Annotated in this window: 41 protein-coding genes; 14 read left to right on the forward strand and 27 right to left on the reverse strand. The window is 59.4% G+C overall.

Annotated features, from left to right (window positions below; genetic code table 11):
* Positions 1-171: 171 nt before the first annotated feature.
* Complete coding sequence (locus NZK35_RS15540; protein WP_259633452.1) at positions 172-564, forward strand: hypothetical protein; 393 nt, start codon at positions 172-174, stop codon at positions 562-564.
* A 7-nt stretch (positions 565-571) separates the two neighbouring features.
* A complete protein-coding gene (locus NZK35_RS15545) occupies positions 572-799 on the forward strand; it encodes a DUF5989 family protein (protein ID WP_259633453.1) in 228 nt (75 codons plus the stop codon).
* Here the strand turns inward: NZK35_RS15545 and NZK35_RS15550 are convergent.
* The 6 genes from NZK35_RS15550 to NZK35_RS15575 form a co-directional block, all read right to left on the reverse strand.
* The gene (locus NZK35_RS15550; RefSeq protein WP_259633454.1) at positions 791-2,041 is read right to left on the reverse strand and encodes a polysaccharide biosynthesis/export family protein; all 1,251 of its coding nucleotides are present in this window, start codon (positions 2,039-2,041) and stop codon (positions 791-793) included. The two genes, NZK35_RS15545 and NZK35_RS15550, sit on opposite strands and share 9 nt — an antisense overlap.
* Positions 2,042-2,090: 49 nt before the next feature.
* The gene (locus tag NZK35_RS15555; protein WP_259633455.1) at positions 2,091-2,717 is read right to left on the reverse strand and encodes a protein kinase domain-containing protein; all 627 of its coding nucleotides are present in this window, start codon (positions 2,715-2,717) and stop codon (positions 2,091-2,093) included.
* A complete protein-coding gene (locus NZK35_RS15560) occupies positions 2,707-3,399 on the reverse strand; it encodes an RNA polymerase sigma factor (protein WP_259633456.1) in 693 nt (230 codons plus the stop codon). The genes NZK35_RS15555 and NZK35_RS15560 overlap by 11 nt, the downstream gene beginning before the upstream one ends.
* A gap of 222 nt (positions 3,400-3,621) precedes the next feature.
* Complete coding sequence (locus NZK35_RS15565) at positions 3,622-4,872, reverse strand: MlaD family protein (RefSeq protein WP_259633457.1); 1,251 nt, start codon at positions 4,870-4,872, stop codon at positions 3,622-3,624.
* A gap of 2 nt (positions 4,873-4,874) precedes the next feature.
* Positions 4,875-5,678 carry an ABC transporter ATP-binding protein gene (locus NZK35_RS15570; protein ID WP_259633458.1) on the reverse strand — a complete coding sequence of 268 codons (804 nt, stop codon included), beginning with the start codon at positions 5,676-5,678 and terminating at the stop codon, positions 4,875-4,877.
* Entirely contained in the window at positions 5,675-6,490 is an 816-nt protein-coding gene (locus tag NZK35_RS15575) for an MlaE family ABC transporter permease (protein WP_259633459.1), read from the reverse strand. The genes NZK35_RS15570 and NZK35_RS15575 overlap by 4 nt, the downstream gene beginning before the upstream one ends.
* A 419-nt stretch (positions 6,491-6,909) precedes the next feature.
* Between NZK35_RS15575 and ileS the strand changes: the two genes are divergently transcribed.
* Together ileS and purN are read left to right on the forward strand one after the other, a co-directional pair.
* A complete protein-coding gene (gene ileS / locus NZK35_RS15580; protein ID WP_259633460.1) occupies positions 6,910-10,419 on the forward strand; it encodes an isoleucine--tRNA ligase in 3,510 nt (1,169 codons plus the stop codon).
* The gene (purN, locus tag NZK35_RS15585; RefSeq protein WP_259633461.1) at positions 10,416-11,000 is read left to right on the forward strand and encodes a phosphoribosylglycinamide formyltransferase; all 585 of its coding nucleotides are present in this window, start codon (positions 10,416-10,418) and stop codon (positions 10,998-11,000) included. Before ileS ends, purN begins: the two co-directional genes overlap by 4 nt.
* A 52-nt stretch (positions 11,001-11,052) precedes the next feature.
* Here purN and NZK35_RS15590 read toward each other — a convergent pair whose 3' ends face one another.
* Complete coding sequence (locus NZK35_RS15590) at positions 11,053-12,504, reverse strand: sigma-54-dependent transcriptional regulator (RefSeq protein ID WP_259633462.1); 1,452 nt, start codon at positions 12,502-12,504, stop codon at positions 11,053-11,055.
* Positions 12,505-12,811: 307 nt separating this feature from the next.
* On the opposite strand from NZK35_RS15590, the gene NZK35_RS15595 reads away from it, so the two are divergent.
* The gene (locus NZK35_RS15595) at positions 12,812-13,453 is read left to right on the forward strand and encodes a response regulator transcription factor (RefSeq protein ID WP_259633463.1); all 642 of its coding nucleotides are present in this window, start codon (positions 12,812-12,814) and stop codon (positions 13,451-13,453) included.
* A 99-nt stretch (positions 13,454-13,552) separates the two neighbouring features.
* Here NZK35_RS15595 and NZK35_RS15600 read toward each other — a convergent pair whose 3' ends face one another.
* The 9 genes from NZK35_RS15600 to NZK35_RS15640 form a co-directional block, all read right to left on the reverse strand.
* Positions 13,553-15,160, reverse strand: coding sequence for a sulfite reductase subunit alpha (locus NZK35_RS15600; protein WP_259633464.1), 1,608 nt, complete (start codon positions 15,158-15,160; stop codon positions 13,553-13,555).
* 56 nt (positions 15,161-15,216) lie between these two features.
* Positions 15,217-17,031: a NirA family protein gene (locus NZK35_RS15605; RefSeq protein WP_259633465.1), complete on the reverse strand. Its 1,815-nt coding sequence runs from the start codon at positions 17,029-17,031 to the stop codon at positions 15,217-15,219.
* Positions 17,032-17,049: 18 nt separating this feature from the next.
* Entirely contained in the window at positions 17,050-19,326 is a 2,277-nt protein-coding gene (locus NZK35_RS15610; RefSeq protein ID WP_259633466.1) for a molybdopterin oxidoreductase family protein, read from the reverse strand.
* A gap of 12 nt (positions 19,327-19,338) precedes the next feature.
* Complete coding sequence (locus NZK35_RS15615) at positions 19,339-21,051, reverse strand: DmsC/YnfH family molybdoenzyme membrane anchor subunit (protein ID WP_259633467.1); 1,713 nt, start codon at positions 21,049-21,051, stop codon at positions 19,339-19,341.
* Positions 21,052-21,066: 15 nt separating this feature from the next.
* Positions 21,067-21,918, reverse strand: a complete 852-nt coding sequence (locus NZK35_RS15620) for a GAF domain-containing protein (RefSeq protein WP_259633468.1) — start codon at positions 21,916-21,918, stop codon at positions 21,067-21,069.
* 21 nt (positions 21,919-21,939) lie between these two features.
* Positions 21,940-22,791 carry an ABC transporter ATP-binding protein gene (locus NZK35_RS15625; protein WP_259633469.1) on the reverse strand — a complete coding sequence of 284 codons (852 nt, stop codon included), beginning with the start codon at positions 22,789-22,791 and terminating at the stop codon, positions 21,940-21,942.
* 246 nt (positions 22,792-23,037) lie between these two features.
* Positions 23,038-23,970, reverse strand: coding sequence for an ABC transporter ATP-binding protein (locus NZK35_RS15630; protein ID WP_259633470.1), 933 nt, complete (start codon positions 23,968-23,970; stop codon positions 23,038-23,040).
* A 40-nt stretch (positions 23,971-24,010) separates the two neighbouring features.
* The gene (locus tag NZK35_RS15635; protein WP_259633471.1) at positions 24,011-25,126 is read right to left on the reverse strand and encodes an ABC transporter permease; all 1,116 of its coding nucleotides are present in this window, start codon (positions 25,124-25,126) and stop codon (positions 24,011-24,013) included.
* Between the two features lie 218 nt (positions 25,127-25,344).
* Positions 25,345-26,808, reverse strand: a complete 1,464-nt coding sequence (locus NZK35_RS15640) for a CmpA/NrtA family ABC transporter substrate-binding protein (RefSeq protein WP_407699795.1) — start codon at positions 26,806-26,808, stop codon at positions 25,345-25,347.
* Positions 26,809-27,448: 640 nt separating this feature from the next.
* Between NZK35_RS15640 and NZK35_RS15645 the strand changes: the two genes are divergently transcribed.
* Positions 27,449-29,149 (forward strand): alginate export family protein, encoded by a 1,701-nt coding sequence (locus NZK35_RS15645; protein WP_259633472.1) that lies wholly within the window; start codon positions 27,449-27,451, stop codon positions 29,147-29,149.
* Positions 29,150-29,817: 668 nt separating this feature from the next.
* Here NZK35_RS15645 and NZK35_RS15650 read toward each other — a convergent pair.
* The 4 genes from NZK35_RS15650 to NZK35_RS15665 all read right to left on the reverse strand — a co-directional run bounded on the left by NZK35_RS15650 (position 29,818) and on the right by NZK35_RS15665 (position 34,376).
* Positions 29,818-30,252, reverse strand: coding sequence for a globin family protein (locus tag NZK35_RS15650; protein WP_259633473.1), 435 nt, complete (start codon positions 30,250-30,252; stop codon positions 29,818-29,820).
* A gap of 84 nt (positions 30,253-30,336) precedes the next feature.
* Positions 30,337-30,951 carry a Tll0287-like domain-containing protein gene (locus tag NZK35_RS15655; protein ID WP_259633474.1) on the reverse strand — a complete coding sequence of 205 codons (615 nt, stop codon included), beginning with the start codon at positions 30,949-30,951 and terminating at the stop codon, positions 30,337-30,339.
* Positions 30,952-30,999: 48 nt separating this feature from the next.
* Positions 31,000-32,418: a cytochrome c3 family protein gene (locus NZK35_RS15660; RefSeq protein WP_259633475.1), complete on the reverse strand. Its 1,419-nt coding sequence runs from the start codon at positions 32,416-32,418 to the stop codon at positions 31,000-31,002.
* Between the two features lie 2 nt (positions 32,419-32,420).
* Positions 32,421-34,376 carry an FAD-dependent oxidoreductase gene (locus NZK35_RS15665; RefSeq protein ID WP_259633491.1) on the reverse strand — a complete coding sequence of 652 codons (1,956 nt, stop codon included), beginning with the start codon at positions 34,374-34,376 and terminating at the stop codon, positions 32,421-32,423.
* Positions 34,377-34,913: 537 nt separating this feature from the next.
* On the opposite strand from NZK35_RS15665, the gene NZK35_RS15670 reads away from it, so the two are divergent.
* From NZK35_RS15670 to NZK35_RS15685, 4 genes are all read left to right on the forward strand, one after another.
* On the forward strand, positions 34,914-36,245 hold the full coding sequence (locus NZK35_RS15670) for a L,D-transpeptidase family protein (RefSeq protein ID WP_259633476.1): 1,332 nt from the start codon (positions 34,914-34,916) through the stop codon (positions 36,243-36,245).
* 121 nt (positions 36,246-36,366) lie between these two features.
* Positions 36,367-36,924, forward strand: coding sequence for an orotate phosphoribosyltransferase (gene pyrE, locus NZK35_RS15675; protein WP_095737731.1), 558 nt, complete (start codon positions 36,367-36,369; stop codon positions 36,922-36,924).
* A gap of 23 nt (positions 36,925-36,947) precedes the next feature.
* A complete protein-coding gene (locus NZK35_RS15680; RefSeq protein WP_259633477.1) occupies positions 36,948-37,586 on the forward strand; it encodes a hypothetical protein in 639 nt (212 codons plus the stop codon).
* A gap of 314 nt (positions 37,587-37,900) precedes the next feature.
* Positions 37,901-43,945, forward strand: a complete 6,045-nt coding sequence (locus NZK35_RS15685; protein ID WP_259633478.1) for a hypothetical protein — start codon at positions 37,901-37,903, stop codon at positions 43,943-43,945.
* Positions 43,946-44,053: 108 nt separating this feature from the next.
* Here NZK35_RS15685 and NZK35_RS15690 read toward each other — a convergent pair whose 3' ends face one another.
* The 4 genes from NZK35_RS15690 to NZK35_RS15705 form a co-directional block, all read right to left on the reverse strand.
* Positions 44,054-44,653, reverse strand: coding sequence for a hypothetical protein (locus NZK35_RS15690; RefSeq protein ID WP_259633479.1), 600 nt, complete (start codon positions 44,651-44,653; stop codon positions 44,054-44,056).
* A 231-nt stretch (positions 44,654-44,884) separates the two neighbouring features.
* Complete coding sequence (locus NZK35_RS15695; RefSeq protein ID WP_259633480.1) at positions 44,885-46,363, reverse strand: hypothetical protein; 1,479 nt, start codon at positions 46,361-46,363, stop codon at positions 44,885-44,887.
* A gap of 133 nt (positions 46,364-46,496) precedes the next feature.
* Positions 46,497-46,814 (reverse strand): hypothetical protein, encoded by a 318-nt coding sequence (locus tag NZK35_RS15700; protein WP_259633481.1) that lies wholly within the window; start codon positions 46,812-46,814, stop codon positions 46,497-46,499.
* A gap of 55 nt (positions 46,815-46,869) precedes the next feature.
* Positions 46,870-50,643 carry an outer membrane protein assembly factor BamB family protein gene (locus NZK35_RS15705; protein WP_259633482.1) on the reverse strand — a complete coding sequence of 1,258 codons (3,774 nt, stop codon included), beginning with the start codon at positions 50,641-50,643 and terminating at the stop codon, positions 46,870-46,872.
* Positions 50,644-50,908: 265 nt separating this feature from the next.
* Between NZK35_RS15705 and NZK35_RS15710 the strand changes: the two genes are divergently transcribed.
* Positions 50,909-52,363: a mechanosensitive ion channel family protein gene (locus NZK35_RS15710; RefSeq protein ID WP_259633483.1), complete on the forward strand. Its 1,455-nt coding sequence runs from the start codon at positions 50,909-50,911 to the stop codon at positions 52,361-52,363.
* A gap of 57 nt (positions 52,364-52,420) precedes the next feature.
* Here the strand turns inward: NZK35_RS15710 and NZK35_RS15715 are convergent, their stop codons facing one another.
* Positions 52,421-53,884: a hypothetical protein gene (locus NZK35_RS15715; protein WP_259633484.1), complete on the reverse strand. Its 1,464-nt coding sequence runs from the start codon at positions 53,882-53,884 to the stop codon at positions 52,421-52,423.
* Between the two features lie 505 nt (positions 53,885-54,389).
* On the opposite strand from NZK35_RS15715, the gene NZK35_RS15720 reads away from it, so the two are divergent.
* Entirely contained in the window at positions 54,390-54,665 is a 276-nt protein-coding gene (locus tag NZK35_RS15720; RefSeq protein WP_259633485.1) for an RNA recognition motif domain-containing protein, read from the forward strand.
* Positions 54,666-54,802: 137 nt separating this feature from the next.
* On the opposite strand, the gene NZK35_RS15725 is transcribed toward NZK35_RS15720, so the two are convergent.
* Positions 54,803-54,928 carry a hypothetical protein gene (locus NZK35_RS15725; protein ID WP_259633486.1) on the reverse strand — a complete coding sequence of 42 codons (126 nt, stop codon included), beginning with the start codon at positions 54,926-54,928 and terminating at the stop codon, positions 54,803-54,805.
* Positions 54,929-54,955: 27 nt separating this feature from the next.
* On the opposite strand from NZK35_RS15725, the gene NZK35_RS15730 reads away from it, so the two are divergent.
* Together NZK35_RS15730 and NZK35_RS15735 are read left to right on the forward strand one after the other, a co-directional pair.
* On the forward strand, positions 54,956-55,396 hold the full coding sequence (locus NZK35_RS15730) for an STAS domain-containing protein (protein ID WP_259633487.1): 441 nt from the start codon (positions 54,956-54,958) through the stop codon (positions 55,394-55,396).
* A gap of 235 nt (positions 55,397-55,631) precedes the next feature.
* Positions 55,632-56,777: a hypothetical protein gene (locus tag NZK35_RS15735; RefSeq protein ID WP_259633488.1), complete on the forward strand. Its 1,146-nt coding sequence runs from the start codon at positions 55,632-55,634 to the stop codon at positions 56,775-56,777.
* A gap of 6 nt (positions 56,778-56,783) precedes the next feature.
* Here the strand turns inward: NZK35_RS15735 and NZK35_RS15740 are convergent, their stop codons facing one another.
* Complete coding sequence (locus tag NZK35_RS15740) at positions 56,784-57,290, reverse strand: hypothetical protein (RefSeq protein ID WP_259633489.1); 507 nt, start codon at positions 57,288-57,290, stop codon at positions 56,784-56,786.
* Between the last annotated feature and the right edge of the window lie 206 nt (positions 57,291-57,496).

Here is a 57,496-nt window from a genome sequence, read left to right on the forward strand (position 1 = left end):
GGCAGAACGATGATGTGGCAACTGGGGGGCACAGGTCTTATTAAGATCTATCGCTCCGCTCCGCTCCTTGTCTCCTTGTCTCCCCTCCCCCTCTCATCATTCTGCCCCGAATTATTCTGCCATCCCTTCTTCCGCGCCCTCGCCTGAACGAAAAGACGACTTAACATGGCCATGAAACCACCGACAGATTCCCACCGACGCTCTTTCGGCGTCGCCATCGCGGCGGCGTTGTTGATGCTAGCCTGGATCGCGTGGCGTGCGATCGCGTCGCCTTTTCTGTCTGGTGGACTGGCCGCGGCCGCGTTGGTCGTTGCGATGGTGTATTATTTAATCCCGGCGTCTCAGCCGAAGCTGATCGCGTTCTTCCATGCGATCACGTATCCGATCCGCTGGACCGCCACCCTCGTCGTTCTGGCGATCGTCTATTATGGAGTGGTCACGCCGATTTCGATTTGGTTCCGCGTGAAGGGGAAGTCGATCCGCACGAACGCGTCCGATTCCAAATCGAATTGGCGATCGATCGACTTGCCGTCCGACCCGCAATCCTATTTCCGAACCTTTTGATCCCGCGATGACGACACCCGACAAGCCCTCCAAAAAACCTGAAGACGAAGTCACCGAGTCCTTCGACTCGATGGCCGATGGGGCGGATCCCGGGATTTTCCGGGAGTTCGTTTGGTTCGTGAAGTACAACAAGAAATGGTGGCTGACGCCGATTCTGGTCGTGTTGTTGCTGCTCGTCGTGTTGGCCTTCGTCACCAACTCACCGGCCGCCCCTTTCATTTACACGCTATTTTGAATCGGCGTCTTCGCCCAGGACGTCGCCGACGATCTCCTGCCATCGCTTGGCAATTTTCTTGTACTGGGCGTATTTGAGCTCAGCACTCTGGGCTTGCACCTTCGCCTGTAACACTTGGGACTTCATATCGGATAATTCGGTGGAGGTCGTGGTGCCTGACGTATAAAGTTTTTCGGTGATGGCCAGTTTTCCTGTCGCTTTTTCAAGCAGGGATTGTTTTGAGCGAAGCTCGGTTTCCAACTGCTCCATCACGTCGGTGAGATAGTCCTTTTCGAGCTCGAGGCGAAATCGAACGGTCGCTTGTATCGATTCGTAAGCTGAGACGGCTCGACGAGCGTTGGCTCTCTCCTCAACCGAGACCCTCGCTGATTCGAGTATTTGCCTATACGGGTCGATCATCTGTTGATTGGATCGAAATTTTGTGACCAGCTCCCTTGCTTTGTCGAGCCGGCCGTAGGTGTCTTCGAATGACGCGACGCCAGCGGCGACGGGCGATGCAGAAGTGTTGCCAAGTGCGTTTGCAGCGATCGTATTCGGGGCCTCGTTTGTTCGACGAGACGCTTCCGCTTTTGGGATCAACGTCAACAGCGGACGTGCTTTCCCGGGGCGGAGGATGTCTGCGTCGAGATAGGTTTTTGCGATCTTTTCTTCCGCCGCCCGGACGGTCAGTCCGGCGATTTCGATCGGGTCGACCAGCGGCATCGCGATCGCGCCGTCCGATCCGACGGCCAATGGAAATCCGGTGACCAGACGGCCCGAATCGAGCAACGTGACTTTTGGTGGACTCGGGCCCTGTTTGGCAGACTCAAACGGCAGGACGCCCGGCAGATACACCGCGACGATGTCACCGATGCCGATGACGTCAAAAAGCTGATCTTCGGGTGCAGCGTTCGCTTTCCAATCCGCCGCTTGGCCCGAGAGTAAGTCTTCGACTTTGCGATCGATAATTCGGTCCTTGATCACTTCGCGACTTTCGAGCGTCTCTTCCGCCCGGCGCAGCTTTTTTCGCATCTCCTGAATCTGGTTCCGCTGCGCCGTCTGTCGAGCCTCGAAACTCTGTTGGATCAGAGACTTGACCTTTGACTTCAACTCCGACTTGGCGTCCGAGTCATTTTCCAAACTTCTGTATTCAGCCGCGAGAGTCTCCGCGTTTTGAATGAGTTTGAGATGGTCTTCGTCGGCCACGGCATGGAACGAGCCGCCAATGAGGAAACATGAAAAGACTGTCACTACGTATCGCATCGAGATTCTCCAGATGGATCGGTCGTTCGGAGTCAGGGGGCCAGTTCGTCTAACTGTCGGTCGACATCGGCCAAGACCGTTCGATGCGGTTGGCGAGCGACTCGCCGCGCACGTAGGGCATCACCAGATACGGCAGACCGTCCACTTCGCTGACGCCATAAATTTCGATCACGTTCTCGTGAACGATCGACGCCGCCGCGCGAGCTTCACGCGCAAACCGCTTTCGCGAGATCGGTGAAGCGGCCAAGGTGGGACGCAATAATTTGATCGCGACGAAACGGTTGAGCGCCGCGTCAAACGCCTTGAGCACGACCGCCGTCGCACCTGCCCCGACAATTCCGATCACTTCATAGACGCCCAGCCGTCCGATCTTGCTCGGGTCATCCGTCGGAGAGAGCAGGTTTTGAATCTGTTGGTGTTCGACGAACCAAAGCTCGTCCGGCGAGGCAGCCGTTTGTTCCGCATCAATCGCGATGCCAATGTCCGTTGACGAATCGGACAAACACCGCGACAACGCTCCCCACCAATTCGGATCGGCCGCCATGGACTGCAAGTTGTCTTGGCACGATTGACATTCGTTCAAATGCGATTCAATTTCGTCTGATTGCGTTCTGGACAGCTCTTCCCGGAGGTATTGCAGGAGCGTTTCGGATTCGGGGTGCAGTTCATGCTTCATCAGGCATACCTCCCGTTGAATGTTCCTGCTGGTCGAACATCGGATCTTGGTCGAACAGACAAACTTCCTCACGCAGTCGTCGCATGATCCGCGAGCGGCTGGTGTAGATCGCGCCGACGGACCGTCCGAGTTGTTCGGCGACCGATTCGACGCTCTGTTGTTCGACCGACGTTTTCCAAAATGCCGACCAAGAGGACTCGGCGAATTCCCCGCGGATTCGACGCGCCGCCCAGCGGAAGATTTCGTCACGGCTTGCGCGACGCACGACCTGATCAAACGATGCCTGATCTTCGGCATCGGCCAATTGTGCGAGTTGATCGTGGACTTCCGTCAATCCACTGCCCTGCTTACGTGGTCGCCGCCGATGATGGTCAACGATCGCCGAACGGATGACCTGCCCCAGCCAGGTGCGAAACTTGGCCTGCTGGGGATCTTGCTCGAACCCGTCGATGCCTTTGCTGACACGAATCAAGACATCCTGGACAACGTCCGAGGCATCCGCTTCTTGCAAACCATATCGGATTGCGACACGACGGATCACGCCACGATAGACCTGGACAAATTGCCGCCATGCGTCGCGGTCGCGATGGTCGCGCAGCCGAATCAGGATACTCGGTCGTGTTTCGGGAACGGACAAAATCAACTCGACTGCTGGCGGGTATTGCGGAGCGGCAGAATACACGCAAGGAGTTGGGGAATCTGTCAGCAGACTTGGAGATTTTAAGACAAAAAGGCAGAATCATGCGGGGCAGAATGATGGAGGACAGGATGATGGGGGCAAAACGATGGCGAATCAATTCGCCATACCGGGGATCGACTGCCTCTCCATGATTCTGCCCCGAATCATTCTGCCATCACTCCGAGCGGTCGGCCAGGACGCGCGTTGGCATGACGAACTTGATTGCTATTTCAATCCCAGTCCGCTGCCGCGTTTGTCGAGTGCTCCCTTGACGCCCAACTGGCGTGGGTCGCGGGCGATTTTGTCGCTGAAGATCCGAACGTCGTCCAGGATCGGGCGGATCTTGGCGGTGGCCAATTCGACGTTTTCGATCGTGCGGCGGACTTGCCAATAGATGTCATCATCTTCCAACAACCGGCGGACGGTTCCGTTGCTATTGTTCAACGCCACGCCAAACGTTTCGACTTGGCGTAGCGTGCGGTCGAGGTTCTTCAGGTTGATCAGCACCTGATCCACCAGTTCGTCGCTGTTGGCCGCGATCGGTTTGGTGATCGTTTCGACATTCACGATCGCCCGTTCGGCGGATTCGATGGTGTTGCGGACGGTGTCGATGGTTTGGTCGACGTTCTGCACCGTTTTCTCCGCCGCGACGCCGACGTTTTCGAACCGCTGTCCGACGCGTTCAAAACTTTCAAAGGTCCTTTGGGTCGACTGCAGCGTGGTTTGGGCTTCGGTCAGCACGAGCGGAAGTTCGCGGAGGGCTTCGGCCAGACTGTCTCTCAGTTCGGGGTTGCCGATCACGTTGCGAATGTCGCGCATCGCACCTTGGAATTCGATCAACGCGTTGCGGGCGTCTTGTGCGACGTTGCCCACTTGCCCCTCGGCGTTTTGGACCACACCGTCGGCATTCTGGACCAGTTGATTGACGTTGTCACCGACCGATTGCAACGACCCGCTGGCCGACTGGACCGCCTCCAGCGTTTCACGGACTTCGTCTTCCAGATTGAACACCAGACTGAAGGGGTCGGAGGCGGGTGTTCCGTAAGAGATTAACTGATCGTGGGTGTACGTTTCGCTGCGAATCGTCTGCAATCGTTCTTTGTGGATTTCCAGCAATTCGTCTTCGGTTCCTTTGACGAACTCCAGTTTCGCGTCCCCGGTGATGATCGATTTCGTTTTGATTTTGGGAAGGTATTCGTGGGTCAAGTTGTTTTGGTATTTGGGGTCGATGCCGATGGTCAGCAAGACATCGTTCTCTCGCAGTTCTTTGTCGATGACGCGTCCGATTTCAACGCCACGCAGCAGCACCGGCGAGTTAGAGTTGATACCCTCGGCGGTTGGAAACTGAACCAGCAGTCGGACTTCACCGGTCAACACGCGTGGCACGGCGCCGAACAAGAACGTCAGGATGATTCCGATTCCGATGGCGGCAATGACCAGCACGCCGACGCCGAATTTCAGTCTGTTATCGTCCATGATTAACCCGTTATCTCCATCAGACGCTGGCCGGCTTCGCCGCGAACGAATTGACGCACCCGATCGTCTTCGCATTGATCCAGCCCGGCGGGCGGACCATCGTAGAGCACCTGTGGTTCATCCTTGGCCAGTCTTGCCCGCGGGTAAAACATCAACACGCGGTCGGCGACCTTTTGGGCCGTTCGCATGTCATGCGTGACGATCACGCTGGTCACCGGATAGCGTTTTCGGACGTCCAGCATCAGTTCATTGATCACGTCGCTCATGATCGGATCCAGTCCCGTCGTCGGTTCGTCGTAGACCACCAATTCGGGCTGTAAAATAATCGCGCGGGCAATGCCAACTCGCTTGCGCATGCCGCCACTCAATTCGCTCGGACGTTTCGAAATCACCGTGGGTGGCAATCCGACTTCTTGAAGATGTTTCAAGACACGTTCGTGAATCTCGTCCTCATCGGCGGTGGTCGACTGCCGCATCGGAAACGCGACGTTGTCAAAGATCGTCATGCTGTCGAACAAAGCCGCGTTTTGAAACACGAAACCGAATCGTCGCCGGACGTCGCTGAGTGCCGCCGGTGACAGTGTCGAAAGTTCTTGCCCGTCAAACCGAATCGTGCCCCGAGTCGGCGGGATCAGCCCGACGATCGTTTTCATGAACACGGTTTTGCCGCAACCGCTTTCGCCGATAATCGCGACGGTTTCCCCGGCTTCGATCGAAACACTGATGTCTTTCAAGATCTTTTGGCCGTGAAAATCGACATGCAACTGCTGCACGTCGATCAGATGTTCCACCGCAGAATCACTCATAAGATGTTCGCTCCCGCGGGGTACATGGCGAAATAGATTTTGTCCAAGATGATGTTCAAGAACAGATCGATGGCCAAGATCATCACGAAGGAATACACGAATGCTTGCGTCGCCGCTTTGCCGACGCCTTCTGCGCCCGGTTTGCAATGAAATCCCTGGTAGCAACTGATCACAGCGATCATCCCGCCGAAGAAGACGCTCTTAAAAACTCCGCTGAACAAATCGAATCCGACCACGCCGTCACGCGAGTGCGTCAGATAGGCCGCATGATCGATTTCCAACACCATGACGCTGTAAAAGTAGCCGCCGACGATGCCCATGAAATCGGCCATGATCGTGAGCGCGGGAATCAAAAAGATGCAGGCCAAAAACCGAGGCACCACCAAGTAGTGAACCGGATCGGCACCCATCGTCGTCAACGCGTCGATTTGTTCGGTCACACGCATGGTTCCCAACACCGCCGCCATCGCGCTGCCGACCCGGCCGGCCAACATCGTCGCCGCCAACACCGGACCAAGTTCCCGGACCAGCGAGGTGTTGATCACCACACCCAAATGGCTTTCCAGCCCGATCGCGTGAAACTGGTAATAGCTTTGAACGGCCAGCACCATCCCGATGAACGTCCCCGTCAAGGCCACCACCGGCAGACTGAGCACGCCGATTTGATAGAAGTTGATCAACAGCGTTCCGCGCTGTGGCAACCGCGTAAAAATCCATACCAGCATCTGCCAAGCGAACATCGCGATATCGCCGACCGTCGCAATGCCATCGACCACCGCCGCTCCCCACTGAACCACCCAGGCGTAAAGCATGTCCCGAATCGTGGCGGACCCGTTCTCGGGCCGTCCTGACGCTGGATCGTTTTGTGTGGAAACCGAAAGCGACATCAACTGGGCGGCGAGAGTTTGGGGAGGCGGAGCGTCGAAGCGAAGCTACACAAACAAGTTTATCGGTAAGGCTGGCTTTGCGGATGAGTGAAAATGTGCGGGCGGGTGGCGGCAGTCGGGCGGCGAGCCGCCCGAGGGGAATTCAGGCTGGGATAGGACGGATGGGACCGATAGGACCCATAAGTCGTCTTTGTCCTATTGGTCCCATTTGTCCGGCGGTCCGCTTGGGACAAAACCGATCCGCGTTCCCCCCCATTACTCCGCCTACGTCAAACGCCGAAATCCCATTACAATCCCGCTTCGCATTCGCTCCGAAAAACCCGTTTCAGCTTCCCATGACAACGATGTCTGACTCCGCTGCCCCGTTTCGTGCCGCCCCCGCCAGCCCCAAATTTCCGGCTCTGGAAGAGCAGATTCTGGAGTTTTGGCAGCAAAACGACGTCTACAAGCAATCGCTGCAGCGCCGTGCCGATGCACCTCCCTTTGTGTTTTTCGAAGGCCCCCCGACAGCCAACGGGATGCCCCACCCCGGCCACTGTCTGACCCGCGCGATCAAGGACGTTTTTCCCCGATACAAGACGATGCGGGGCTATCGTTGCGAGCGAAAAGCGGGCTGGGACACGCATGGACTGCCCGTCGAAGTCGAGGTCGGCAAAGAGCTGGGGATCCACAGTAAAGAGGAAATCGAGGCCTACGGTGTCGAGCCCTTCATCCAAAAATGCCAGCAATCGGTCTGGCGCTACATGCAGGAGTGGCAGCGTCTGACCGAACGACTGGGATTCTGGGTCGATCTCGAGCAGGCCTACGTGACCTATCACCAGAGTTACGTCGAGAGTGTTTGGTGGAGTCTGAAGAATCTGTTCGATCGCGGGCTGCTCTACCAAGGCCACAAGATCGTCTGGTGGTGGGCCCAGGGTGGTACGGCCCTCTCCTCGGGCGAGGTGGGTCAGGGCTATCGGGAAGTCGCCGATCCGAGTGTTTACGTCAAATTCCCTCTGGTGGACGATTCCTCGCGCAGTCTGTTGGTCTGGACCACGACCCCGTGGACACTGCCCAGTAACATGTACGCCGCGGTTCATCCCGAACTGGAGTACACGTTGGTCAAGCACGGCGAAACCGGCGAAGAATTCTATCTGGCGTCTGCGCTGGTCGACAAAATCGCGGACAAGGCGAAGTGCAAATTCGAGCTGTTGGAAACATGTCGTGGCAGCGATCTGATCGGTTTGCGTTACACGCCGCCGTTTGACGGCTACCTGAAATCGACCGGCGACCCGACCGGGACATTGAAGGCGGCCAGCGGTGACTCCAAAACCGAGCACCACTACTGGCGGGTCGTCGCGGCCGACTTTGTCACCACCGACAGCGGATCGGGCATCGTCCATCAAGCGGCGGCGTTCGGCGAAGTCGACTATGAAGTCTATGACGAACAGCGACGACGCTTTGTCGAGGGCGAACAACCTGAATTGCTCTGCGCGGTCGGCCCGGACGGAAAATTCAACGAAGCGGTTCCGGAGGCGTTCCTCGGTGTCTGGGTCAAAGACGCCGACAAGGCACTCTCACGGGATCTCAAAGAACGCGGGTTGATGTTCTTGCAGGAACAGTACCTGCACGATTACCCGTTCTGTTGGCGGGCCGATCAAGATCCACTGATCCAATACCCTCGCCGCAGCTGGTTCATTCGCACGACCAAGTTCCGCGACTTGATGCTGAAGAACAACTCGCAGATCGGCTGGCAACCCGAACACATTCGCGACGGGCGGTTCGGGAACTTTCTCGAATCGAACGTCGATTGGGCGCTGTCGCGCGAACGTTACTGGGGCACGCCGCTGCCGATCTGGGTTTGCGAAGAAAGCGGTCGGATGGAAGCCGTCGGCAGTTACGAGGAATTGTTGGCCAAGCCGGGGATTCAAGGCACGGAGGTTTGGCTGCAAGCCAAAGCGGCCCACCCGGAACTGGTCGACGATCTGCGGGTCCACAAACCGTACATCGACGAAGTCACTTATGATTCGCCGTTTGCCGATGGCAAGCGGATGCGACGGGTCAGCGAAGTCATCGATTGCTGGTATGACAGCGGTGCGATGCCCTTCGCCCAGTGGGGGTGGCCGCACACCGGTGACCAGCAGTTCCAGTCGCAATTCCCGGCCGACTTCATTAGCGAAGCGATCGATCAGACCCGCGGCTGGTTCTACAGCCAACTGGCGATTGCCACGATGCTGTTCGGTGAAGGGGCATCGGTCGCCGAACCGGGCACCGAAGCGGAATCGTTGCAAGTCAAAGAGCTCGACTATCCGCTGCCGTTCCGCAATTGCATCGTGCTCGGTCTGATGCTTTCCCAGTGGTGGGAGCATGAAGACGACGAGAAAAAGAAAACGATCCTGTTGGAAGAGTCCGAGACCAAGCAACATCCGGGCAAGAAATTCAACAAGCAAGTCGGCAAGATGTCCAAGAGCCTGCGAAACTACCGCAGCCCCGAAGAGATCTTTGACCGCTACGGGGCCGACGCGCTGCGGTGGTACCTGTTTGCCAATCAGGCACCGTGGAATTCGATCATCTATGCCGAACAGTCGATCAAGGATTCGATCCCCGAGTTCCTGCTTCGCCTGTGGAACACGTTCAGCTTCTTCACGATCTATGCCGAGATCGACGGCTTTGACCCGCGTGACGCCGTCGCCGCCGACGAGCAACTGACGCCGGGGTCGCTGGCGTCGGCGCCAAAATACCGGCCGGCATCGGAGCGGAGCGAGATCGATCGTTGGATTCTGTCGGAACTCAACCAGGCGACCGCCAAGGTGATCGACCGCATGGACGCCTTGGACAACTACAACGCCTGCCAAGCGATTTCTTCGCTGTTGGACGGGTTGAGCAACTGGTACGTCCGTCGCAGCCGCGATCGGTTTTGGGCCGCCGACAAGGATTCGCAAGAGAAACACGACGCCTATTGGACGCTGTATGAAACGCTGTTGGAACTGGTCAAACTGGCCGCGCCCTTCACGCCGTTTCTGGCCGATACCCTTTGGCAACGCCTGACCGAACCCTTCGGCGACAAGACGTTGTGCAGCGTCCACCTCTGTGATTTTCCCGTCGTCGACGCCGAGCGGATCGATACCGATCTGTCCGACTCGATGCGACTGTTGCGTGAGATCGCTTCGCTGGGACGCGCCGCGCGGGCGAGCGAGAAATTGAAGGTGCGTTTGCCGTTGTCTGAAGTCACTGTGATTTTGACCGACGATTCCCAGATCGCCTGGCTGCAAAACCACGACGCCCTGGTGCGTGAAGAGTTGAACGTCAAAGCCGTTCACTACACGACCGAAGGCGACCAATATGTCCAATACACCGTCGTGCCGAACTTCAAACGACTCGGTCCGAAAGTCGGCAAGCAAGTGCCGGCGGTCAAGAAGGCACTCGCCGATGCCGACGGGAACGAGTTGTTGAGCCAGTTGCAAGCCGACGGTGTTGTGAAACTTGAGCTCGGTGACAACGTGATCGAGTTGGACGGGGACGACATCGAAGTCCGCTTGCAGGCCAAAGAGGGTTGGGCGGCGGCTCAGGGGCTCGGTTCCGTTGTCGTGTTGCACACCGAGGTCACGCCGGAGTTGCAACGTGAAGGGATCGCCAACGATCTGATTCGCGGAATCCAGAATCAACGCAAAGCGATCGATTGCCAGTACACCGATCGGATCCGCGTCGCGATCGATTCAGCCAGCGACGAGGTGACCCAAGCGATCGAGGAACACCGATCGACCATCTGCAACGAAACGCTGGCCGATTCACTGGAGATCGGCACGATCGAGGGCGTCGATTCGGCGGCGTCGGAGCACGGCGGCGTGTTCGTCGCCAAGGCGACCGCGTCATGAGCGGCGAGACGACCAAACTGCCGATCGCCGTTTTTTTAAGCGGCGGCGGCAGGACGCTTGAAAACCTGTTGCGACATCGCGATGAGCACGACCTGCCGATCGATGTCCGGTTGGTGATCAGCAGTCGCGCCGGCGTGCGTGGCATCGAGATCGCCCAGAACGATGGCATCGAGACGCTGGTGATTCGCAAACGCGACCACGACGATGCCAGTTACAGTGACGCGATGTTCGATCCGGTTCGCCGCTGCGGTGCGAAGTACGTGGTGATGGCTGGGTTTCTGAAACACGTGCTGATTCCCGACGATTTCGAAAACCGCGTGATCAACATTCACCCTTCCTTGCTGCCGGCGTTCGGGGGCCAGGGCATGTATGGCCACAACGTTCACGCGGCGGCGATCGAGCGTGGTGTCACGATCAGCGGTTGTACCGTGCACTTTGTCGACAACCAATACGACCACGGTCCGATTATCTTGCAGCGGGCCTGTGAAGTGCGTGCCGATGACACGCCCGACAGCCTTGCCGCCCGGGTGTTCAAGCAAGAATGTGAAGCCCTGCCGGCAGCGCTGCGGACGTTGAGCTGAGACGACGTACGTCACGCTGTGCGTGACAGGCAGATGGCATGCACAGCATGCCCTACCCTTCCATTGCGAATTGCAGCCGTGGATCGTCCAGACCCAGACGCTTCATCTTTTTGTAAAGCGTCGTGCGATTGATTTCCAACGCGTCGGCCGTTGCGGCTCGGTTCCAATTGTGGCGGCGGAGTGAATGCAAGATGATCTCGCGTTCGGGGCCTTCGAGTGCTTCACGCAGACTTTTATTTTGACAGCTGGCCGGCGTCATCGCGAACGGCTTGAGGGTGTTTTCGCCGGCGGCCTGTGGGATCGCCGATGCCAGCGGATCGGCCACGCGGCCCAAGATTTCCGGCGGCAGGTCTTCCAGTGTCAGCACGTTGTCGCGAGAGAGCAGCACCGCACGCTCGACGACGTTTTGTAATTGTCGAACGTTGCCGGGCCAACGATACGATTGCAGGGTGGCCATCGCGTGTTGATCAAAGCCTTCGATCTCCCGCCCGCACGTTTCGGCGGCTTCGCGGAGGAAGTGATCGACCAACAAGGGAATGTCGCCGACCCGCTCACGCAACGATGGCAGAACGATGTTGACGACGTTGACCCGGTAGTACAAGTCTTGTCGAAACGATCCCTCGGTCACCGCACGGGAAAGGTCTTCGTTGGTCGCCAGGATCACGCGTGTATCGACCGAGTGCGTTTGCGTGCCGCCGAGTTGTTCGAACTGGAATTCCTGAAGCACTCGCAGCAGTTTGACTTGCATCGCCGCGGTCGCGGTTCCGATTTCGTCGAGAAACAGGGTGCCCTTGTCGGCCAATTGAAACTTGCCGACCCGGTCACCGCTGGCACCGGTGAAGGCGCCTTTGACGTGGCCGAACAATTCGCTCTCGAGCAGATTGTCCGGTAGTGCCCCACAGGCGACTTCGACGAACGGTTTGCTACGACGGGAACTGCGTTCGTGGATCGCGCGGGCGATCATGCTTTTGCCCGTTCCGTTTTCCCCGGTGATCAGGATCGATGCCCTGGCGTCGGCCACACTGTCGATCACATCGAAGATTTTCATCATCCGATAGTCGTGACTGAGAATGTTCTCCAGCCCGCTTCGGCTATCGAGTCGCTGGCGAAGCTTTTGGTTCTCCAGCGTGATGTCTCGCTGCGAAACCGCGCGGCTGATCGCCAAGTTCAATTCGTCGTCGATCAGCGGCTTGGTCAGCAAGTCGAACGCGCCGGCTTTGATCGCTTCGATCGCCGTGTCGGGTGTCGCGTATCCGGTCATCACCAGCACCGTGGTTTCCGGGTGCTTTTGCCGCGTGTGGTGAATCAGCTCGAACCCGTCTTCGTCACGCAGGCGGAGATCCGTGATCACCAAGTCGAAGCGATGTTCGTCCTGGCTCGCTTTGGCGCCGTTTAAACAATCCGCAATCTGGACCGTGTGTCCGATTTCCCGCAGCCATTCGGCCATCGACTGGACCAAGTGCCAATCATCGTCGACAAGCAAAATGGAGGCGGGGTCATTCATGTCGGGCGTGGGGATCGTGCGAGGAATTGGGGTCGAGCGCGATGCAGCGCGTTCTCTCTCACGTTTTCCTAGGTCGCCGTTAGCGTCAGAGCAAAATCCAATTCCCGCGTTTCGTTCTGCCCGCCCCCCGATCTTACCGCTGCCGCAGCGAATTTGTACTTATTTTAGGGGGTGTGGGTGTGTCGATATGCGAAAAATTCTCATATTAGCCCCACACTCCCGGCGCAAATACGCCATTTTTAGGAGAGTTCGCTCCTGGCGTTTGTTGGAGCGGTTTGGAATCAAAGCAGAGGCACGCAGGATCGCAATGTCGTTAAAAACGCTGGTCGTCGACGACCATGAGGCAGCTCGTCTCGGGCTCATGGAATTATTGGTCGGGACGGCGATCAGAGTCGCGCAAACGGTTGCCGACGGTGAAAGCGCGCTGCGGTATCTGGATGAAGACCGCTTCGACGCGGTGCTGATCGATGTTCAGATGAAGAAGATGGACGGTTTGACGCTGTTAACATCGATTCGCCGGGCGCATCCCGACTTGCCCGTGGTCTTGATTAGCGCGTACGACTACCCCGTTTACCTTGCCCGGGCGGCTGCCAACGGGGCTCATGATTACGTGCTCAAGAGCGATTCGGCAACCAAGATCGAACAGACGCTCAGTCATGCGTGCGAAAACGGATCGGCGTACCCGGGTGGCCGTCTAGACAACCTCCGCAAAAAGATGTCCGAGACGATTCGCTCGCAACAGCTTCCACCGGAATTGCCGGTGACGTCTCGCGAAGCTCAGGTGCTGCGTCACATCGCGTTCGGACTGAGCAATCGAGAGATCGCCAAGTCGTTGGGGATCAGTGTCGAGACCGTCAAGGAACACGTGCAGAACATCTTGCGCAAGACGGGGGCCTCGGATCGCACCGACGTTGCGGTCCGGGCCGTTCGGCTGGGGTTGGTCGACTAGTGCTGCGTCGCAGCGAACGGGAATCGCCTAAAGGCTGGAACACCAACGGTTGCACAATCCTGCGTTGGTCAAGGTCGTGCCCCCTTTACCGCGACACCCTCAATACACGTCGCGGACGTAGCGTTTTTCCTTGCTCAGCTTTGCGACATAGTCGGCGGCGGCCTGTTCGGACAGTCCACCTTGGGAGGCGATGATCGACTTGAGCGTGCGATCGACGTCGACGGCCATTCGGCTGGCGTCGCCACAAACGTAGAAATGGGCTCCCGTTTGCAGCCAGCTCCAGAGTTCGGCAGCGTTCTGCTTCATGCGATCCTGGACATAGACTTTTTCCGTCCCGTCGCGACTGAAGGCCGTGTCCAACCGGGTCAACAATCCGGTGTCGAGATACGACTGCAATTCCTGTTGGTACAAAAAGTCCGTGGCGGCATGTTGGTCGCCGAAGAACAACCAATTCTTGCCCGTCGCCTTGGTCGCGTCTCGCTCTTGCAGGAACGCCAAGAACGGGGCGATGCCGGTTCCCGGACCGACCATGATCATCGGTTTGGTGGGATCGGCAGGGACGGTGAACCCGCCGTGGTTGGCTTGTGTGAACACGCGGAGGGTGGCTCCGGGTTCCAAGCGATCGGCGAGCATCGTGCTGGCGGCGCCCTTTCGCATGCGTCCGTTTCGACCGTAGGTGACTTTGCCAACGGTTAGGTGAACCTGGTTGCCGACGCATGCTTGGCTACTGGCGATCGAATACAGTCGCGGGTTCAAAGGCGAGAGCGTTTCGAGAAACTCCGTGGCACTGATCGGCACGTCGCCAGCGAGCTGCAAGACATCCAAAACGTCGAAGCCGTCCGGTGCGCCTTCTTCAAGCATTTGTGAGAGTTGCGATTTTATTTTCGGATCGGAAACACGGCTCAATGCCAGTTCCAATAACTCGTCGCTGGGGTCTTTCAGGCAAAAGTCTTCGCGGAGCGCGTTGGCGAGTGATTTGGGGTCACCCGCCGGTGTCACGGTCAACAGGTTGGAATCGGCGCCGATGGCACTGACGGTGGCTTCGACCAGCTCGTCGCAGTTGGTCGGGTAGATCCCCAACGCGTCCCCGACTTCGTATTTGATTCCTGAATCAGCCAGATCGATGGCGATGTGTCGTGTGTCTTTGGCCGAGCCTTCCCCGTTCAGCGGTCTCGATTCGATCAACTTGGCCGCGTACGGCGTTTTTCGAGAGTATCCGTGTTGCGACGTCCCGTTGGCCGGGCTGCCGTTGGCGGGTTTGGAGGGCGGTGCGGCGGTGTCACCGGATTCCTTGAGCACCTGCTTGATCATTTTCGCGGTTTCTTTCCCGCCCGGACTGCAGAGCGTCAGGTTGGTTTCTTCCCCCGATGCGATGGCTTCACTGTAGGTCTTGCAAAGGTAGCCGCAGGAGCCACAGTCCAGCTGCGCCATCGCCGCCATCAGACGTCGTTCGACGGGCTTTCCTTCGGCCAACTCCATGCGATCGACGATCGGCAGTGAGTCGTCGTGCCAGGGAAAGTCTTCCTCTTCTTGCTTGGTCTGTTCCACGGCACCCGGCAACGAGTCGGCCGAAAGGCCGGCGGCGTTCATCACCGCGGAGGCGTCGCCGCCGGGTTGCATGCCCATCATGCCCGAGAAAAATCCGTTCAGCCAGGCACGTTGTTCGTCGTTGAAAGGTGCCGTTTCTGGAATAAAGCTGGTTGTCATGGCGGTCAAAGGGGGGGAAGGAGTCGAATCTTCTTTCGTGATCAGTGCAGAGCGGTTCAAACCAAGGCTCTGGCGAGGGATTTCAATTCGTCATCGGTCGATCTGGACGTGAATTCAACAAACGTCTCACCCTCGTGTCGTTGTTCCAGATAACCGCCGATGATGGCGGAGACCAGGTCCGGCAAATCCTCATACGCGACCGATTCGAAGATCAGCCGAGCGATCCCCTGGCGGTCGCCCCAGCCGCCGCCCAGGTGCACGTGGTACCCGTCGACCATGTCGTCGCCTTTCTCGACCTTGCAGCCCAGCAGACCGATGTCACCGATGTAGTGCTGGGCACAACTGTGATGGCAACCGGTCAGATGGATGTTGATCGGGCTGTCGAGTTTGAATTGGGATTCAAGGTGCCGGGCCAAGGCCATCGCCTGGGTTTTGGTTTCCGCCGCGGCGAATTTGCAGCCTCCGCTACCGGTACAGGCCACCAGTCCGGCTCGAAAGCTGCTCGCTTCGTAACCGAGTCCCAATTCCGTCAGTCGTTCTTTGACCGCATCGATGTCTTCGTCCGAGAGATTGGGGATCAACAGGTTTTGCCAGACCGTCAGACGGACCTCACCGTTGCCATACTCGTCAGCAATTTGCGCCAGCCCACGAGCCTGGTCACTGGTCATGCGTCCGACCGGCAAGACGACGCCGACATAGTTCTTGTTCGCTTGAGCTTGGGGGTGAAACCCGATGTGGGCCAAACGGTTCTCCGCGACCGATCGGGTCAATTTGGATTCGTCGAAACGGCCGAGTTTCCACCCGAGTTGTTCTTCGACGGAGGCGACAAACTTGTCGAATCCCCAGTCGTCCAGCACATACTTCAGTCTCGCTTTCTTGCGATCGGTGCGATCACCCGATTTGACGAAGACGCGAACGATGGCGCCGGCGACGGCCAGGCATTGGTCGGGGCGAAGCAGCACGCCGGTCGGACGGGCAAAGTCTTTGTGCCCGGTGATGCCGCCGAGCGTGAGTTGAAAGTACACGGCGGCGGGAAACTCGGCCGTCGCGTGTTCTTCGGCGATGCGGACCGCGTGAAAGCCGATGTCGTTGGTGTCGTCCAGGGCGCTGATGGTGCCCCCGCCGTCAAACGCGATGTTGAATTTCCGAGGCAGCCCATACATTTCTCGACTGTTCAAGATGTAGTGGTGCATCCGCTTGGCCAACGGAATCGTCTCGATCCATTCGCACGTGTCGATACCCGAAAGCGGACTTGCCGTGCAGTTGCGGATGTTGTCACCGCCGGAACCCAGGCTGACGATATCCAATTCACGCAACCCGTACAGAATGTTCATCGCTTGATCGGCGGGGATCTCGCGGTATTGCAGGTTGGCCCGCGTCGTCACGTCTAAAAAACCTCCGGCCGAACGATCGGCCAGGTCAGCCAGCCCCGACAATTGCCAGGCCCGGAGCGATCCACCCGGAATCCGCATGCGACACATGTAGCTGTTCTGTGCCGGCGCCACGTAGAACAGGCCGTGGAATTTTTGCAGGAACACGTCGGTCCCTTTGGGGAACTCGCCGGCATCACTGCGGGCTTGCATCTCGTCCCAGATGTCGAGCGGGTTCTTCGCTCGTTTGGCGAGTTCTTCCTTGCAGAGTGCCTTGCCGGCAGACTCGGTTTCTTGCTGGGCGATCAGTGCGATTTTCTCGGGGCCGACCGGCAGCGTCGTCGTCGTGGTGCTGCCGACGGTGATCGATGCATCGCCGCCGCAGCTGCTGCCGTTGCTGATCACCGGCAGTCCGCTGACGGCGCGCGCCACGTCTGCGCCGAACGCGAATCCGGAAAGAAATTGTTTTTGTTCCTCGGTGAACGCTTTATCGCTGGGCATGATCAGAGGGTTTGTTGGTCAGTGGGTTGAGGCGGATGAGGCTTTGCCGATCGCCACGGCACAGTCCTTGAAACTCGGTTGCCGTGAATGGGGATCGAAGTGCCGCAGTGTCAATTCATTGACGATGTCGTAGTGCATCGGGATGAACGCTTGATTTCGTTGGACGGTGGGCGTGACCATCGCGGTGACGAAAACTTCGCCTCGACGCGAACGCACCGACACCCTGTCGCCGTTGTGAACGCCGATCAAACTGGCGTCGGTCGGATGGATTTCGACATACGGCCGCTCGGGATAGAGCTTGCGCAGCACCTTGCTCTTGCTGGTCCGGGTTTGCGTGTGCCATTGGCTGACCGTGCCACGACCGGACATCAGCAGAATCGGGTAGTCTTGGTCCGGCGGCTCCGGCATCGGAGTGATGTTGTCAACGATCAACCGCGCCTTGGCATCCGGATGGCAGAACGATCCGTCGGCAAACAATCGACGTTCCTGGGGCGGCGTTGCGTGTGCCGCCGCGTCTTCACGCGACCACGGCCACTGGATGCCGCCGCATTGATCCAGCTGTCGATAACCTTTGATTCCGCTGATGTCACAGGGACGGCCTTCGCTGGCCGCTTGCATTTTTTCGAACACGGCTTCGGGGTGTGTCCAATCGGCAAACATGTCTTCGACGCCCCAGTAGGCGGCGATGGCACGAAAGATCTGGAAATCCGCCAACGCTTCGCCGGGGGCTTTACGGACTTTTTTGAGCAACCCGTAACGCCGTTCGCTGTTGATGAACGTGCCTTCTTTTTCGCCCCAACCCGCCGCCGGCAACACCAGATCGGCGTGTTGTGCGGTTGCGGTGGAGGTGTACATGTCTTGCACCACCAAGAAATCGAGCTTGTCGAGCAACTCCTGGAAGTCGCCTCGGTCGATCCAGCTGTGAGCCGGGTTGGTGGCGATCACCCACAGCCCTTTGATTTCGTCGTTGCGGATCCCTTCGACGATTCGGTCGTAGGACCAACCTGTTTCCGTGGGGATCTTGTCAACATCGATCCCCAGGATGTCGGCGACACGCTGGCGATCTTCGGCCGATTCGAACTTGTGGTGGCCGAACAGGTTGGTCGTGCTGCTCCACAGTCGCGAACCCATCGCGTTGCACTGTCCGGTGATGCTGTTGGCCCCCGTTCCCGGACGCCCGATGTTGCCGGTGATCAAGGCGATGTTGATCATCGCCTGGGCGGTTCGCGTTCCCTCGTAACTTTGATTGACGCCCATCGTCCACCACAGCGACGCCGCCTTCGCCTGACCGATCGATTCGGCGGCGCGGCGAATCTCGTCGGCAGAGATGCCGGCAGCGGGGCCGACGGCGTCGGGGGTAAACGCTGCGACGTGGGCGGCCAGTTCATCGTATCCGGTCGTGTGTGCCGCGATGAATTCGTGATCGATCAAATCGGATGCGATCAGATGCTGGGTGATCGCATACAGAATTGCCAGATCATTTTTGGGACGCAGTTGCAAATGCTGGGTCGCGGCCATCGCCGTTTCGGTCCGGCGGGGATCCAGCACAATGATCTCGGGCGAATGGGGATTGCGGAGCACGCGTTCCCACATGATCGGGTGCCCGATGCAGGGGTTTGCGCCCACGAAAACCAGACAATCGCTCTGTTGGAAATCGTCATAGCTGTACGGAGGTGCGTCGAACCCGAACGACTCCTTGTACGCGGTCACGGCGGTTGCCATGCACTGCCGCGTGTTGCCGTCGCCGTGCAGCATTCCCATTGCGAACTTTGCCAGCGCGCCGAGGAACGCCATCTCTTCGCAAGGGATTTGCCCGGTGCTGAGGAACGCGACCGAGTCGTTGCCGTGTGCGGATTGGATGGCTTTGAAACGCTCGGTAAAAGTCGTCAGTGCGGTGTCCCAATCGACACGTTTGAGTTCGCCATGGGAGTCGCGCAACAACGGATGCACCGCTCGGTCATCGGCGTCGAGCACCTCCAGGGCTTCCCACCCCTTGGGGCAAGCCATGCCCAGGTTGACCGGGTAATCGGTTTCGGGGGTCAACCCCACGGCTTGTCCGTCGCGGACGTGAAGCCGTAGTCCGCAACCGGTGGCGCAGTAACCGCAGGCGGCCACGGTGGTTGTTTCTGCCCGCAACGACTCGGGTGTCATCCCCAGCCCGTGATCGCCCGGGTTGAGCAGCAGTTCGCGTGTCATTTTGCCCGTGCGAGCCTGCAGCAGCTGGGGAAGCTCAAACGACTTCGGGCGACGCTCTTGGTTCACTTGCGTCAATGATTTGGGGGTTCCAATGCTCATTGCGGTGGTCTCTTAAAGTGTGCCCGGCATGCGGTCGTAAACAACGCTTTGGAAGTACAGCAGACGTTCCAGGTTTTCGCCGGCGATCCAAACTGCGGCCGACAGTGCGGCGCAGACCGCACCGGCCGTGGGCAAGAACGGACACAAGACGAACGCCAGTCCGGCCAGCAGGGTGGCGACGACGGCACTGAAGTTTCTCATCCGCAACGTCTCACCGAGATGCTGATGCACCAGCCGCCGAGAACGCCGGTCATAGGGATCCTCGGAACCGTCAGGGACGCGATACAGCCGACGTTCACGCGTCCATTTCCACCAGCCGGCAGCCGCGCCGGCCAAAGACAACAGCGAGGCGGTGACGCCGAACCCGGCAAACGCGAAGATGACCGCCGCGATGATCGGTCCACAGGTCAGCGACGTGCCGAAGAAACGCGGCAACGTTCGGACGCTGCGCCAGGGGCGCCGCTTGGTCGCGATGTAGATCATCGCGCTGCAATACAACCCGGCCAGCCCGACCGGAATCGAGGCGACCAGCAACGCCCGCCCGGCCCAGGCGGGGATCCAATCGGTCGGAATCCATTGCTGAATCGATGTCGGGATCCAGTCCCAAACCACGGGCAGCAACAACAGCGCGATGGCACCCGCCAGCAGCCCCATGAATTTGCCCAGGACGACGGCTTCGCGACTGAGCCAACTGGTTTTTAGACCCAAAAACACACGCCACATGCGAAGCGGTTGTCCGAGGTGCAGCGGTGCGATCCCGAGCCCGATGTTGCCGATCGCGAACGACGCCAGCGCCGCGGCGATCGGCACCGAGCCTGGCACGCTGATTCCCAAAGCAGTCAACACCACGGTGGACAGCGATTCGGCGATCAGAATGCCGACGGCGATCTGTGTCGCGACCAGCATCACGGCCAACGGCCAATGACTTTCGGCAACCTCGTCGACGTTCTCGTCCTGGGGACGTGTCCGTGCGGGATCGAGCGATGATTCGGCAACGTAGCGTGTGGTCGGTCGGGTGATGTTCGACGACGGTGATGAGGGGACGAGCGTGTCTTGTCCGGCAACTTCGACCTCCCCGGTGGGAACAACGGTGATGCGAATCGCCTCGTTCGGACAGGATTGAACGCAGGCCGGTGCTTCACCAACGCTCAATCGTTGATGGCACATGTCGCACTTGCGAACGATGCCCAAGCGATCGCTGTACTGCGGCACCTCGTAGGGGCACATCATCGTGCAGTATTTGCAACCGATGCATTGGTCGTCCAAGTGGCGAACGATCCCCGTGACCGGGTCCTTGTCATAGGCCTTGACCGGGCAACCGTTCAGGCATCCGGGGTCTTCGCAGTGGTGGCAGGCGGTGGTGACATGTTGGATCGCGGCGGCGTCGGCATCATCGGGATCGCCGATCAGCAGCGTTCCGACTCGCCGCCAGGATTCGTCTTCCTCCAATCCGTTCAGCGTGTGGCACGCCACCACGCAGGCTTTGCATCCGCTGCACGCATTCAGATCGACTTCGAAGGCGAATTGTTCGTTCGGTCCCGGGGCCGTCGCGGGCAACAGGCTGCGATAGTATTTTTCCTGTGCCGGTGCGGTCGCCGTGCCGGAAGACTCGTGGTCGGTGTGCCAGTCGCTGAACTGTTCGGCGGCACTGAGTTGTTGTTGCTCGTGCAGCAGTTGCCCGACCAGTTCGGGTTGTCGGTTGACGACGGGAAGCATAGTGCTCATTGCGTTTTTCTTCCCTTACAGCAACAACGTCAGGATGTTCGTCATGCGATCTTGTTCGAAAAACGGGATCGCGACACCTTTGCACGGGGATCCACCGCGGAAGGGACGCCCCGAGTAAACGATGTCCGGATCCTCGCTGATCGTGGCGACACCGGACAGGTAGGCCAGGCCGGGAAGACTGCCTTCCAACGGCACGGTCTGATCGATCTCGTACATCAGTGATTGTTCCAGGCGTTGATACGCGCGCGATTCCAACAGCAAGTGGTCCTCGACGCACCGCCAGACCTCGTATCCGCGTGCGATCGGAGCGGAGTCGGAGCTGATCAGAACGGCCGCCGCCAGAAAGTCTTCGCCGCAGACCGGAATGCCGACCGCGACTTGCAACGATTCGGCGGACGCACCGGCGGCACGCAGGAAACCCGGATGACTGGGAAGGTTGTCGTGGATGACAAAACTGAGGTTGCGCCAAACCTGTCCGGGCAATCCCATGCCCTTTTCGAAACGCACGAACGAGCTGACGTTTTGGAATCGATCCAGCGGGCCGTAATAGCCCTGCGTGAGGTTCAGGTCATCAAATTCTCCGATCGGCTGCCAGATCTCCATGGCCCCGACGGTATCGTCGTGGGCGTTGCCGACCCAAACGATCACCGAAGCGATTTCTTCGGAGCGATAGATGGGGACGCACATCGCGACCGCATCCGCTTCGCCATCGACGGACTGTTTGATCGTGGGCAGTCCCGTCTCGATCGAGGCGGCGATCGCGCGATCGGCGACCGGGATCGAGCAACTCGGTGGCGAACCGCTGTCGCCGATTTCCGACACGATCATGTTGGTCAAGAACGAATGATTGGATGTGGCTGTGATCATAGTGTTCATACCGGTTCGCGATTAAACGCCGACCGCTTGGGGCTCCTGTTCGGCCAGCTTTTTCGCTTCCAACGCTTCCGCATCGGCTTTTAACTTCTTGTGGTCTTGGTCCTCGAGGAACTGAATCATGTCGCCCCGCAAGTCGTAGTACTGGGGATGATCGAGGACTTCGGCACGGATCCGCGGCCTGTCGAACGGCATTTCAAACACCTTGCCGACGCGTGCCCGCGGACCGTTGGTCATCATCACGACCCTATCGCTCATGAACAGCGCTTCGTCGACATCGTGCGTGATCATCAACGTGGTGACTTTGTCGCGGACGAGGATCTCCAACAGAATTTCTTGCAGTTCCATCCGGGTGAGCGAGTCGAGCATTCCGAACGGTTCGTCCAGCAGCAACATCTTCGGTTTCAGGGCAAACGCCCGCGCGATCCCGACACGTTGCTGCATGCCCTGGCTGAGTGCCGAGGCTCGTGTGTGAAGGCTGTTGCCGAGGCCGACCAGGGTCAGGTAGTAGCCGGCAATGTCATGTCGCTGGGCTTTGGTGCCGTGCGGATAAACCTGGTTGACGCCCAGCAGCACGTTCTCCATGGCCGTCATCCATGGCATCAAGCAAGGCGATTGAAAGACCACGCCACGGTCCGGACCCGGCCCTTCGATTTCGTGGCCGTCGATGACGATGCCGCCGTCGGTGATCGGGTTGAGTCCGGCGGTCATGGTCAACACAGTGCTTTTGCCGCACCCGGAATGGCCGAGCAGACAGATATACTCGCCTTTCGCCATGTTTAAGTTGAATTCTTCGACAATGACCGCGGGCCCGTTGGGCGTGTCGTAGGTCTTGCCGAGACGAAACATTTCTACATAACCGGCCATGGATCCGCCTTCGTTGAGCTTGATGTTGTCTGTGTTGGTGTGTGGAAGGAGTCAAGCCGGTTCGGGGCCGGATGACAGGCGGGAAACCTTTCCCGCGGGTGTCCGCCCAATGCCACTTACTTTGGCACGACAGGCGTTAGCGGCACGGCGCGAGCCGTCCGGTTTGACCGTGAAAGACCGGAGGGCTCGCGCCCTGCCGCTAACAAAAGTTCCCCGTTTGGCGTCAAAGTAAGTGGCATTAATGGGTTAACCGGCCCGTCCGCGCGGGACTCGCAGACTGCGCGGTTGTAGGTCGGGTAACTCGATCGGCGACGCTTCGGTCGCCAACGCTTCGTCGTCACGCGACTTTTGCCGCACCGCGACCAGATAATTGGTGACCGCGTTCCGCAAGCCCTTGAAGGTCTCGTTGTGGTTCAGCGCGGTCTTGTCTCTGGGGCGTTCCAACTCCACGGAAAACGCCGGACCCAGCGATGCGTTGGGCCCCGGATTCAAGGGGACAATCCGATCGGCCAACAAGATCGCTTCGTCGACGTCGTTGGTGATCAGCAAGCATGTTTGCCGCTCTTCTTCCCAGATCTTGAGGATCTCTTCTTGCAGCACGCTGCGGGTCAGAGCATCGAGGGCGGACAGCGGTTCATCGAGCAACAGAACATTGGGTTTCATCGCCAGGGTTCGTGCCAGCGACACCCGTTGTCGCATCCCGCCGGACAACTCATGCGGTCGACGATGTACGGCGTGAGACAGGCCGACCATTTCGACGAATTTTTCAACATGATCGCGTCGTTCACCGCGCGACCAATGCTTGAACACTCGATCGACCGACAGGGCGATGTTGCCGCGAACGGTCAACCAGGGCAGCAGCGAATAGTTTTGGAACACGATGCCGCGTTCTTGGCTCGGCCCCTTGATGACTTCGTTGTTCATCACGATCTCGCCACTGTCCGGCATCTCAAGTCCGGCCAGCAACTTCGTCAACGTTGTTTTTCCGCTGCCGGAGAAACCGACGATCGCCAGAAACTCGCCCTTGCGCAGATTCAGATTGATGTTGCTGAGTACTTCGTTGCGGGTCACACCACTCCCATACCCTTTACAGACCGCCCGCATGGAAATCAACGGGTCGGGCGGCGCGGGTCTGGCGATCGCTTTGGATCGAGGCCGATCAAGAACTGCGACGCTCATCGTTTTTCTGGGGTGTGAGGATTCGTGAGAAAAGAAATTGTTAGGCGGCTTGCGGGTCACCGAAGCTGACCAGGTTCCGCATGAAGATCATGATTCGATCGAGCACCAGCCCGATCAAACCGATGATGATCACGCTGAACGCGATGCGGGCGTAGGTCTGGCTGCTGCCGTTTTGGAACTCGTCCCAGACAAACTTGCCCAGACCGGGATTCTGGGCCAGCATGTCGGCGGCGATCAACACCATCCAACCGACACCCAAACTGATCCGCAGTCCTGCGAACATCAGCGGCAAACTGGCCGGCAGAATGATCTTGAACAGTTGTTGGCTCCAGGAAAGTTTCAGCACGCGAGCCACGTTCATGTAGTCCTTGTCGACGCTTGCCACGCCGAGCGTGGTGTTGACCAGCGTCGGCCACAAGGAACACAGCGAGACCGTGATCGCGGAAATCAGAAACGCTTTATCGAAAAAGTTGTCGCCGGGTTGGGTGCCGGAGTAGGCCCAGACGATGATCAGGAAAGCCAGTGGCAACCAAGCCAGCGGGCTAACCGGTTTGAAGATTTGGATGAAGGGCGTCAGTGCCGCGTTGCACCAGGGGCTCATGCCGCAGAGCACGCCGATCGGGACGGCGATCAACGTCGCGATGGCGAATCCGACGAACACGGTTTTCAAACTGGTGATGATCTGGTCGACGAACGTCGGGGCACTCGATGGACGGTAGTTGGCCGCTTGCACCGCTTTCTTTTTCAGCACCAAGGCGTTTGCCAGCAGCGTTTCCTTCCGCTCGCCGGTTGCCGATTCGGCCTGCTTCGTCACCGCGTTGGCTTGGGCGAGCAACGTGACCGCTTGCATCGTTTTTTCCTGCTTCACCTTCAGGTCTTCGGCACGCTGAGCCGAATGCATCGCGAACAGTTCCTTGCCGGCCGTCCAGGTGTCGGTCGGGCTGGGCAGCCGCATGCTGTCGGTGACCACCGTGCGTGCGGCAGCCGACCACAACAGCAGGAACACGGCGACGGCCGCGACCGGCAGGACCACAAATTTCGCGATCCCTTTGAGTTGTTCTTTGACGTCTTCGCCGGCGAGCAGTCTGACGAACGGCTCCAGCGCGGGAAGCCCGGCAACGTCACAGAACTTCAGTGCGTTTCCTCTCCAATTCATACGATTCGCTACAAGGTGGTTGGGTGTAGGAGTGTGGGATGGTTTCTGCGTTCGGGATCCACGGCCGGGTCGGACGTCTGGCACCGGACCGAGACGTCCGACCCGAATGGCCGCTTCCCGAACATGCAACGGCGAGGCGGTCACCGCGGCATGCACATTTCAAGGGCTTGGCCGGCGCGACCGACGTCCGTGCCACGTCGATCGCGCCGAGGGGTAATTCACTGCTTCGCCAGCGATTCGGGATCCTTATTGCCGATCTCAAATCCGTTGACGTAGCCGACCGGGTCTTTGGCGTCGTATCGGGTGCCATCGATGAACTCCGTCGTCGCAGCCCGGTAGCCGTCGTAGTCCTCTGCGGGAAAGTCTTCGGCAGACGCCTTGCCCTCGGCGACCAACATCGCCGCGGCCTGGCGATAGATTTCCGGTTTGTAGATCTCTTTGGCCGTTTCCGCGTACCAACTCGCGGGCTTGCCTTCGGTGATCTGGCCCCACCGCCGCATCTGCGTCAAGAACCAGATGCAGTCGCTGTAGTGCGGGTAACTGGCGTAGTATTTAAAGAAGACGTTGAAGTCGGGCATCGGGCGGACGTCGGTTTCCTGGAAAACGAACGTGCCTGTCATGCTGTTGTCGATCACATCTTCGTCCGCTCCGACGTAATCTTTCCCCGACAGAATCTTGGCGGCTTCTTGGCGGTTGACCAGCACGCCGTTCTCATCGGTTGCGTCGAGCCATTTGCCGGCGCGGATCAGAGCCTTGATCACCGCGAGGTGAGTGTTGGGGTGTTTTTCGTCCCACTCTTTGGTCACCCCGAATACTTTCTCGGGGTTGTTCTTCCAAATGTCATAGTTGGTGGTGACGGGAACCCCGATGCCTTTGACGACGGCTTGTTGATTCCACGGTTCGCCGACGCAGTAGCCGAGGATCGTCCCGGCTTCCAGCGTTGCGGGCATCTGGGGCGGCGGAGTGACCGACAGCAACACGTCGGCGTCGACGGTTCCTTGGATGTTTTCTTCGGTGTACATCCCCGGATGAATGCCCGCGGCGGCCAGCCAATATCGAATTTCGTAGTTGTGCGTGCTGACGGGGAAAACCATCCCCATGTTGAAGTCCTTCCCCTCTTGGTTGTATGAATCGACGATCGGTTTGAGCGAGGTCGCGGCAATCGGATGCGGCGGGGTTGCTGACTTCAGTGCCGGATCATTCTCCTGCATCTGTTCCCAGATTTCGTTGCTGACGGTGATCCCGTTGCCGTTGTAATCGAGGCTGTAGGCGGTGATCACGTGAGCTTGGGTGCCGAACCCGATGGTCGCACCGATCGGTTGGCCGGCCAACATGTGGGCGCCGTCGAGTTGGCCGTCGATCACTCGGTCCAGTAGGACTTTCCAGTTCGATTGAGCTTCGATTTCGACGTTCAGACCTTCTTCTTCGAAGTAACCCATCTCTTTCGCGATGACCAACGGGGCGCAGTCGGTCAGTTTGATGAAGCCGAATTTTAAGTTTGGTTTTTCGACGTCTAGAATTTCCATCACCGCCGCGCCGACTTCGGTGTCGTCGCCCGCGGTGGTTTCGAGTTTCGCCGCGGCGGCTTCCAGATCTTCCAGCGAAATCTCGGAATCAGAACAGCCGACCAGTAAGGTGCTGACCGAAATCAGCGTGAAGGAAAACAACGCGGCACGAGACAGACGCCGCAAGCGTCGAGAGGGAACGGATTTCAAAGGCACTTGGATAAGCTCCGAGGGGAGAATCGTGGAAAAGGTGTGGCATTTTCCGATTCAGCCGCGCTTGGCATCGATGGGGTGAATCAGAGACACGGGATTGCTGCATCGTCTGTCGGGATGGGCGAGGCATGCCACGTGCCAAAGCCAATCTCAAGTTCCGCCGGGACCGACAACGTGAGGGAGGTGCGACACAGTCGCCGAGCAAGGTAAGACGATTCACCATAAAGCCAATCGGCGTGAATTCACTTGACAGGGTGTGGTGCTCTTGTTCTGCATCGATTGTGGGCAGTCGCTTCACCCCGCTGCACAGGAATCGTGCGAGGGGTCGACAGCATGTCCCTGACAGGTGCTCGCGCGACTTTAACGATTGTCGTGTCTGTTCACGGCTCGGAAGATTCTTCGCCAATCGACGTCATCGATGAGACGATAGAGCACAGCATGACGGTCGGATTCGCCGGAGCCGACGCGGATGTTCACCGGGATGATTGGGCATGATGTGCGACAGGCGGTTGCGCGGTGGCTCGCATCTCTCGGGGAGCTTGCCATTCCACTAGCCGTCACCTTCTCGGTGACCAACCGTTCCGTAAGGAAGGAGTCCTACGTGATGCCTCCACATCAAAACACTCGCCGGCGCACCCTCGCGCTGGCATTGCTTGCCGGCTTGACCGCTGCCCCGTCGGCGTTGGCCGAAACACCACACGGCCTGGTCGAGACGGTCGTGCTGGACGCCAGCGACACGCCACAAGGCAACGTCCAACTGGTGGCCGATACTGAGTACGGCAATATCCCCTACATCGCCTTTCAGGATGGTCCCGCGCCGCTGGAGGATGCCCCCCAGGCGGACCCGCCACAGCCCGTTCCGATGGACGAGCCGGCTCCCGCGGCGACGGTTGATGCCGCTTCGATGGCTGCGCCCGTCGTGACGAGTTGCAACTGCTGCACGACGCCGTGCTGCACCAAGGCGAAGAAAGACGCCGCGACGGCAGCGATGAAAAGCGCCTACGCCGGTGTGTTCTACGCCAACAACTTTAGCTATCTGAACGATCCCTGCTACGACGGCCCTTCGTTCTTTGGCGATTCGCTCAAAGGCATGCTGGGCGGCAAGCTGGACGTCGGTGGTGAAGCGCGGATGCGTTACCACAACGAGAACAATCACCGCGGTCTCGGATTGACCGGCGTCGACGATTCGTTCTTCCTGACCCGCTACCGCATGTACGCGAATCTGCGCATCAACGAGTACTTCCGCGCCTACGGCGAGTATTTGTACGCCGATTCGGGCGGCGAGACGTTCAACAACCGACCGATCGAAGAGAATCGCGGTGAAATCCAGAACCTGTTTTTGGACACCAAGCTGACCGATTCGTTGAACTTGCGTCTGGGACGACAAGAATTGTTGTTCGGCGACCAGCGGTTGATTTCACCGTTGGATTGGGCCAACACCCGACGTTCATTCCAGGGGGTTCGCGGAACGTACAAGGGGCAGGCGTGGACCGTTGACGGGTTCTTCGTTAACCCGCTGAACCGGAACTTTGCCAACGAAAGCAAGATCGACGACGCCAACGAGGACGTCGACTTCTATGGCGTTTACGCCAGCAACAGCGGAACCACTCTGGGAACCGTGGACGCGTATTATCTCGGATTGAACAATGACGTTGCTGATTTCGACTACCACACGCTCGGTTCACGCGTCGTCGGGTCGTCTGACGCCGGCGTGCTTTACGCGATCGAGGGTGGAGTCCAGTTCGGTTCCAACAGCCCTGGATATGGTGACCACAGCGCCGGATTCTTTACCGGCGGCTTGGGTAAGAAGTTGAGCGTTTGCACCGCTTGTGGCGAGTGGAAACCGACCGTTTGGTTCTGGTACGATTGGGCTTCCGGTGGCGATGACGTCCCGGCGGCTCGTGGTGATGACAGTTTTGATCACTTGTTTCCGTTGGCTCACAAGTACAACGGTCTGATGGACTTGTTCGGCCGCCGTAACCTTCATGACATCAATGCCCAATTCATCACGCCGTTGCTGGGTGATCGGGTCAGCTTGCTGTTGTGGTACCACCACTTCTTCTTGGACCAAGCCACGACGCCGTACGGTGTGACGATGGCTCCCTTCAACCCGGCCAATGCCGCCGGCGACAGGGAATTGGGGCAAGAAATCGACATGGTCGTGACCTGTGCGATCAACCCGCGGACCAACGTCCAAATCGGATACTCGCACTTCCGAGCCGGCGACTACTACGACACGACGCCGGGGGTTCCGACCAACGCCGACGCCGACTTCTTCTGGACCCAGTTCCAGTGGCGGTTCTAGGCGGAGCGCGGGAACGCGATCGCAGTGGGGTAAGCATCCTGCTTGCCAACTTCGCCGGCTCCGCCGGCGAATCTGCGATGTGTCGCTTCCGACCCCGTTTGCTCCCAGGTGGGAGCGCGATCGGGACGTCACGCGGTGCGTGACGTGAGGCAAGCTGGAAGCTTACCCCACTTTTAGCCGGCCGCGGGCGTGGGGTAAGCATCCTGCTTGCCACCCTCGCCGGCTCCGCCGGCGAATCTGCGATGTGTCGCTTCCGACCCCGTTTGCTCCTAGGCGGGAGCGCGATCGGGACGTCACGCGGTGCGTGACGTGAGGCAAGCTGGAAGCTTACCCCACCTTTAACCGGCCGCGGGCGTGGGGTAAGCATCCTGCTTGCCACCCTCGCCGGCTCCGCCGGCGAATCTGCGATGTGTCGCTTCCGACCCCGTTTGCTCCCAGGTGGGAGCGCGATCGGGACGTCACGCGGTGCGTGACGTGAGGCAAGCTGGAAGCTTACCCCACCTTTAACCGGCCGCGGGCGTGGGGTTAGCATCCTGCTTGCCAACTTCGCCGGCTCCGCCGGCGAACCTGCGATGTGTCGCTTCCGACCCCGTTTGCTCCCAGGCGGGAGCGCGATCGGGACGTCACGCGGTGCGTGACGGAAGGCAAGCTGGAAGCTTACCCCACCTTTAACCGGCCGCGGGCGTGGGGGCATCACTTTCATGGGCGGCGTCCAGCATCACGTTGCTGAGCGTCACGTAGGTGATGGTCCAAGCCTGCTTGACGTCGTCTGTGAAGGCCTCGGCGAGCCCCTGTTGGAGCGTCCAGAGCAACGCCTCGCCGACCGTCTGGTAGCTTTCATCGGGGACACCGTACTTCACGTGACGACGCCCCAGGTCTTGGACCGCGGGCAGGATGTCTTCCAATTTGGTCAGTGACGTGACGGCTAGATTTAATGTCGCCATCAGCTTCTTGCCCTGCTCTTTCATGTCACCCTTAAAGAGCGGTTTCAGGGAGGGGTCGAGCTCAAACAGGCGGCCATAAAACAGTTCTGCGGCTTGCTCGGAAATCGGTTTTACCTTCTCCCAAGAAGACTGGACCAAATCGATTTGCTGGGGAGTCATGAGTTGTTCACTCGTGGTTACGTGTCAAAAAAGAGAGACCGGCATCCGTGCCATGAAAACAAAGAGAGTTGCGATGGGCAGCGGTCAAATTGGGACGCGCACCAGCACACCGCCCATCACGTCGTCTTTGCCGAATTCGGGATAGTCATCGCCGCGATTGGGGTGTTCGTTGTGGCACGACCAACACGCCTCGGCGACGGCACGGTCGGGGTAGACGGCGACGAAGTACTTTTGGTCACCGAGTTCTTCTTCTCCGTAAAAGTTCTCGCCGGGATTGTCGCTCAGGTAATCGAGCGCTGTCTGTTCCAACTCGGTCTTGGCCTGGTGCTGTTCATTGAGCGGCCACTTGCTGCGAAGTGCGTAGGTGAAACCGGCTTCCGGATTTTCGTCGACCAACTCGGCACCCATGCGGAACATTTGCGCGGGCAACGGAATCGAGTTCTCGGTGTCTTCCCAGTATTCGAACGCTTTGACGGGGGCGTCTTGCTTTTTCAGGTTCGTCACGACGTGTGTCGCGTAGACGGTCCGGTCGGCCATCATTACCGCGTGCACGCCGTCGGCAAACTGTTGGGGCGTGATCCCACCGGACGGTGTCGAACTCGCTTCGCTACTGGTGCAGCCCGGTAAAGCGGCCAGTGGCAGCAGCGCGCACACGGTCAGTGCAGCCGCGGCGAGTTGTTGATTGCGATTCAATTTCATCATGAAAATCCTTCAAGGGAACGTGGCAAAAAAAAGAGAAAAACAGGGTCATGGTGTTTGAAGAAGCGTCTCGCGTTTGGCCCGACGCTGCTCGAACCAAGCGCGCGCCATCTGCACGCTTTTGATTCGCTCGGTCGGGGCATCGCCGAAGCACGATGTGATCGATCGGGGATCGGCCAGCGCGCTGAGTGAATACTCCAGTCCGTGGCAGTGCGTGCAGACCTGTCGGGCCATCGTTTCATTGGGACGCAGGCTCGCGTTCTGATCATGGTTGACCCAGATCCCGGTTTCACCTTCGATCCGGGGCAGATGGCAGGTGGCGCAGGAAACGCCGCTGCCGACGGCACCGCTGCCGGACAACTCGTCCTGCCACAACGTCGCGTGCGAACTGTCGCGATACGCCAACGAATGGTCATCGGCGTGACACCGCAGACAGGCCTCCGCGGCGGCGAATTGCGTGTCGAATCGATGGCCGGGATGACAGGCGTTGCAATCGAGTTTGGCGTGAGCCCGGCCGGCATGCATCGGCAAACGGGCCTGGTCGGGCGTCATCGCGGGCAGCCCCACGGCCAGCCGCATCCCGTGTTTGCCGGTTTGAAAGCTGGCGACCTGGCCGGCATGGCATCGCTGGCAGCTTTCCATGGCGACTGTCTCGGACCACTGTGAATCATTGTTCCCGCCGTGGCAGTGCGTGCAGTTGACGCCTGCGAGTGCGTGGGCGGTTGTCGCCCAGTCGTCCAGCACGCGTTGATCGACGGTTTCGGCCGGGGGATGGTCGGCTTCATCGATCCCCAGCGGGCGGTCGGGACGAAAGACGCCCGAGAGCGAAGCAGCGGTCGACCGCAGAGGCAGTGAAGCGAGTTTCAGATGATCGGGCTGCCCGTGATGATCATCGAGGTACTTTTCGTAAAGCGCACGGTTGTCGTGGTAATTGTGACACCCCGCGGTCGCACAACTGTCGTACGCCATGTCGCGGTGGCTGGGACGCGAATCGGCGACCTCTTGATGACAATGCCAACAGTAATCGGCCGGCATGGTCAGCCCCATCGTGAGCGTCTGTTCGGGGACGTGTTCCTGGTGGCAACTCAAGCAATTCTGCGCGTCGAGCACCGCCAGTCGCTCGGCGTTGGTCGGGTCGCGAAATTTCTTTGCCGGGTGTGTGTCCTTGGCCAGATCCAACTGTTCGCCGTGGCAGCGGATGCAGGCATCTTGCATGACGTCGGATCCGCTCGGCCCGTCCGCCGATCGCCCCGGGTCATGACAGGCGTTGCAATCCATTTCGATTTGATAGTGTCCGTGCGTCGTTTCACCGGGTAGCCAAGCGGTCTTGCTGATCGATGCCGGAGCAACCAACCCGAACCCGAAGTAGGCGGCGATCGAGACATTGATCGCCGCCCACGTCAACCATTTCGGTGCGTGGGGAGACTGGCGAAACGCGTTCCAGATCGATCGGATTTGAATGCTCATGATCAATCGCTGAACCAATAAAAACCGAGCACATGAAGCGCGATCAAGATCGGCAACGGCCAGGTCACCCAGAGGTGAATGCGGCTCAATCGGGGACGCCAGCGGCGGATCCACATCCCCAGATTTCCCGACGCACGACTCTCCATGCTGCTTGCGATTCCGGCCACCGCGCCCAACGCCGCGGCGGACAAGAAGCAGACCGCGAGCATGAAATTCAGGTTGTGCCCCAGCCGCATCCCGGTGTGTATGGCGACGCCGATCAGGACGGCCATGCCCAACACCCCGTGTGCGGCGCGCCAAAACCCGTACGATCCCCAATGAAACCACGTCAGGCGTTTGCGGAGTGAAAAGACGAGCCCCAACAACGTCAAACCGACCAAGGTGAATCCGCTGATTTGGCGACCGAGATCGCTGCGCCAAATCGTCTCGATGTTTCGCCACGACGATTGCACGCTGTCCGTCAGCGGGATCGGCGGAACAACCAACCAAGTCAGGCTGGCCAGCAACGCCATCACGCTGGCCACCCACATGGTCTTGGCCCCGGGGACCGCGATCGGTTCTGCCGCTGCGGCGCCTGCCAATTGGCCGACCAGCCCGCGACAGCTGCCGCAGGCGGTGGACGCACCACATGCCGACGCGATTTGTTCGACGTCTGGTTTGCCGTCCTCGATCAATTCGACGATCGTTGATTTGCTGACCGACAAGCACGAACACACGATCGCGTCGGCCGGCCAATCGGTGACCGGCATCGCACCGCCGGGAGACCACGGGGATCCCGTGTTTAAGAATCGTTTGCGTTGCCAAGGCCACAGTCGCGCCCGTTTGGCGATCGCCTGTCTGACTTGGGGCAATTCATCCCAGGGGCCGACACACGACGCACCGACGATTCGCCCCCGCTCGGTCAACAGTTTTCGGTATCCCGATTCGTCATGGTGTGTCACCACGTTGCCGCCGGCGAATTCGCCGAGCGTCGTGCCCAGCGTCGCGACTTGCACCCCCATCAATTTCAGTTCTGCCGATTCGTCGGCGCCGTTGAAGGTCGTCTCACCGCCGGCCAGCCGCTGTGCCAAGACATCGGCCATGCGAAAGCAAGGCGCCGCGAGTCCGAAGACGTGGTCGTGGAACGAGGCGCATTCGCCGATCGCAAAGACATTCGGATCGCTGGTCTGCAAACACTCGTTGACCTTCACCCCGCGACGGGGGCCGATTTCAAGCCCCGCTGCTTCGGCCAGTTTGTCGTTGGGACGTACGCCCGCGGCGATGACAAGCAAGTCGACGTGCAGATCATTTGCGTTGGAAAACTCGATGCAAATCCCTTCGTCGACGACAGTGATCGATTCGGTGCGGCGGACGAGTTGGACGTCAACGCCCATGCTTTGAATCTTGCGTTTGAGCAGCCCGGCAGCGTCGGCGTCCAGTTGTCGCGGCATCAATCCCGGTGCCATCTCAATCACGCTGACCGACAAACCCAGGTCCATCAGGATTTTGGCGGCTTCCAATCCCAACAAGCCTCCGCCGATCACGCCGCCCCGACGCACGTTTCGTGACGCGCAGTAGTCCCGAATCGATTCCAGGTCGGCGATGGTGCGATAGACGAAAACCCCGTCGCTATCGCAACCCTTGATCGGAGGCACGAAGGCGTGGGATCCGGTCGCCAACACCAAATGGTCGTAGCCATAGAACGAGCCATCTTGGTCAAACACCATTCGCTGCTCGCGATCGATCCGCTCGATCCGCCGCCCCGTGATCAGTTCGATGCGGTGTTTTTGGTACCAATCCCGCGGTGCCAACAACAGCTCTTCGGCCGATCGACCGTCAAAGTAAGTCGACAAGTTGACTCGGTCATACGCCGGCAGCGGTTCGTCACCGATGACCGTGACGTCATAGCCCTGGATCACGCCGCTGCGGACGAGGCGATCGCAGAGGCCAAAGCCCGCCATTCCGCCTCCGACGATCACCAGCCGGGGGCGTTGTGGGGGCGTGACGTGACGCTGGGCGGTGGTTGGACCAACCTGTTGACGATTCGCGAGAGGGGCGTTCAGCGCGGCAACCATGTCCGGGTGGAGGTGAATCCGGGGGGGAAGGAACCGAGGAGATCGACTTCGGTTGACCTCCATGGCCGGACCGTCTTTGCCTAGCAAGGGCCGACCGGGTCACCGCCGCACGCAATCGTTGCGCCAATCCGCACAACTGAGCAGGTTCAATGGAGCGGCGCTGGTCGAATTCGACACAGTGCCAGGCGAAGGTTTTAAATATATCCCTTAGCGTGCAGGTTTTTGTGAGCAGCAGGGAGACGGCGTCCGTTCACATCAGCGCGAAACGAGTGCACGTCCGTATTGGTCTGCCTAAGAACGCGGCAGCGGATGATCGACGACCGGGCGATGGAGGGGAATTCTTGCAAACTGATCTGGAAACGCGGGGGAAGATTCCGCTAGACGTGATCCTTGACCGTTCACCCGCTTGATTTTCGCACGAATCCGTCATGGAGGACTGTCGTGCAAACGATAAAAACCGCCGCCGTTGTCGTTCTGATGCTCACCGTCCTGTACGGCGGTTATGTATCGTTGACCACTCCGCCCGAGCCGCTGCCCAATGAGATCGAGGAGATCCTGGTCATCGAAGAAGCCGGTGGATCGGCCTTTGGGGCCGGCGAAGCGGTGGCCAGCGGATTGCAACTCGATGAGCCCCCACCGGGCGTATTGCCTCCGTCGACGGACGCCTTGGCGCAACCGGCTCCGCTGCCGAGCCCTGCAGCCGATCCGGTTGTCAGCGGGTCATTCAACCCGGCGCCGCGGCCGACTTCCTCGGCCAATCCCAATACCTTCGGCAGTTCCTTCGCGGATCTACCTCCGAAACTGGAATCCTCGGTCGATCGCCAGTCGGACGGCTCGGCGACCATCACCAAGTTGCCCGCGGTCGATCCGAACGCACCCGGCGTCACACCCGGACCGGTAGACTCGTACGCTTCGACGCCCGGAGCGTTCCGCCTGCCCGATCCTTCAGCCGCCGCTGCGACCTTCGATCCGACGCGTGGCGCCGCGTTTGAGGGCGGTCCGGCCGGATTCACGATGACCGACAAATCGCCAGCGACGGCGGTCGAAACGCTGGGGAATCCGCCCGCCGAGGAAAACCGTGGATTGACCAATGCGTTCAAGACGGCCGACACGATGTTCGTCAAGGGCCAGCTGAAAGAAGCTCTGGCCACGCTGAGCGTTTTTTACGGGATGCCGAACCTGTCGCCCGACCAGCGGCAACAATTGCTCAGCCGACTCGATCCCCTGGCCCGCGAAGTGATCTACTCGCGACGGCACTTGCTCGAGCCGCCGCACCGTGTGACTGCCAGCGAAACGTTGGTGGAGATTGCCGACAAGTACCAAGTGCCCTCACAGTTGCTGGCCAACATCAATCAAGTGGATGATCCGGTCACGGTGTTGCCGGGAACAGAATTGAAAATCGTCCGCGGACCGTTTCGCGCCGAAGTCGATTTGACCGGTCAACAATTGACGCTGTTCCTCGGCGATCTGTATGCCGGGCGTTTCGAAATTGGTGTCGGCAATGATCCGGCGCCCAAACCGGGGACCTACACCGTCCAAGAGAAACAGACTTCGCACGTGTTTTACGACCGGACCGGTGTGCCGATACCTGCGGGCAGCCCCAACAACCCCTACGGCAAGATGTGGCTGGACCTGGGGGGGCAGATCAGCATCCATGGCAGCCCCAACACGGTGCAGCCGACCGACGCCGGGTGCATCAGTGTCGCCGGTGACTACGCCGATGACATCTACGGGATTCTCAGCCAGGGTTCCTCTGTGACGATTCGCCGATAACAATGCCCTGTGGCACCAAACGGGGTGTCTTTGGTTAGCGGTAGGGCGCGAGCCCTCCGGTCAGAACGTAGGCGGCCGGGCAGAAAGCTCGCGGGCGCCGAATCACGCAGGGAATCATGGCATGACGTACAACAAACAAGACTTGATCGATCTGCTCGGATCCGAGGCCCTCCAGCGTGGCGAATTCACGCTCGCGAGTGGGAAAAAGGCATCGTATTACCTCGATTGTCGACGCATCACGTTGCATCCCCAGGGCGCCAATCTGGTCGCCGCCGGGATGTTGGCAGAGATCCAGGCATCGGGTCCGCTGCCGGCCGCGGTCGGCGGGATGGCGATCGGCGCCGATCCGATCACCGCCGCGATTGTCACCGTAGCCGGTCAACAAAACCTGCCGCTGAAAGGGTTCATGGTCCGCAAGGAGCCGAAGGGACACGGCACGGGGAAACAGGTCGAAGGACCGGTGGAGCCCGGCCAGGAAGTCGTGATCGTCGAAGACGTGATCACCAGCGGCGGCAGCGCGCTCAAAGCCGTCGAGGCGGCCGAGGCGTTCGGTCTCAAGGTCCGTGAAGTCATCGGAATCATCGACCGGCTGGCCGGCGGCGAGGCCGCGTTTGCCGCCCGCGGATTGAAACTCAAGACGCTGACCACGATTCGCGACTTCGGGATCGAGCCGGAATAGTGGAAACGTCGCTGCATCAACAGTTGAAACTCCACTACGCCTGCGACGCGTCACAAACGGAAGTCGTCGTCGGGCGTTATCGGATTGATGCAGTTCGAAATGATGAATTGATCGAAGTGCAATGCGCGTCCCTTTCGGCGATCAAATCTAAAATCAACGCGCTGTTGCATCGCCATCCCGTTCGGGTGGTCAAACCGATCATCCTGCGAACTCGGATCGCCAAGAAGAAGAACGCCCGCGGCAAAGTGACGTCGCGGCGGATGAGCCCGAAACGCGGCGACACGTTGGATCTGTTCGAAGATCTGATCTATTTCACGCGTGTGTTTCCGCATCCGAACCTGATCTTAGAATTGGCGCTCCTGCATGTGGAACAAACGCGCGTCCCCAGTCGCCGACATCGTCGCCGCTGGCGCAAAGACTACCGCGTCGCGGATGTTTCACTCGAACAGATCGAATCGACGTTGGAACTCCGCAGCGCCGAGGACCTGTTTGAACTGGTGGGACTCGATCGCCAGACCGAGTCGTTCACGACCGAAGACATCGCCCGCGTGACCGGCCGCCCCAGATGGTTTGCCCAAAAGATCGCCTACGTGCTCAAGCACACCCAGGCGATCGAGCCGATCGGACGCAACCGATCCGGCATTCTGTATCGCGCCGCGTAGCGGCAGTGGGGTAAGCATCTTGCTTGCCGTCCTCGCCGGCTCCGCCGGCGAACGTGTTCCCACGCAGAGCCTGGGATCAAGGCCGGTACGTCACGCGGTGCGTGACGTATGGCAAGCTGGAAGCTTACCCCACGTTGCAGCCTCGTAGCGCATGCCAATGGCTGGCATCCCTCCGCGAGCCTCTCAAACACGCAATATTCGCGTTCCGGCCGGGAAAAGCTTATGAAATAGCTTGAAACGTCGAGGGAAAGCTGGGCTCTTTCCAACCCGTGAGCAACCTTTTGGCTCCTGACGTTCCGTCGAGACCCACCGTGATGACCGTTTTTATCGCTATCACCATCGTTTGGATTCTCATCACGCTGATCGGGCACCTGTCGTGGTTGGCCATCGCTGCGCTCTACCACGCGATAACAGGGGGCGACGATGCGGCAACAAACGTCATCGATCGCGACGAGGATGTCCAGGCGGCAAACCGCGTGGTCAGCCGAATGGCCGCGGCGCTGCTGATCAGCCCCGCCGAAGCGCAGAAACTCCGCGGCAAGATCAACCAGCTCGATCACACTCCATGGCGGAGCAACGCCCCGCCGACGGAAGCCCAGCGGGGTCTCGAAGGCCAAACTCCGACCGCCGAATCGACGCCCGACGGAGACGTGTTGGGCGCCGCGGCGTCTGACGTCGCCACGATGGGTTCCCCGATGGCTTCGTCCGCTGCCGCACCGCCGGCACGCACCGAAAGCGATGCCGCCGGCGCGCGACAACCCTCACTCGACGAGTTTCTGGCACCGCGTCCGACTGCCGCCGCCACGCCCGTCGCCGCCGCCACGCCCGCCGCCGCCAAGCCTGTCGCCGAACCCTCTCAAGCGACGGCCCAACCGGTTTCTCCAACGCCGCCGGTTTTTTCGCCGCGTGCTTCACTCGGCCAGTCGCTCGCCGAGTTCTTGGCCGCCCACAACATTCGTTGGGGTGAGTTGATCGCGGGGCTGCTGATCGTCGTCTGTTCGATCGGACTGGTGATGAGTTTGTGGACCACGATCACGCAAATGCACCGCGTGATCCCGTCGTTGATCTTTTTGACCGGCAACACCGCGATCTTCGGCGCCGGGTTGTACACGCTGTTCCGCTGGCGGTTGCAGGACAGCAGTCGGGCGACGCTCGTGATCGCGATGTTGTTGGTGCCCTTGGGGATCTTGACCGGGCTATCGACCGCAGGGATCGACGATGCGTCGGTGATGCTCAACGATCCGATCACTATCTTGTCGATTTTGGGTGCCGGCGCAATCTACATCACGTTGATCTGGCAATCGAGTCGCGCGCTGGTCGGTTCGTCCGGCGCCCTGCCGATGACGCTGGGAGTCGCCGGTCCGGCCGCGGTGCTGCCCCTGGTGCCCGCCGCGGTCCGTGTTTGGGACGCGTCGGCTGGATATGTCGCGTATGGGGGATCGATTGCCGTCGCGGTCGCGATCGCGTTGTTAATTCACCGAAACGTCGAGCGGGGACTCAAAGGCAACACGTCGTGGCGACGCGCGCTGGTGATCGGTGTCTCCACGTTTTCCCTGGCCGTGCTTGCCGGATACGTCGCCTTCATGCTGCGGAGTTTTGAATCGGGTTGGCTGGGGATCGCCGTGTCGACGCTTCCCGGCGTGGTGCTGCTGGCCGCGGCGGCAGGCTCATTGGCGGGCGATCGCCGGCGCACCAAGCTGGCGCTTGCGGGAACGGTGATGGCGTCCCTGGGGCTATTGGCCGGCGGTGCTCTGTTGATCCCGATGATGGCGTCGTCGCAGTGGCTTTGGACCTGGGCGGTTTCATTTTCAGTTGCCGCTGTGCTGGCAGCGTTTCTTTTGAATGCTCCGCGTTGGACGGTGATCGCAACGGTGCCCGTCTCGATGGCGTTCTTGCTCAGCTCGCCGGCGTGGGCTTCGGATCTCGCTTGGTCGCAGTTTCCGATCTGGAAGCGATTGGTCGGTGGCGAACCGATGTTGGCGTCGCTGTGCATCGGTGGGGTCACGATGGGGATCGCGTTGCTGTTGCGTGCGTCGGACCAACGCAAGGCGATGACCTGCACCGCGGGCGTTTGGCTGGCCTACGCAACCGCCAATGCAGGCTTGCTGACGGTCGCTCCGACAAGCTGGATGGGAGCGATTCCCGGTTGGGTGTTGCCGGTGTTGCTGGGGCTGGCCGCCGCTGCTCTGGTCGTCGCTGCCAGCCGGATCACGTTGCCGATCGATGCCAAGCTGGTCGCGGGAATCGGTTCGGCGGTGATGTTTGCATTTTGGTTGTCGATCCTGAAACCGCTGGTCATCGGACAACCCTTTCCGGGCTGGATTCCCGCGATGTGGACGCTGCTGGCAACCGCGGGTGCGGGTATCGTTGCCGCCGAAATCTTGTGGAAACAAAATACACTGGCGAAGGCGTTTCGGGCGACGGCATCCGCGTTCGTACTCGGCGCCGCGGCGGTTTCGATCCTGTTGGTGTTTGAGGCGACGGACGTTGAGGCCGTTCATCATGCCAACACGCTCAAAGCGATCGCCGTGTCGTTTTCCTGTGTGCTCGCCTGGCTCTGGATCGGGCTGACCGATCGCAACACGCTGCATCTCTCCTATGCTCGGTTTCACCTCGTCGTGACGGCCGTCATGGTGGGCCATGATTGGTTCAATGATTCCTTGCTGACCGTTGCGGCCTGGCGCAGCGGCGAGGCCTTGTGGGCGTGGTCGGGACTGGGGTGGTTGGTCGCCGCCGCGATCATCGGCAGGGACGCCCTGATCGGAGCGTTGAAAAACGTTTCGGACGGATCACGGGTTTCCTCCTTCGTGGCTCGCTTCAGTTGGTACAACTCGGCTGAACATCCGCAGGATGTCCTGACGCGAGGACTGGTCATTCAAACGTCAACGGTGTTATTGGGATTGGGGTCCGCGTTGGCGTTCGGTTCATTGGTGGTCACCGTCGGTTGGGGAACGGCGACCAGCCTGTTCAACGGATTGACACTGCCGATCGCCGTGCTGTTTGTCAGTGGTTTGGTGTTGCACGGGGTGGTGTTGCAAGGAGGCGCCCGCGGTGACGCAGTGTTCTTCGGCCAGCGATCGGTTTTGCCCTGTTTGCATTTGGCCGCCGGATTCGGTTGGATCGGATGGCAGGTCGGGATACGGATGTTGGTGGACCCGTCGGAACAACTCGTCTTGGCGACTTCGTTGGCGGCGGCGGGGTGCTTTGCCATCGACATGTTGCGACGTGAATCAGAATCCGGTGATCACGTTTTTGCGTTCGGCGGATCGACCGCCGGCGGTGTGTTTGCAGCCATCGGATTGGCGTTCATCGCCGTGTCGTCCGGTTGTCTGTTGAGCAGCGGTTGGGTGCCGATGGTGCAGCAAGGTGTTCGGCCGGATCAGTTCGTCACGCTGTCGGTCGCGGCGTGGTGGGCGACCGCTGCGATCCTGTCGGGATGGCTCGGCCACCGCGATCGCAGCGGTGTGTTGGCGATCGTCCCGGCAATCCTGGTTCCAGCGGTGGTGATCCTGGTGATGCCGCTTTGGGTACCGGCCCAGTGGTGGGTCTGGATTCAATCCGCGGCGATCACCAGCGGCGCGTATGCGGTCGCGTTGCGATTCGTTCCGCCGCGTTTAGGATCCGAACCCGATCAACCGATGCTGCCTCGGGCGATCGATGTGTCGCTGCTGGGTTGTGCCACCGTTGCGATGGTGACTTCGCTGGGCTTGATCACGGGCATCGTGTTGCGAGACGCATCGTGGATGCAGTTGCATCATCCGACGGGATGGGTGCTGTCGACGTTGGCCGCATGCCTGATGCTGTTTTGGAATCGTCTTGCCGGTCGGGCACTGCGGTTGGCCGGGCCGATTGCGTGGCCGATCATGCTCAGCTTGATGTCCGGCCACGTCGCGATGTGGTTATCGCAGCTCGCGGCGCCATCGATGTTGCCGCATCAATGGTTGCCGATGGTTTGGACGGCGGTGGCAGCGGTTTCGATTTTCGAAGTTTGTCGCGTGGCGTTTTGGCAGAATGCATCCGTTCGTTTGACGCGCTGGCACGCCGGGCTTTTGATCGTTGCGGCGACGCTTTTGTGTCTTTTTGACGGTTCGATGTCCCGTGATGCCACGGTCGGTTTGATCGCCAGTATCGCCGGTGGAATCCTGGTCGCGACACGGGCCGTGTTGGCTTATCGGGAGGTTCGGTGTGGGCTGCCGATCACGAAACGATCGACGGTGATCACGCGGTTGTTCAGTTGGTATGCGGTCGCGAGCGGGGCGGTGTTTGTGTTTCAACTCGTCGAAGCAAATTCCCGATCGGAGTTTGTGCTGTGGACGATGCTGTTGGCGTGGATCGCGGCCTGGGTTCTGGTTTGGCGTTTGGGCTGTCCCGACCGAGAGTCGGTCGAACCGGATGCGCGACGGTGCCGTGCGATGTTGCCCGATAGCGAGGCCGCGATGTTGGTTCTGGCGGCGTTGTCATTGGAGTTGTTGGCCGTGACGATTTCGGCGGTCGACTTCGCCCCGCTGGCGGTTGTGGAAGACCCCTTGCTGTGGCTGCGATTGGGGATCGGACTTGCCGTCGCCCTCTCGGTCAGTTTTCGGCAGGGACGTCCTTCGGTCGGCGAGACGGCGATGGCGACCGTTCTCGTTTCGGCGACGTTGCTGGGGATCAGAATCGGGGTCGACCGGTTCGCCCGCAGCGAAACTCTGCTGACCGTGATTTGTCTGGTCGCACCGATGACGCTGGCCGTGATGGTGTTTTCCGCCGCGGGGATCTGCCGGGCGATCAATCGAATCGCTGTCCGGTGGAATGGTTTGATTGCCGATGGCCAGTTACCGGCGTCGATTTCGATCCCGCGTTTCGCCCGCGCGTTGACGCGTGTCGCAGTGGGCACGGTGATCTTGGTCGTCGCTCTGACGAGTTATTTGTTGTTCGGCTTCAACTCCAACACCATGGTTCCGGTTGCGATCTGCGGCGTCGCCTTGTTGGCCGCTTCGTTGGCGGAATTGGCCGAGCGGACGGGGCGTGAGATCGTTCGACACGTGGCGATGTTTGTCGCTTTGGCGTCGATCGCGATGTGGGCCAGTGTGAACGTAGGCAACGACGCTCATCCGATGGTTTCGCTCTCCACACGTTGGTTCGTAGGCTGGGTGTTCGTCGCGATCGGATTGTCGTTCGGCGTACCAAAGTTGTTCGGTGCCCAAATCTTGGAACGATGGAAGAACGCCGTTCGAAGCGGATTTGTGCTGGCGATCTCATTGGCGATTGGGGCGTTGGTCGCAACCTTGGTCCAAGAAGCGGTCGTTCGGGTTGCCGGCCAATCCGACCAGTTGGTCAAGCCCCTGATGCTGGGAATGGCGGCGACGCTGGCACTGTTGAGCGTGATGTCGACGTTGGCGGGGATCTTGAGTGGGCCGGGGTATTCGTACCGAGACGCTTGGAAACTGACGGATCGACAACGCGCCGCCTTGGTCGTTGCGGCGCAGGTGTTTGGCGGATTGACCTGGTTTCATCTGTTCCTGTGCAAGAGTCCGCTGGCGAGCCTGGGGCTGCGAGCGTATTGGCCGTACGTCGTGATGACGTTGGCGTTTGCCAGCGTGGGGATCACCGAATGGGCGCGGCGGCGCGGCGATCAGGTGCTTGAAAAAACACTCAAACAGACCGCTTTGTTTTTGCCCTTGGTTCCCGTGATCGGGTTCTGGCTGAGCGGATCGTGGGTGTCGTCACTGTTCGGCGAATCCGACGGCAGTCGATGGGCCTACATCCAGGGCCGCGTGTCCTATCAAGGATTGTTGATCGCGGCGGCGCTTTACTATGGCGTCGTGTCGTTTCTGTGGAAGAGCGGCCGGGCACGGCTGGTTTCAATCATGATCGGGAACGTGGCGTTGTGGGTGATCTTGGTCCAAACGCCGAACTGGGACTTCCTTTCTCATCCGCAGGCTTGGTTGATCCCACCGGCGATCTGCGTGTTGGTTGCGACGCATTTTCACCGGGATTCACTGGGGGCAACGACCGCGGCCGCGATTCGTTATGCGGCGACGTTGACGATCTATGTGACCAGCACGGCGGACATGTTGGTTCAAGGGGTCGGTTCGACGATCCTTGGCCCGATCGTCTTGATCGTATTGGCATTGCTGGGTGCGGCCGCCGGTGTGGCACTACGTGTCAAACCGTTCCTGTACCTGGGGACGACGTTCGTGTTGATCGGAGTGACCAGTATGGTCTGGCATGCCCAACAACAAATCGGTGCCGTCTGGCCCTGGTGGGTCTTCGGCATCAGCAGCGGCGTGATGCTGATGATCGGGTTGATGGCGATCGAAAAGAACAAACCAAAGCTGCGCCGCATCGCGACGGCGATGCAGCAGTGGGACGCATGAGCGGAAAAGGGGGCAGGTACCAAAAAACAAATAGCCCGAAGGGTGCTTCGCATTTTTGGTACCTGACCCCTTTTCCGCGGCGCCCTCCGTTGAAAAACTGACGAAGCACTAGGACGCCAACGTCGAGTAAGCCGGATGCGCTCGAATCGCTTCTCGCAATCGTTCCACGTCGCGGTCGAAAAGAGGCGTGCACGCTGTTTGATCCAGCATCTCGTGGTCAAAGACGATTTGTTGAGCCGCGTCGAAAATGCGTCCGGTCGGGCGATCACGGAAGTGGTGGATGGTTCGCGAGTATTCGCCACCTCGTTCACCGCTGCCCTGATGGGTGTATCCTTGGATCGCCAGTCGATAGAGCGTCTGGGCAAGGAATGCCACGGTTTCATCCTCGACCACATCGATGGCCCGTGAGGCTTGAGAATGGGTAATGACGTGGACACATTCATGCACGATCAACGCTTTGCTGTCGGCGTCCGAGCGGATCTGATTCTCGTCAGCGTCGCTCCACAGGAACAACGTCGGACCGTTGCGATCGTAGCGAGCTCGGTCGGGAAGATCGGGATCGGTCTGGACGCCGATCTCATATCGCCGGAGCATCGACTGAACCCGACTGAATGCGGGCGGATCGATTCGGCACCGGCCAAGATTGAAGTTAATCTGGTGCGTGGCACGCTCGCCGAGAATTCGGATGACTTCTGCACTTAACGACATTGATCGATCCCCCAACGCTGCGTGATGAATCCTTCGCTAGGCCAACTCTGGCGGAACCGGCCCCGTGGCGGTTGTTCCAAACGAATGTCCGTTGCAAATCATATGCCCGAGACTTCGCCGGTGAGAGCAGAGCGAATCAGGTCAAGACGGAAGCGGGAACGTGCATTTCCGCACGCGACTGATTCCACCCGGCACAGTTGAGGCGGGGCCGACCAAAGGGCGGGGAGATCGCTATTGCGCCAGCGATCCCGACTCGGCGGCGACGAGCGCTTCGTATTGGGCGATGCGTTCTTCGTCGCCCAGACGTCTCAGGTTTTCCGCCAACAGCACGTTGTCGGCGACCCTGAGAAAGCGATCGTACTTGACGTTTTGTTTGGTCGAATCCGGTTTGGGCGTGTCGGCCAGTTCACGATACCGTTTGTAGTCTCGGTGCTTCTCGATCGCCGCCACAAACTCCGCAGCACGTGACGTCATCAATTCAATCGAAACGGGATTGACGACGTTGGCCAATTCCGGCCACTTGCGTTTGAAATCGCCGGCGATCTTTCGTCGCAATTGCTCCGACGACGATTCGGGGGCGCGGCGGCGGGAACGTCCGCGGCGACGTCCCTCCTCGAGCGCCTTCCAGGCGTCGACCAACCGATCGTTTCCCGTCAGGTTCAGCTGTTCGGAAAGGCCTTCGAGAATCGCCGCTTGAGTCGTGGTGGCCAGGCTGAGTACCAGGTCATACGATTCCTCGTTGGAGAGAAGTTCTGAATCCCCTTCCGCGAATTTGCTGTACTGGCTTAGGAACTCGCCCGATGTTTTGATCGGCAGGTCGATCGTGTCGGCGGTCAAAATCGTGTAAGCATGGGCTTCGTCGAATGAAACGACGCCGTCGTGGTTGTAGTCCGGCGGATGGATCGGATCGCCGGTTCGCGACCGGCCGGACAGTGCGGCCCAAAAATAGGTGCTGTATTCGACATAGCTCGATTCGTCGACTTCCGGTGTGCAACCCGCCGCGGGACGATCGTGGACGGTCGCAAAAAACGCGCAACGACGTTGCGGAGAAAGTCCCCGGTCGGGGTCCCCACCGTTGTAGATCAACTTGGCAAACCCGCCGCTATGGCACTGAACCATAATGGCCACCACGTCCACTCCGACCGCAAGCCCATCGAGCAGGCCGACGAACTCTCGCATCTTGATCGATGAATTGTTCCACGTTGCGATCGTCGTGTTGTACGGATCCTTCGAGTCGGCACTCTTGTTACCGTGGGCGGTGACGAACAGCAGCAGCCGATCGCCAGCGGTCATCGTGACGCCGACTTCGTCGAACCACTTGCGAATGTTTTCCGGTCGTGTGCTGCCGCGCACCTCTGCGATGCGATGATTGCGATAGGACAATCCCAGTGATGATCGACTGCCGAAGAACTCCGCCATCAATCGATTCGCTTTGGGGATCGTTTGCGGATCCATCACCTGCAGGTCGGCGCCACTCGAACTGCCGTCGGAGAAAAAAATGTCATTGTGCGTCTGATCCAGATTGGTCTCGTCCAACACCCGCTGAAAGAACAGCACGTTGTTTTCAAGCGACGCCTGATTGCCTGCAGGCGAGTATCCGCCGCCGATCGTCAGAAAGTAGTCGGCCGCCCGCGCCGGCAGCGGTGCAAGCAGTGCCGATGCGACCACGCAACAGGACAGTCGAATCGTTCGAGAGGACGTTCGTCGCATCGTTCCGCCGCTTCTGTATCGGTGAGGGTTCGGGCCAAATGGTCGCATGAGTCGCTGATCTCCGAACCCATTGTAACGCCAATTCGATCCGCGTTGCGTCAAATGATCTTGCAGCCGAGCCGCACAATGGGCGTTACCGAACGCTCCGATCGGTTTCGCGACGGAGCGGGACGATCTGGATCGCGTTGAACATGGAATAGGAACTTCCGTCCCGATGGCTGATGAACTTGACGTCGTTTCCACGCCAGACGTCGAAGTCGAACGTCACGTATTGAATGCCTTCGGTCATCGGCCGTGACCGATAGCCATGGGTGCCGTCATTTGCCGTCGCCTTTTTGCCGATACTCTCGTCGGCGATTCTCAATTCGATGTTGGCGTTCTGATCGGGCGCGTCGCCATGTGCATAGACGAACGCCCGATAGCGTCCCGGTTCCAAATCCAGGATCGTCACTTCCAGATCCTTGCAGCGGCAATCGCTTCACAGCGTTGCCCGCCAGGGTTGCGTTTCATTGCCGTTCGAGCTTGATTCCCGAGAGCACGGGTGCGCCTTGCTTGGCGATGAATTGGACCTGCAATTCGTTGCCGATCTCGACGTCATGGAACGCCAACGTGGACGTGGTTTGTTCGACGCCATCGATCGTGACGTTTTCGGCGACGCGTTTGTTTTGCAGGTGGACGTCAAACACGCGAGTCTCTTTTTCGCCCGGTTGGGGAGCTGCGAAGACCAGTTCGACGTCGTAGCGTTTCATCTCGCGTTCTTCCTCGTGCTCGCCGGGCGCATCGTTTTTGTCGGTCAGCGTCAGTGCCAGCCGCAGTTCCGTGATGCCGTCGGCTCCCGAGGCTGCGACCCACGGCCGATCGGCGAACGGGGCGGTGGATGAGTGGCGGGAGAAATAACGTGTGTCCGGATTCGTCATGACGGAAAGTGGTGGTGAATCGCCGGCGACGACGGGGTGTTCCAACCACAACATGCCGTCTTCGTCACGGCGATCGCCGGGGGCGCCAAAGTTGATCGCCAAGTTGCGAATCATTTCGCCGGGTCGGGCGTCCGAGGCGCCGTTGTGCACGCTCCACGTTTCGATCTCCGGCATGTGAACGAGCGCCAACGACGTTTGGTTTTGATAGGCGCAGCTGCACGTGCGGGTGTAGTCGGGGGCATTCAAGACGCCGTTGGCGACGACCAGATTGGACGTGCAACCGGATTTGAAACCGCCTAAGTTTCCCGTCCCCGAATGGGTCAGCAAGTCGTAGAAGCCCGCCGCGCCGGAGCGGAACGTCAGCAGGTTCTCGCTGGCGATGATGCTGTTGCATCCATAAGCACGGGTGATTTTCCACGGTTCAGATTCACCGGTCAGCGGGTTCTCGAGCAGCTTCGGTTTGCCGGTTTCCAAGAAGAAAGCACCGGCGGACTCGGAGTAAGAGTTGGCGTTGGTGATGATCAAGTCGTTGTGCAAGATGCACGGTCCGGAGTACTGCAACGACGGATTGCTCCATTTCACCGATCCATCATCGCCGCGGTAGACTGCCATGCCCGCGGCGACTTCGTCGGCCAGTCGGTCGCTGGCCCTGGCACCGGCCTGAAGCAGCAAGTCGTGTTGCTCGGAATAACCGAGCCAGCTGCCGAAGATGTTGTCGCTGATTTCCCACTCCTGCTTTCCGGTCTGAAAGTCGAAGGCCATGATGCGGTAGGTGTCGCTGCGTGACTGACCGCGACGCAGCAACGCGTCTGCGATTTGTTTGGGCGTGCGATCGAGGCAATAGACCTTACCGCCACCGGCGACGATGCCGTTGTGCCAAAAACTGTGACGGGCGTCGACTTTCCAAAGTTGTTTGCCGCTGTGGCGATCAAAGCCGACGAGCGCCACGCTGGCGGCGCGATCATAGCTTTTGGATCCGAAACCGGCTTTGTTAGATTTCAGTTTCTTGTCGGAATCGAACGAAAGATGATTTCGCTCGCGATACATCGCGAATCCGAGGCCGCCGATCAACACATCTTTGTAAACCCCCAGATAACCCCACTGCTCTTGTTCGCCCGTCGGTGACGGTGGAAGCTGGAAGTCGGTGATCAACTCTCCCGTCGCCGGATCAAGTGCGTGGCAAACGCTTCCTTCGACGATGTAGACACGGTCCTCGGTGACGACGTAATTGGTTCCGCGAGCATTCGCCCCAGGGATATGCACCTGGTTGTACTTCGGGTCCAGTGGCAGGTTCTCGTAGGTCTGGTCGTAGTAGACGTCATAGGTGCCCAGGTCGGCAAAGTCGCGTTTCCAGAGGACGCGGCCGGTGTAGACGTCGCGGGCGCTCAGCGAGTTCATGCCCTGAATAAACAGGCGGCCGCCGACCACTTGTTCCGGTGGACCGTGCCCGTGCCGCGGCAGCACGTCCATGTTGCTACTGCCCCCGAACCACAGCACGCCCAACGGCAGCTTGACACGGGAGTCGTTGGATTTGACGGTGTTGGCGATGTCGCCGTATTGATGGGTCCAATCGGCTGATCCCGGCAGGGCGCCTGCGCGTCGCACGATCACGCCGTGTTCGCCGGTCGTGACGACGGCTTGTTCCAGATGCATCGCACCGACACGTTGTGCGATCGCAGCCTGGTTGTCGTGACCGAGCAGGTGCATGACGCCGCCGTAGGGGCGTACGGATTGATAGATGGATTGGATTTCGGCTTCGTCGAGTTGTTCTGCATCCGCAACGAACACCATGTTTGCGACGTAGTTCGGTGATTGGAATGATCGGGGATCGCTGTGGTGGACCGTGACGCGGCCGTAATGGCCGTCGGCGTCCAGACGTCGACGCGTCCGATCGATCGCGGCGGAATCCGTGTCGACAATCGCCAATTGCACAAAGGGTGACTCGGCAGCCATGGCCATCGCGGTCGGGTGATCACAGCGACCGAACCAGAATGCGTATCCGGAGGCATCGCCGGTGGCCAGTAACTCGCCGGCAACCCGCCTCGCGTCATCGGACGGATTTCTCTGGCCTGGTGGATCGTCGCCAGGTTGTGCCATTGGCTTGCCGCGGCCATAGCACCGCAGTCGCCCGTCGATCGAAACGGCGAACAGTTTGCCATCGGCAACGATCAATCGCTCGATCGGCTTGTCGGTCGGAATCGATTTCACGATCCTTGCGGGACGGTTGGATTCGGGCAACTGAATCACGGTGATCTGCTTTGCCCCGGCGGCGATCAGTTGCCGACCGGCCAAAATTAAATCGCCGCTGCCGTCAGCTTCGATTTCCCAATCCAGTTTCTGATCGGCTCGGTAGGCACGAACAAGGCTGCCGTCGTCTTTGGATTCTGCGGAATAAACCGTGCCGTCGTGCAGCACCGGTTCGTTGGGCATGAACGCGGTTTTGACGCCGTCGTCCAACTTGAAGGCCCGCGTTCCTTTCTTGCGGGTGTGAACATAGAAGTGTTGGTGATCCGCGGCGACGAAGGAACCGCCGGTTCCTTTTCCCCCGGCGTTTAATTCGAAGTAACGCATTTCGCCGTCGTCGCGTCCGAACACGGCCGGGACGGAGCGACCGCCCGGCACGATCAACAGCGACTCGGTTGCGACCAATGCTCCCTGTGGCGCAACCCCGGCAAACGACGGGGCGCTGTGCGGCTGTTTGATGTACTGGGAACCGGTGCGATCGTTGACCCAGCGGACTTCGCCCGTCTGTGCATCGAGTGCATAGATGAATGTGCCCATGAAGGGCCAAATGCTGGCGGCAAAATAGACGGTGTCGTCACGCACGACCGGACCGCCGCGGGCCGGCCAGGCCGAGGTCAGCCGCCGGTTGCCGATCGCGTGCTGAGCATTCGGCGCGCCGTTAAATTTCCATTGCAATGCTCCGTCGGCGGCGTCGACGCAGTACAAGCAGCCGTCGTCGCTGGTGAAATAGACCTGCCCTGCCGATCCCACCGGAGGCATGCGGACGGGAGCTTCGGTGTAAAACGTCCAAAGCTGTTGGCCGGTGTCGGTATCCATCGCGACGACTTTATCGCGATCATTGAATCCGACGATCAGGCGTCCGTCGATGACGATCGGTTCAAAGACCCGGTCATACGTCATCAAGTCCAGATTCAGCGGATCATCCCAAGCCTGAGTTCGCGCGGAGAACTGTTTCTGCCACACCAAGTTCAATTCGCTGTCCAACTCGTTCGGGCTGGCAGCCGAGCGGGTGGCGTCGTAGCGCCACATCGGCCAGTCGTCCGCGGCAACAACGGGCGAACTCAGGAGGGTCAGGAGGGCAAGGTGGGAGACGTAGTTCGCGAGCCTGCGAGCGGACATTCGAATTCCAGGAGGGTTGAGTGGCGGGAGCGCCGGTGTGATGGCGCTGGCTCTGAGGGTACGTCCGCATGCTCGGCCTTTCAGATGGGGCAGGAGCGGACAACAGTGGGAGCACCGGTGGGCGGAAAAGTTGTCTTTCGCGTCTTCCTGTCACCGATCTCGGACATCTTACCCGGCAACGACTTGGCAATCAGCGCGAAACCTTAAGAATGAAGGCATCTTCATTCCAATTCGGATGCCGTCGACACATCGAGCGAAAGTTCAAATGTTTTTTTCCAGATCCGTTCTCGTTGCGATCGCAATGCTCGCCTCGTGCCCGATACCGCTATTGGCCCAGTCGGGCGGCGATTCCGGCAGCGATTCCGGCAGCGATTCCTCCCTGCCCGCGGTCCGAATCAGCGACCCCCAGATCCCGATCGATCAATTGCAGATCAAGGTCAAACCGATGACCAAATCGGAGCTCCAGCGTGAGGCGGACGCGTGGTTCGCCCTGCTGCGGGCCAAGGGCGGGCAAATCGCCGAGGCTCGCTTGGGGGTGAAGCAGGTGATCAGCGATCTGGAAACCACGGCTGCCGAAGCGACCGAAGCTGCCGGAGCGACGACGGGTTCGGAAGCGGCCGACGGCGCCGCCGAAGTCGAGGTCGCCGAAGTCGGCGCCGCCGAAGTCGAGGCCGCCGAAGTCGCGGCCGCCGAAGTCGAGATGGCGGAGGCGAAGCAAGGTCTGCTGGCAGACGTCAATGTCCTTCAGGATGAGCGGACGGCTCTGAGCGACCGATTGGAAGTCGTGCTGGATTCGCTCGAACTCAAGGGAGGAGAGGCCGAAGAGTATCGCAGTTACCTGGCCGCGGTCTCGGGAATCGAATTGGATACTTCCGATGTTCAAACCGCGTGGTCTGGGTTTGTGGGCTGGTTGATGTCACGGGAGGGAGGTCAGCGTTGGGCTTGGAATCTGGCCCGATTCGTTGCCATCTTGGTGATCACGTCCATCATCGCGCGGATCATCGCCAAGATCGTCAACTGGTTGCTCGATCGGAAGGTCAAAATCTCTCAGTTGGCCGAACGGATGATTTCCAACTCGATCAAGAATGTGGTGTTTGTGATCGGGTTTGCGGTTGCACTGACGGCGCTGGAGATTGATATCACGCCGATCGTGGCGGCGATCGGAGCGACCGGCTTGGTCGTCGGTCTGGCCCTGCAAGGGACGCTCAGCAACTTTGCCAGCGGATTGATGATCCTGGTCAATCGTCCCTTCGATGTCGGCAACGTCGTCACGGCCGGCGGCATCACGGGGACGGTCGACAAGATGAACCTGATCTCCACGACGTTCCGGACCTTCGACAATCAGACGATCCATGTGCCCAACAATTCGATCTGGAACAACGTCATCACCAACATCACGGCCAATGAAAACCGTCGCGTCGACATGGAATTTGGAATCGGGTACGGCGATGATTTCGAGCAAGCCGAACAGATCATCCTGGAGGTGGTCAAGTCACACGATCTTGTCTTGGAGGATCCCGCACCGGTCGTCGTGACCCATGCCCTGGCGGATTCGTCGGTCAACATCGTCTGTCGGCCTTGGGCCAAGACGGGTGATTGGTGGCAGGTCAAAACCGACGTCACTCGAGCCGTGAAGCGTCGCTTCGATGAAGCCGGCATCTCGATCCCGTTCCCTCAGCGAGACGTCTACGTGCACCAAGTCGACGCGGCGAAGAAGTAGGACTGATTGGTGGCAGCGAAACGAACCTCGCTAGCGATCAATTCGAGATGGACGTTTCTAGGAACCCGTTCTTGTCAGCAATTCGCCGTCGTTCGAAATCAGTCTGGAAAGCTCAGGCAGTGGTTTCGTCCTCAGCTGATCGTAGAGCGTTTCGCGATCGTCACCGAGTGACTCGAGAAACGTCTTCCGCGTCGATTCAAAAACGTTCTGGGTGCCTTCGGTGACCGACCAGCCCGACTGAATGAATCGATAATAACGCGCGACCAATCGCAGATTCTTCAATTGGGCGCGTGTCACTTGATCGATCTCCGCGGCAGAGTCTTGTTGATGAATTTGCGCAATCAATTTCAATCGTTTGGCGTCGTTACCAAGCCGGACGATGTCACGACGCAACGTGTGGTTGACGCCATCGGCATCCTCTCTTCCCCAGATATCGAACCGCCGCTGGGAACGGTCGGGGCGAATCCGCTGCTTTAGCAACGCCGCGGTGATCTCGGTCGCAAGAGCAACCAGCTCGGCCGCCTGCTGTGCGGTCACCGATTCGGGCGGCACTCGCACAATGGCTTTGAGGGCGGTTCTGGTCCCGCGTGAGTCATCGGCGACCCCGTCGAATCCGCTCTGGCCGCCGTCGGCATAGTCTTTCAGTCGGGTGAGTAACTGTTCAATCGTGATGGGCTCCCGCTGGCGATCGGCGCGTTCAAGTGCGACGTCGACGAACCAATCGAGGCCAGGGCCATCGAGCACGGACTGCTCGTACTCTCGAAGCACATGCATGATGCGCTGGCTGCCGGCGAGTTCAGGTTGGTCGATGATCTGCACCAGCGCGTTGGGAAGCATGCTCATGACGTGTCGTGCTGTTTCCGCTTGGTCTTCGCGAGCGTTCTTGGCGGCATATTGGCTGACCGCGTTTTTCAACGTCAGTCCGAAAGACCGCTGGCGGAGTGCCATCAAGTCGTCGCCCGCGATCGGCGGCGCAACATAGGGGCGGCTGCCGGAGATCGCGGCTCGGTAAAACGCATCGTCGCTAGACAATTGCCACGCCGCCGTTTCGCCGTCCACGGTGGAGTCGACATGATGGAAGATCTCGTGATGGAACGTGAGTGCCAACTGTCCCTCGCTGTACAGGGCCGCGGCGATCGCGTCGCTGCCGTTGTAGACGCCAAAGTATCGGTAGCCCCCAAGCTGTTTGTCATAGGGTCGATTTCGGTCCGACGTTCTCTTTGACGCACAGGCGGCGAAGACCCCGATGGTCTTGAGACCGACTTCTTCCAAATACCTGGGCGGATACATCTTTGCTTCCTGCAGACAAATCGCCGCGGCGAGTGCCTTCCCTCGCTCGTCGAGCGGTTTGAGCACGTCATGGTACCGACCGGGGGGAAGTTCATCGCGATGAAAGACAAGGGTCGCGCCGGAGTACTCATGGAACGTTTGCAGCAGAGAATCGAGCGTTGGTCCGCTGGCGATCGCCGACTGAAACGTCAGCGATGCAAACAGGATCACAAGAAAAGAGCGTCGGATCATCGTTGTCTCGGTAGCCGGAATCCAAGCGGGTAGTTCAAGTTTCCATTCCAAGGACACTCGGTCCGCCAAAAATTATAGCCGAACTTTGATGCTGCAAACCGTGCATCAGGCAGTTGTTACGTCGACATGCTGAATCGATTTGGACATTGCCGCTGGATTATCGACCGCACACAGTCGATTAGTGTTATATTGGATTGCGTCGTGATTTATGGTGAAGAGCGAAGTGCGGCTTGCACTGTCTTCCCTCCGCGACCCAGGAAGATTGAGAGAGCTTTGGAAAAGTAGTTTCGGATAGTTGTTGTTACGGATGAGTTGGATTTTCGTTCCGGGCCGAGCTTTTTAAAGTTCTCTGTGATTGATCCTTTCGATTCTTCTGGCGCTCGCGGCTGGAAATATTTGGTGCATCGCACCACCTTGTGTCCCTGATCCATCGATCGTGGGCCTCTCTTTTGACTCCTGTTTTATTTCCGTGAACACGGAAAACACCTCAAAAAGGAGTTCAAGTATGAACATTTATGTTGGAAATCTTAGCTTTGACGCCACCGAAAACGATGTCGAAACAGCCTTCGGCGAGTACGGCGACGTGAAGTCGGTCAACGTGATCAAAGATCGCGAAACCGGCCGTTCACGCGGATTCGGGTTTGTCGAAATGCGAGACCGTGAAGCCGGCATGGAAGCGATCAGCGGCATCGACCAAAAATCGATCTGCGGCCGCGACGTGACGGTCAACGAAGCCAAACCGCGCGAAGAGCGTGGCAATGGCGGTGGCGGACGTTGGTAACGACCGCTGAGGAAAACTTGAACGCGACGTGAAGCGTCGCGTGGCATTCGCGTTTTGGGCGCCGCTGGCAAAAGCCGCCGCCCACCACGCGTGCCGACCGCCTGATCACTCGTGTGTGCATCAGCGGACTTCTTTTGTCAGGCAGGCGCCGTCTTGGTGTACCGTCGCGACAACGAACGATCGCCGAGTCCGTCGTCCAGCGACGCCTCCATCGCGACGTTTGACGGGCGCGTCCGATCGATCGCCCGCAACTTGTCCGTCATGGCCCGTGAGCCGGCGGATCTACCCGAATGAGAATATTGGCGATGGCAAAATACCGACACCGAACGTTTGAAATGTTTGAGTTCCATGACGAGGCCGCCGCCGCCCTGGCGGTCAAACCGCGTGAACCGGTGCGGCCCCTGGGCAACTTGGATGGAGAACCGATGGAGAGCTTGAACATCACGGTTCTGGATCAGATTCTCCATGTCCGATTCGATCCCGACGTCCTGGACGGCGAAGAAGAATCGGAGAGCCAACTGCGCGGCGACCTGACGCGGCTGGCCAAATGGCTGCAGAACGACAGCCGCGTGATCGTGGATTTCGAAGGGATCAGCCAATTCACGCCCGCGTCGATCGAAGCCCTGGAGACGTTTTATCAGCGGCTAAAAGCCAAGGGCAGCCGGCTGGTGCTCTGCAATCTGGACGCCGACGTAAAAGCCTCGTTTTATCCATCGCGTCTGCCACGCTGATGTCGATCCCGATGTGCAACGCTATGAAGCATGTTTTAGCGGTAGGGCGCGAGCCCTCCGGTGTTTGGGCAAAGATGCGGAACCGGAGGGCTCGCGCCCTGCCGCTAGGACCTTAAGAACCAGAGGGCAAAAATGCTTCACAGCGTTGCCCGATCGAGTTGCCAGTGCGGCTGAGAAAGGTCTGCTAAAATCGCCTCCTGCTTTTAGTCCGATTCCTTTCAATTTGCTGTCCGTTATGGCAACTGGAACCCCATCGCCCGCGTGTCTGTCGTTGAAGCTGCGAGATTCCTGGAAAACTCTGGCACGTGTTGTACTCTGGTGCGTCTCGACACTCGGTGCCGCCGACGTCATCGCCCAGGGGCCATCGATTCCCGAAGCACAGATCGTTCTATTCACGCCGAGCGATGTTCAGCCGCCTCCGAGGGCAGGCTATTTGGATCGGCTGAATCAATTCGGTTTATACGCCGAGCAGTTTTTCCATGACGGGCTGACCGATTGGGGGTATGCGCCGGCTCGGAAGGAAATCTTTCATCGTGGTGACGACGGCAACCTCTCGGTGATTCACGTCAAGGGTGATCTGCCGGCCGCCGGCGGTGCCTACAAGAAACAGTGGATCAGTCGCCAAGTCCACGACAAACTGAAACGTGACCACGGCATCAAGATCGCCGGGAATCTGTATTGGATCTTCGTTTACGTCGGTGATCCGCCGGTCAGGCATGACAGCTATCGCGGATCAGGCAATTCCAAAGACGGTGGCTGGGCGGTGCTGAACTACACCAACCTGCCGGGGAAAATTTCACCGCGCAGCCAAATGGTCACGCCGCTCAACGACAAGCTGACGCTGAAGGGGTGTATCCACGAATTTGGTCATGGTCTGGGGTTGCCGCACATCGGACCGAAAGTTGAGTTGGGCAAGGGCAATACGTTGATGGGACCGGTCAATCGGATTTATGCCTTCCACAAAATGCCGAACCGGACCAAGGCGTACCTGTCCGAAGCCAGCGCCGCGATTCTTTCCACCCATCCAGTCTTCACCGGTGACCCGACGGCGCGAAACAGGCTGCCTAAGACAAGTTTCCGGCAAGTGACGGCGGACTACGATCGCAAGACCCACGCGATTGAAGTTCGCGGGCAATTGGAAACCGATTTCCCCGTTCATCGTGTCGTGGTGATCGATGATCGCGATGACAAAATTGGTGGTTACTGGGTCAAGGGCTTTGTCGCCCAAGTCGACCCGCAATCGCGTTTCTCGATCTCGATTCCCAACCCCGGGCGCAAGGGACAACTGAAAATACTGGCCGTTTACAACAATGGTGCCTTCACCGGTAACGGGACCAAACGCGGGATCGACAGCGCAACGCTTGTGCCGTATCGCTTTTAGTGCTCGTCAATCCCGATCGGTCACATGTTCGATTTGAACTCGCCGGTTCTTTTTCAAGACCAAGGCGATCCACGACGCGAGTTCGTTGTTGATCTCGCTGGGGACATAGGTCAGCTTGACGAGATGCTTTGCGGATGGATCGTCGTCGATGACCGAACTCACGGCGAGCTTCAGCCCCTCGGCTCGCGTCCCATCGGCAAGCTGCCAGTGGTAGTGAAAGTGGCGTTCGAATTGGTATCGGCCGAATCGCAGTGATTCGCCGGTGACCGAGTGCCCCAAGGCCATCGGCGGATCGATGGGATTGGCGGCCTGGAGTTGAGCCATCACACTGGGGATTTGCATCAGACGCCGACTGAGTTCGTTGTCCATCGCTGCGACCTGATCGTCGAGTTCCTCGAAGGACGTTCGATGAAGTCGGCGTTTTTCCTTTTGGTTTGCGATCTGCAAACTCCAGGCAACTGCAAGGCCACAAACGGTGACCAGGACGAGCAACGTGCGTAATCGAAATGTCATCGGTTCTGCAGGCGGTTCTCCAGGGATTCAGCAAACGTCGGTGTATCGCCTTTCGGCGAGTTCGGGGCGCTGCAAAGCAGCGACAATGGGCGGCTAAAGCCCAATACCGCTAAGTTAACATGAATGAGGGGGCCCGGACGCTGGCGCGAACCGGCTGATGTCAAACGAATATCAGCCGTTTGGCGCGAGCCTACGGGCCCTCATCT

This window comes from Stieleria sedimenti (assembly GCF_025060895.1).
Lineage (GTDB): Bacteria > Planctomycetota > Planctomycetia > Pirellulales > Pirellulaceae > Stieleria > Stieleria sedimenti.

Bases quoted from the DNA above. Each gene is read 5' to 3' on its own strand.
- NZK35_RS15540 (WP_259633452.1), top strand. From the start codon at position 172: ATGAAACCACCGACAGATTCCCACCGACGCTCTTTCGGCGTCGCCATC.
- NZK35_RS15545 (WP_259633453.1), top strand. From the start codon at position 572: ATGACGACACCCGACAAGCCCTCCAAAAAACCTGAAGACGAAGTCACC.
- NZK35_RS15550 (WP_259633454.1), bottom strand. From the start codon at position 2,041: ATGCGATACGTAGTGACAGTCTTTTCATGTTTCCTCATTGGCGGCTCG.
- NZK35_RS15555 (WP_259633455.1), bottom strand. From the start codon at position 2,717: ATGAAGCATGAACTGCACCCCGAATCCGAAACGCTCCTGCAATACCTC.
- NZK35_RS15565 (WP_259633457.1), bottom strand. From the start codon at position 4,872: ATGGACGATAACAGACTGAAATTCGGCGTCGGCGTGCTGGTCATTGCC.
- NZK35_RS15570 (WP_259633458.1), bottom strand. From the start codon at position 5,678: ATGAGTGATTCTGCGGTGGAACATCTGATCGACGTGCAGCAGTTGCAT.
- NZK35_RS15575 (WP_259633459.1), bottom strand. From the start codon at position 6,490: ATGCTTTACGCCTGGGTGGTTCAGTGGGGAGCGGCGGTGGTCGATGGC.
- ileS (WP_259633460.1), top strand. From the start codon at position 6,910: ATGTCTGACTCCGCTGCCCCGTTTCGTGCCGCCCCCGCCAGCCCCAAA.
- purN (WP_259633461.1), top strand. From the start codon at position 10,416: ATGAGCGGCGAGACGACCAAACTGCCGATCGCCGTTTTTTTAAGCGGC.
- NZK35_RS15590 (WP_259633462.1), bottom strand. From the start codon at position 12,504: ATGAATGACCCCGCCTCCATTTTGCTTGTCGACGATGATTGGCACTTG.
- NZK35_RS15595 (WP_259633463.1), top strand. From the start codon at position 12,812: ATGTCGTTAAAAACGCTGGTCGTCGACGACCATGAGGCAGCTCGTCTC.
- NZK35_RS15600 (WP_259633464.1), bottom strand. From the start codon at position 15,160: ATGACAACCAGCTTTATTCCAGAAACGGCACCTTTCAACGACGAACAA.
- NZK35_RS15605 (WP_259633465.1), bottom strand. From the start codon at position 17,031: ATGCCCAGCGATAAAGCGTTCACCGAGGAACAAAAACAATTTCTTTCC.
- NZK35_RS15610 (WP_259633466.1), bottom strand. From the start codon at position 19,326: ATGAGCATTGGAACCCCCAAATCATTGACGCAAGTGAACCAAGAGCGT.
- NZK35_RS15615 (WP_259633467.1), bottom strand. From the start codon at position 21,051: ATGAGCACTATGCTTCCCGTCGTCAACCGACAACCCGAACTGGTCGGG.
- NZK35_RS15620 (WP_259633468.1), bottom strand. From the start codon at position 21,918: ATGATCACAGCCACATCCAATCATTCGTTCTTGACCAACATGATCGTG.
- NZK35_RS15625 (WP_259633469.1), bottom strand. From the start codon at position 22,791: ATGGCCGGTTATGTAGAAATGTTTCGTCTCGGCAAGACCTACGACACG.
- NZK35_RS15630 (WP_259633470.1), bottom strand. From the start codon at position 23,970: ATGAGCGTCGCAGTTCTTGATCGGCCTCGATCCAAAGCGATCGCCAGA.
- NZK35_RS15635 (WP_259633471.1), bottom strand. From the start codon at position 25,126: ATGAATTGGAGAGGAAACGCACTGAAGTTCTGTGACGTTGCCGGGCTT.
- NZK35_RS15645 (WP_259633472.1), top strand. From the start codon at position 27,449: ATGCCTCCACATCAAAACACTCGCCGGCGCACCCTCGCGCTGGCATTG.
- NZK35_RS15650 (WP_259633473.1), bottom strand. From the start codon at position 30,252: ATGACTCCCCAGCAAATCGATTTGGTCCAGTCTTCTTGGGAGAAGGTA.
- NZK35_RS15655 (WP_259633474.1), bottom strand. From the start codon at position 30,951: ATGAAATTGAATCGCAATCAACAACTCGCCGCGGCTGCACTGACCGTG.
- NZK35_RS15660 (WP_259633475.1), bottom strand. From the start codon at position 32,418: ATGAGCATTCAAATCCGATCGATCTGGAACGCGTTTCGCCAGTCTCCC.
- pyrE (WP_095737731.1), top strand. From the start codon at position 36,367: ATGACGTACAACAAACAAGACTTGATCGATCTGCTCGGATCCGAGGCC.
- NZK35_RS15685 (WP_259633478.1), top strand. From the start codon at position 37,901: ATGACCGTTTTTATCGCTATCACCATCGTTTGGATTCTCATCACGCTG.
- NZK35_RS15690 (WP_259633479.1), bottom strand. From the start codon at position 44,653: ATGTCGTTAAGTGCAGAAGTCATCCGAATTCTCGGCGAGCGTGCCACG.
- NZK35_RS15695 (WP_259633480.1), bottom strand. From the start codon at position 46,363: ATGCGACGAACGTCCTCTCGAACGATTCGACTGTCCTGTTGCGTGGTC.
- NZK35_RS15705 (WP_259633482.1), bottom strand. From the start codon at position 50,643: ATGTCCGCTCGCAGGCTCGCGAACTACGTCTCCCACCTTGCCCTCCTG.
- NZK35_RS15710 (WP_259633483.1), top strand. From the start codon at position 50,909: ATGTTTTTTTCCAGATCCGTTCTCGTTGCGATCGCAATGCTCGCCTCG.
- NZK35_RS15715 (WP_259633484.1), bottom strand. From the start codon at position 53,884: ATGATCCGACGCTCTTTTCTTGTGATCCTGTTTGCATCGCTGACGTTT.
- NZK35_RS15720 (WP_259633485.1), top strand. From the start codon at position 54,390: ATGAACATTTATGTTGGAAATCTTAGCTTTGACGCCACCGAAAACGAT.
- NZK35_RS15725 (WP_259633486.1), bottom strand. From the start codon at position 54,928: ATGACGGACAAGTTGCGGGCGATCGATCGGACGCGCCCGTCAAACGTC.
- NZK35_RS15730 (WP_259633487.1), top strand. From the start codon at position 54,956: ATGAGAATATTGGCGATGGCAAAATACCGACACCGAACGTTTGAAATG.
- NZK35_RS15735 (WP_259633488.1), top strand. From the start codon at position 55,632: ATGGCAACTGGAACCCCATCGCCCGCGTGTCTGTCGTTGAAGCTGCGA.
- NZK35_RS15740 (WP_259633489.1), bottom strand. From the start codon at position 57,290: ATGACATTTCGATTACGCACGTTGCTCGTCCTGGTCACCGTTTGTGGC.